Origin of the sequence: Flavobacterium ardleyense, from assembly GCF_033547075.1 — a bacterium.
Classification (GTDB): domain Bacteria; phylum Bacteroidota; class Bacteroidia; order Flavobacteriales; family Flavobacteriaceae; genus Flavobacterium; species Flavobacterium ardleyense_A.
On record NZ_CP137891.1, the window covers coordinates 346,029 to 403,699 of the forward strand.

Annotated in this window: 46 protein-coding genes, 2 tRNA genes, 1 pseudogene and 1 riboswitch (1 of these 50 only partly in view); of the genes and pseudogenes, 13 read left to right on the forward strand and 36 right to left on the reverse strand. The window is 36.1% G+C overall.

What is annotated here, in order from left to right; translation table 11 throughout:
• Positions 1–171 precede the first annotated feature (171 nt).
• A complete protein-coding gene (locus SBO79_RS01505; RefSeq protein WP_318641279.1) occupies positions 172–1,281 on the reverse strand; it encodes an ABC transporter permease in 1,110 nt (369 codons plus the stop codon).
• 156 nt (positions 1,282–1,437) lie between these two features.
• Positions 1,438–3,669 (reverse strand): carboxy terminal-processing peptidase, encoded by a 2,232-nt coding sequence (locus tag SBO79_RS01510; protein WP_318641280.1) that lies wholly within the window; start codon positions 3,667–3,669, stop codon positions 1,438–1,440.
• 212 nt (positions 3,670–3,881) lie between these two features.
• Between SBO79_RS01510 and surE the strand changes: the two genes are divergently transcribed.
• The 5 genes from surE to SBO79_RS01535 all read left to right on the forward strand — a co-directional run bounded on the left by surE (position 3,882) and on the right by SBO79_RS01535 (position 8,933).
• Complete coding sequence (gene surE / locus SBO79_RS01515) at positions 3,882–4,661, forward strand: 5'/3'-nucleotidase SurE (RefSeq protein WP_318641281.1); 780 nt, start codon at positions 3,882–3,884, stop codon at positions 4,659–4,661.
• On the forward strand, positions 4,648–4,920 hold the full coding sequence (locus SBO79_RS01520) for a hypothetical protein (protein WP_318641282.1): 273 nt from the start codon (positions 4,648–4,650) through the stop codon (positions 4,918–4,920). The genes surE and SBO79_RS01520 overlap by 14 nt, the downstream gene beginning before the upstream one ends.
• A gap of 4 nt (positions 4,921–4,924) precedes the next feature.
• Positions 4,925–6,037 carry a lipid-A-disaccharide synthase gene (gene lpxB, locus SBO79_RS01525; RefSeq protein ID WP_318641283.1) on the forward strand — a complete coding sequence of 371 codons (1,113 nt, stop codon included), beginning with the start codon at positions 4,925–4,927 and terminating at the stop codon, positions 6,035–6,037.
• A gap of 191 nt (positions 6,038–6,228) precedes the next feature.
• Positions 6,229–6,858, forward strand: a complete 630-nt coding sequence (locus SBO79_RS01530) for a C40 family peptidase (RefSeq protein WP_318641284.1) — start codon at positions 6,229–6,231, stop codon at positions 6,856–6,858.
• 41 nt (positions 6,859–6,899) lie between these two features.
• The gene (locus SBO79_RS01535; protein WP_318641285.1) at positions 6,900–8,933 is read left to right on the forward strand and encodes a ComEC/Rec2 family competence protein; all 2,034 of its coding nucleotides are present in this window, start codon (positions 6,900–6,902) and stop codon (positions 8,931–8,933) included.
• A 7-nt stretch (positions 8,934–8,940) separates the two neighbouring features.
• On the opposite strand, the gene SBO79_RS01540 is transcribed toward SBO79_RS01535, so the two are convergent.
• The 5 genes from SBO79_RS01540 to SBO79_RS01560 form a co-directional block, all read right to left on the reverse strand.
• Positions 8,941–9,402 carry a thioredoxin family protein gene (locus SBO79_RS01540; protein WP_318641286.1) on the reverse strand — a complete coding sequence of 154 codons (462 nt, stop codon included), beginning with the start codon at positions 9,400–9,402 and terminating at the stop codon, positions 8,941–8,943.
• Between the two features lie 25 nt (positions 9,403–9,427).
• Positions 9,428–11,188: a peptide MFS transporter gene (locus SBO79_RS01545; protein WP_318641287.1), complete on the reverse strand. Its 1,761-nt coding sequence runs from the start codon at positions 11,186–11,188 to the stop codon at positions 9,428–9,430.
• A 35-nt stretch (positions 11,189–11,223) separates the two neighbouring features.
• Positions 11,224–12,795 carry a peptide MFS transporter gene (locus SBO79_RS01550; protein ID WP_318641288.1) on the reverse strand — a complete coding sequence of 524 codons (1,572 nt, stop codon included), beginning with the start codon at positions 12,793–12,795 and terminating at the stop codon, positions 11,224–11,226.
• 215 nt (positions 12,796–13,010) lie between these two features.
• Complete coding sequence (locus SBO79_RS01555) at positions 13,011–14,516, reverse strand: peptide MFS transporter (RefSeq protein WP_318641289.1); 1,506 nt, start codon at positions 14,514–14,516, stop codon at positions 13,011–13,013.
• Between the two features lie 15 nt (positions 14,517–14,531).
• Positions 14,532–16,700 carry a S9 family peptidase gene (locus tag SBO79_RS01560; protein WP_318643383.1) on the reverse strand — a complete coding sequence of 723 codons (2,169 nt, stop codon included), beginning with the start codon at positions 16,698–16,700 and terminating at the stop codon, positions 14,532–14,534.
• A 519-nt stretch (positions 16,701–17,219) separates the two neighbouring features.
• Between SBO79_RS01560 and SBO79_RS01565 the strand changes: the two genes are divergently transcribed.
• Together SBO79_RS01565 and SBO79_RS01570 are read left to right on the forward strand one after the other, a co-directional pair.
• Entirely contained in the window at positions 17,220–18,542 is a 1,323-nt protein-coding gene (locus tag SBO79_RS01565) for a hydroxymethylglutaryl-CoA reductase, degradative (RefSeq protein ID WP_318641290.1), read from the forward strand.
• 10 nt (positions 18,543–18,552) lie between these two features.
• Positions 18,553–19,467, forward strand: a complete 915-nt coding sequence (locus SBO79_RS01570; protein ID WP_318641291.1) for a GYDIA family GHMP kinase — start codon at positions 18,553–18,555, stop codon at positions 19,465–19,467.
• A 73-nt stretch (positions 19,468–19,540) separates the two neighbouring features.
• On the opposite strand, the gene SBO79_RS01575 is transcribed toward SBO79_RS01570, so the two are convergent.
• From SBO79_RS01575 to SBO79_RS01600, 6 genes are all read right to left on the reverse strand, one after another.
• Complete coding sequence (locus tag SBO79_RS01575; protein WP_318641292.1) at positions 19,541–21,637, reverse strand: peptidylprolyl isomerase; 2,097 nt, start codon at positions 21,635–21,637, stop codon at positions 19,541–19,543.
• A 139-nt stretch (positions 21,638–21,776) separates the two neighbouring features.
• Positions 21,777–21,992: a hypothetical protein gene (locus SBO79_RS01580; protein WP_318641293.1), complete on the reverse strand. Its 216-nt coding sequence runs from the start codon at positions 21,990–21,992 to the stop codon at positions 21,777–21,779.
• A 10-nt stretch (positions 21,993–22,002) separates the two neighbouring features.
• Positions 22,003–22,551, reverse strand: a complete 549-nt coding sequence (lptC, locus tag SBO79_RS01585) for an LPS export ABC transporter periplasmic protein LptC (protein WP_318641294.1) — start codon at positions 22,549–22,551, stop codon at positions 22,003–22,005.
• The gene (locus tag SBO79_RS01590) at positions 22,551–23,831 is read right to left on the reverse strand and encodes a hypothetical protein (RefSeq protein ID WP_318641295.1); all 1,281 of its coding nucleotides are present in this window, start codon (positions 23,829–23,831) and stop codon (positions 22,551–22,553) included. Before SBO79_RS01590 ends, lptC begins: the two co-directional genes overlap by 1 nt.
• A gap of 17 nt (positions 23,832–23,848) precedes the next feature.
• Positions 23,849–25,093, reverse strand: coding sequence for a BamG family beta-barrel-assembly machinery protein (locus SBO79_RS01595; protein WP_318641296.1), 1,245 nt, complete (start codon positions 25,091–25,093; stop codon positions 23,849–23,851).
• Entirely contained in the window at positions 25,086–25,814 is a 729-nt protein-coding gene (locus tag SBO79_RS01600; RefSeq protein ID WP_318641297.1) for a type III pantothenate kinase, read from the reverse strand. Before SBO79_RS01600 ends, SBO79_RS01595 begins: the two co-directional genes overlap by 8 nt.
• Positions 25,815–25,912: 98 nt before the next feature.
• Here SBO79_RS01600 and SBO79_RS01605 point away from each other — a divergent pair.
• Both SBO79_RS01605 and SBO79_RS01610 read left to right on the forward strand, forming a co-directional pair.
• Positions 25,913–25,985: transfer RNA gene (locus SBO79_RS01605), tRNA-Phe, on the forward strand.
• A 402-nt stretch (positions 25,986–26,387) separates the two neighbouring features.
• Complete coding sequence (locus SBO79_RS01610; protein WP_318641298.1) at positions 26,388–28,499, forward strand: M3 family metallopeptidase; 2,112 nt, start codon at positions 26,388–26,390, stop codon at positions 28,497–28,499.
• A 60-nt stretch (positions 28,500–28,559) separates the two neighbouring features.
• Here SBO79_RS01610 and SBO79_RS01615 read toward each other — a convergent pair whose 3' ends face one another.
• From SBO79_RS01615 to SBO79_RS01635, 5 genes are all read right to left on the reverse strand, one after another.
• On the reverse strand, positions 28,560–28,922 hold the full coding sequence (locus SBO79_RS01615; RefSeq protein ID WP_318641299.1) for a nuclear transport factor 2 family protein: 363 nt from the start codon (positions 28,920–28,922) through the stop codon (positions 28,560–28,562).
• A 1,360-nt stretch (positions 28,923–30,282) separates the two neighbouring features.
• Positions 30,283–31,212 (reverse strand): pseudouridine synthase, encoded by a 930-nt coding sequence (locus tag SBO79_RS01620; RefSeq protein WP_318641300.1) that lies wholly within the window; start codon positions 31,210–31,212, stop codon positions 30,283–30,285.
• Positions 31,213–31,932: 720 nt separating this feature from the next.
• The gene (locus SBO79_RS01625; protein WP_318641301.1) at positions 31,933–32,859 is read right to left on the reverse strand and encodes a geranylgeranylglycerol-phosphate geranylgeranyltransferase; all 927 of its coding nucleotides are present in this window, start codon (positions 32,857–32,859) and stop codon (positions 31,933–31,935) included.
• Between the two features lie 59 nt (positions 32,860–32,918).
• Positions 32,919–33,848 carry a mevalonate kinase family protein gene (locus SBO79_RS01630; protein ID WP_318643385.1) on the reverse strand — a complete coding sequence of 310 codons (930 nt, stop codon included), beginning with the start codon at positions 33,846–33,848 and terminating at the stop codon, positions 32,919–32,921.
• A gap of 52 nt (positions 33,849–33,900) precedes the next feature.
• Positions 33,901–34,983: a diphosphomevalonate decarboxylase gene (locus SBO79_RS01635; protein ID WP_318641302.1), complete on the reverse strand. Its 1,083-nt coding sequence runs from the start codon at positions 34,981–34,983 to the stop codon at positions 33,901–33,903.
• A 193-nt stretch (positions 34,984–35,176) separates the two neighbouring features.
• Between SBO79_RS01635 and SBO79_RS01640 the strand changes: the two genes are divergently transcribed.
• Positions 35,177–35,653: a TspO/MBR family protein gene (locus SBO79_RS01640; protein WP_318641303.1), complete on the forward strand. Its 477-nt coding sequence runs from the start codon at positions 35,177–35,179 to the stop codon at positions 35,651–35,653.
• Position 35,654: 1 nt separating this feature from the next.
• On the opposite strand, the gene SBO79_RS01645 is transcribed toward SBO79_RS01640, so the two are convergent.
• From SBO79_RS01645 to SBO79_RS01665, 5 genes are all read right to left on the reverse strand, one after another.
• Positions 35,655–36,866: a BaiN/RdsA family NAD(P)/FAD-dependent oxidoreductase gene (locus SBO79_RS01645; protein ID WP_318641304.1), complete on the reverse strand. Its 1,212-nt coding sequence runs from the start codon at positions 36,864–36,866 to the stop codon at positions 35,655–35,657.
• Positions 36,863–37,549 (reverse strand): glycerophosphodiester phosphodiesterase, encoded by a 687-nt coding sequence (locus SBO79_RS01650; RefSeq protein WP_318641305.1) that lies wholly within the window; start codon positions 37,547–37,549, stop codon positions 36,863–36,865. The genes SBO79_RS01645 and SBO79_RS01650 overlap by 4 nt, the downstream gene beginning before the upstream one ends.
• Before the next feature lie 9 nt (positions 37,550–37,558).
• Positions 37,559–39,106: a hypothetical protein gene (locus tag SBO79_RS01655; protein WP_318641306.1), complete on the reverse strand. Its 1,548-nt coding sequence runs from the start codon at positions 39,104–39,106 to the stop codon at positions 37,559–37,561.
• A 196-nt stretch (positions 39,107–39,302) separates the two neighbouring features.
• Positions 39,303–39,719 carry a CBS domain-containing protein gene (locus SBO79_RS01660; protein WP_318641307.1) on the reverse strand — a complete coding sequence of 139 codons (417 nt, stop codon included), beginning with the start codon at positions 39,717–39,719 and terminating at the stop codon, positions 39,303–39,305.
• An 82-nt stretch (positions 39,720–39,801) separates the two neighbouring features.
• Positions 39,802–40,461, reverse strand: a complete 660-nt coding sequence (locus SBO79_RS01665; RefSeq protein ID WP_318641308.1) for an NAD(P)H-binding protein — start codon at positions 40,459–40,461, stop codon at positions 39,802–39,804.
• A 637-nt stretch (positions 40,462–41,098) separates the two neighbouring features.
• On the opposite strand from SBO79_RS01665, the gene tnpA reads away from it, so the two are divergent.
• Together tnpA and SBO79_RS01675 are read left to right on the forward strand one after the other, a co-directional pair.
• Positions 41,099–41,569 carry an IS200/IS605 family transposase gene (tnpA, locus tag SBO79_RS01670; protein ID WP_318643387.1) on the forward strand — a complete coding sequence of 157 codons (471 nt, stop codon included), beginning with the start codon at positions 41,099–41,101 and terminating at the stop codon, positions 41,567–41,569.
• A 603-nt stretch (positions 41,570–42,172) separates the two neighbouring features.
• Entirely contained in the window at positions 42,173–42,376 is a 204-nt protein-coding gene (locus SBO79_RS01675; RefSeq protein WP_318641309.1) for a hypothetical protein, read from the forward strand.
• Between the two features lie 246 nt (positions 42,377–42,622).
• On the opposite strand, the gene thiD is transcribed toward SBO79_RS01675, so the two are convergent.
• From thiD to SBO79_RS01720, 9 genes are all read right to left on the reverse strand, one after another.
• Complete coding sequence (gene thiD / locus SBO79_RS01680) at positions 42,623–43,462, reverse strand: bifunctional hydroxymethylpyrimidine kinase/phosphomethylpyrimidine kinase (RefSeq protein ID WP_318641310.1); 840 nt, start codon at positions 43,460–43,462, stop codon at positions 42,623–42,625.
• 3 nt (positions 43,463–43,465) lie between these two features.
• Positions 43,466–44,176, reverse strand: a complete 711-nt coding sequence (locus SBO79_RS01685; protein WP_318641311.1) for a HesA/MoeB/ThiF family protein — start codon at positions 44,174–44,176, stop codon at positions 43,466–43,468.
• 12 nt (positions 44,177–44,188) lie between these two features.
• Positions 44,189–45,295 (reverse strand): 2-iminoacetate synthase ThiH, encoded by a 1,107-nt coding sequence (gene thiH / locus SBO79_RS01690; RefSeq protein ID WP_318641312.1) that lies wholly within the window; start codon positions 45,293–45,295, stop codon positions 44,189–44,191.
• Positions 45,296–45,313: 18 nt separating this feature from the next.
• Positions 45,314–46,084 carry a thiazole synthase gene (locus tag SBO79_RS01695; protein WP_318641313.1) on the reverse strand — a complete coding sequence of 257 codons (771 nt, stop codon included), beginning with the start codon at positions 46,082–46,084 and terminating at the stop codon, positions 45,314–45,316.
• The gene (locus tag SBO79_RS01700) at positions 46,066–46,698 is read right to left on the reverse strand and encodes a thiamine phosphate synthase (protein ID WP_318641314.1); all 633 of its coding nucleotides are present in this window, start codon (positions 46,696–46,698) and stop codon (positions 46,066–46,068) included. Before SBO79_RS01700 ends, SBO79_RS01695 begins: the two co-directional genes overlap by 19 nt.
• 1 nt (position 46,699) lies before the next feature.
• Complete coding sequence (locus SBO79_RS01705; RefSeq protein ID WP_318641315.1) at positions 46,700–47,287, reverse strand: thiamine phosphate synthase; 588 nt, start codon at positions 47,285–47,287, stop codon at positions 46,700–46,702.
• Between the two features lie 3 nt (positions 47,288–47,290).
• Positions 47,291–49,111: a phosphomethylpyrimidine synthase ThiC gene (thiC, locus tag SBO79_RS01710; protein WP_318641316.1), complete on the reverse strand. Its 1,821-nt coding sequence runs from the start codon at positions 49,109–49,111 to the stop codon at positions 47,291–47,293.
• Between the two features lie 46 nt (positions 49,112–49,157).
• The gene (gene thiS, locus SBO79_RS01715; RefSeq protein WP_318641317.1) at positions 49,158–49,364 is read right to left on the reverse strand and encodes a sulfur carrier protein ThiS; all 207 of its coding nucleotides are present in this window, start codon (positions 49,362–49,364) and stop codon (positions 49,158–49,160) included.
• Between the two features lie 63 nt (positions 49,365–49,427).
• Positions 49,428–49,524, reverse strand: a riboswitch (TPP riboswitch).
• A gap of 859 nt (positions 49,525–50,383) precedes the next feature.
• Positions 50,384–50,468, reverse strand: a tRNA-Leu gene (locus SBO79_RS01720).
• A gap of 115 nt (positions 50,469–50,583) precedes the next feature.
• Between SBO79_RS01720 and SBO79_RS01725 the strand changes: the two genes are divergently transcribed.
• Positions 50,584–51,978: a dipeptidase gene (locus SBO79_RS01725; protein WP_318641318.1), complete on the forward strand. Its 1,395-nt coding sequence runs from the start codon at positions 50,584–50,586 to the stop codon at positions 51,976–51,978.
• A gap of 99 nt (positions 51,979–52,077) precedes the next feature.
• Here SBO79_RS01725 and SBO79_RS01730 read toward each other — a convergent pair.
• The 4 genes and pseudogenes from SBO79_RS01730 to SBO79_RS01745 all read right to left on the reverse strand — a co-directional run.
• Positions 52,078–53,137 (reverse strand): annotated as a pseudogene (locus SBO79_RS01730) (phytase).
• A gap of 1 nt (position 53,138) precedes the next feature.
• Positions 53,139–54,128 carry a metallophosphoesterase gene (locus SBO79_RS01735; protein WP_318641319.1) on the reverse strand — a complete coding sequence of 330 codons (990 nt, stop codon included), beginning with the start codon at positions 54,126–54,128 and terminating at the stop codon, positions 53,139–53,141.
• Between the two features lie 68 nt (positions 54,129–54,196).
• Entirely contained in the window at positions 54,197–57,004 is a 2,808-nt protein-coding gene (locus tag SBO79_RS01740; protein ID WP_318641320.1) for a TonB-dependent receptor, read from the reverse strand.
• A gap of 221 nt (positions 57,005–57,225) precedes the next feature.
• Positions 57,226–57,671, reverse strand: partial view of a PH domain-containing protein gene (locus SBO79_RS01745; protein WP_318641321.1) — the 3' portion only. The gene runs 289 nt beyond the window's last position; only the last 446 of its 735 coding nucleotides appear in the window; its start codon lies off the right edge, out of view; the stop codon is at positions 57,226–57,228.

A 57,671-nucleotide genomic window follows, 5' to 3' on the forward strand; every position in this document is an offset into this window, starting at 1 on the left:
TTAAACAGTCTTTAGCACTTTAATCATATTAAAGAATTTTTTTCCAGCACCAAATGAGAAAAATATTTTATAGAGGTTTTTTTTGCGAAGCGCCAAGAAATCTACGGACTAATTACCTGCAGTACCTAATAGTAGATTAAAAAGCAAAAATTTATATTAGATTCTTCTGTTCTAAGCAGTTTTCTGATCAAGAGCATCTCTCAAAGCATTACCCACAATCATAAATGCCAAGGTGAGAAGCATTATTGCTATTCCAGGAACCATTGCAAGGTATGGTTTACCCAAAATAATATAGTTATAGTGATCTTTGATAATACTTCCCCAAGTTGGGATTGGCGGTTGAGCGCCCAAACCTAAAAAGCTTAGTCCACTTTCTACTAGTATAGCTGAAGCGAAATTAGCCGCCGAAATAACAATTACCGGCGCCATAATATTTGGCAAGATATGATTTACAATTATTCTAAAATTCCCAAAGCCCAACGCTCTTGCCGCGGTAACATACTGCATTTCTTTTGCGCTGATTACTTGTCCTCTCACCACGCGCGCGACTTCGACCCACATCGTGAGTCCAACTGCTACAAACACTTGCCAAAATCCTTTGCCCAATGCGAGCGTAATTGCAATTACCAATAATAAGGTAGGTATAGACCAGATTACGTTGACAATCCACATTACTACAGCATCAATTTTACCGCCATAATAGCCACCCAATGCCCCAAAAAATATTCCTACCACCAATGAGATTATAACGGCAACAAATCCAATCGCAAGTGATACTCTAGAGCCAATAATCATTCTACTCAACAAATCTCTACCGTACTTATCGGTACCTAGCCAAAAATATTTGGTTGTGATCTGCTCCTTTGCAACATCATCAATTGAGCTATAATTTGGGAATGCCTGCAGCGTAATACTTTTTTGCAGTTGCAAGGTGGCTTCTTCTGAATATTCTTCGTACACGATGGCATTATCAACGAGTGTATAGGACTTGATCGGAATTTCGGAAGTTGAATTCGGAAAGCCAACTAAATAATATTGGAGTTTTATTTCCTCCTTTTGAAGCGCGGGAATCTTTAATATCTGAACTTTAAAACCAGGTGGTTTTGAGTGGATCGATAAATGCATTTGATTGGCATTTTCTGAATTGTCAGGTGCTAGTACGTAGGCAAATATGGAAATGAACACCAAAATTCCAATTAGACCCAAACTTGAGACACCCCAAATATTCTTTTTGAATTTTTGAAATGCAATAGCCGATAGAGACTGGGTTTCTTGTGACACTTTAAATTATTGTTTTCTAGCTTAGGCGAAAATAAAACCTTTTTTCTTTTAAAGATAGCTCGAGCATCAGTATTTCATATTTATTTGGCGAAAGCCACAAAAAAAAACTCCCACAACTTACATTGTGAGAGTTTTATTAAACTTTGCGGTCAAAATTTATGACCCAACGACAGTTTTATCCTTTTTCTTCTTTCCAACCATCGGAGTTACTTTTGCTTTAGTTTCAGAATTTTGGAGATCATCCAAAACATTAATAGCTTCTTGAATATAAATATCTTTCGCTAAGCTTTCATGCCATCTGTCACGTTTTTCTTTTAAAACAGTGTCTTTTGCAGTTATCGCATCCTCGTAAGGAAGTGAACTAAAGGTAAGGTGATTGCTGTAATCTGCCAAAGCTTTATACTTTTTTGCTTTTAGTTCAAGTTCCTTTTGCTCCTTTTGAAAATTATCGAGTTTTAAAGTGTAAACTGTCTCTTCACTTCTATCATTTATCCACTTCGCATTCTCATCAATCAATTTAAAAGCTTCATTTTTGGACACTCGCGATTTACTATTTGCAATAGCTGCATCAAAATTATATTGTTTCGTCCAAAGCTTGTAGTTAGCCTTATCAATTTTGTCAAAGCCCATTGCATTATCAATATCACGCTCTCCCATTTTTACATAGGCATATCTGTCTGGAATTGCAATATCGCTATGTACTCCTTCTAACTGGGTAGAACCACCATTAATGCGGTAAAATTTTTGAGTTGTCGTTTTTAATGCGCCCAAATCGCCAAAACTTGTGTTGCGTACAAACTGGTTAAGATCAAACACATTTTGAACCGTTCCTTTACCATAGGTCTGCTTGCTTCCGATAATAACCGCTCTATGGTAATCTTGTAAAGCCGCAGCCAAAATTTCTGATGCTGAAGCTGAAAAACTATTTACCATAATTACAAGAGGTCCATCCCACTGCACTTTTTTATCTGTATCGGATAAAATTTCTTTACGCTTATTGGCCGATTTAATTTGTACAATCGGACCCTCTTCAATGAAAAGTCCAGCAATATCTACCACTGTTTTAAGCGAACCACCGCCATTATCACGAACATCTACTACAATTCCTTTGACACCCTCAGCCTTTAGACGATCGACTTCCAGAGCCATATCCTTTGCAGCATCTCGACCATTGCGATCTTCAAAATCTATATAAAATTTCGGAAGGTAAATAATACCATATTTAAGTCCGTCTTTGATGACAATGCTCGATTTAGCATAAGTTTCCTCAATTTCTACTTCATCTCTAATAATCGAAATTACTTTTAATGTTCCATCTGTCTTTTTTACAGATAATCTTACTTCAGTTCCTTTTGGTCCTTTAATTTTCTTTACAACATCATCAAGGCGCATTCCTACAACATCTACAGGTTCTTTATTACCTTGAGCTACCTTTAAAATTTGATCCCCCGGTTCTAATTCCTTTTGCCTCCAAGCTGGACCGCCAGATATAAGATCTGTAATCTCGGTATAGTCATTTTTCTTTTGCAACCTGGCACCTATTCCTTCAAGTTTTCCGCTCATACTAACATCAAAACGTTCTTTATCATCTGGAGCAAAATATGAAGTATGAGGATCGAATCTAGCCGCAATTGAGTTTACAAATACTGCAAACCAATCATTTCTATCCAGATCATCAACAAAGCTGAAATATTCATCAAGTGATTTAAGTGAATTTTCTCTCGTCTCTTTCTCCAACTGTTCGAAGGTTTTTGATTCGATTTCAACTAAATCTTTTTCCTTCTTTTTTGAATTTTTTGCAATTGAATCTCGCACTGCAGGATCTTTTGCTTTTTCCTGAAGTTCTAGTTTATTAGACAGAGAGGACAAAGTTGAAAGTTTGATCTGTTTGCGCCACTTTTCCTTTAGCTCTGTAGTATTTTTTGCATACGGTAATTTATCGTAGTCGGTGTCAAAGCCTTCGTCAATAGTATAATTGAATGGTTTTGATAAAATCGTTTTATAGTAACCTTCACTTTCCTTGATACGTTGCATCAATTTGCTATAGGTTAAATCAAAAAATGTTAAATCACGATTTTTAATCTGGTCGTCAAGATCTAGTTCATATTTTGCAAAAGCGTCAATATCTTCTTGTAAAAAAAATCTTTTGGAAGGATCGAGTGCTTGCACATAATCTTTGTATAATCCTTTCGAAAATTCATCATCAACGGCAACAGGGTCATAGTGGCCGCGCTGTATTACAAAAGTTAACAACTCTAATAATAATTTATCTTTTTCTGGATCAACTACTTTGGCTTTGGGCATAAAGCTCCAAAATGCCAGCGATAGTGCCATCACAAGCAGCAAAATTTTGTAATTCCTTCTCATAAAATTTAATATAGTTTTCATCTAATAAAGCGTTTGCATTTGAAAAATAAAGTCGCAAATGCCAGCGACTACAATCTTTAGTTAAAGATCAAAAAATAGCTTCAAAGATATAAAATTGCCTATTTTTGTTTTTCAAATGTAGATATAATATTTATTCTTAGCTGTTAATGTTTTTACAATCATTATGCCAATAGATTGGTAATTCTACATACAATGTCAATCAAATACTTATTATGAAGAAACCTTTAATACTTGTCACCAATGATGACGGAATAACTGCTCCGGGAATGCGCGCTCTAATCGAGGTAATGCAAGAGTTGGGCGAAGTAGTTGTTGTTGCACCTGACAAACCCCAAAGTGCAATGGGTCACGCCATCACAATTAATAGTACATTATTTATTAATAAAATATCGACTGCAGATTCTGAAATTGTTGAATATAGTTGCTCCGGAACTCCAGTAGATTGCGTAAAAATGGCGGTTAGCGAAATACTCCATAGAAAACCAGATTTATGTGTTTCAGGAATAAATCACGGATCTAATTCTTCTATAAATGTAATTTATTCAGGAACGATGAGTGCAGCAGTAGAGGCTGGAATTGAAGGAATACCTGCCATTGGCTTTTCACTACAAGATTTTGCTTGGAATGCCAATTTTGAACCAACAAAGAAATTTGTAAAAACAATTGCTACGCAAGTTTTAGCACAAGGACTTCCGGACGGAGTTCTTCTGAATGTAAATTTCCCGAAACTACCTGAAAATCAAATTAAGGGAATTAAAGTATGTAGACAGGCAAAAGCATCTTGGAAAGAAAGTTTTGACAAAAGACAAACCCCCCACGGGCGAGATTACTATTGGCTCACGGGCGAATTTGTAAATGAAGATAAAGGCGAAGATACTGACGAGTGGGCTTTGGAAAATGGCTATATTTCGCTTGTACCTGTACAGTTTGATCTGACCGCACATCATGCGATGCAACAAATTAACACTTGGAATCTAAATGAACAAAATTAAAATAGTTTACGGATTGCTTATCGGCATCATTAGTACAGTTATAGGAACTGCTTTATTTCTTGAGCTGTTTACTGAATTTTCTTTTGTGGAAGGGTTGAGATTTAGTTCGTCAAACGGCACCATTGGAAAGATCATCACATTGGGCGCCATTCTTAATATACTAATTTTCTTCACACTGCTTAAATTAAAACAAGATTTAATGGCACGTGGAGTTGTCTTGGCAACTATCTTACTAGCAATAATGACATTAGTACTTTAATTCAATGAGATATTACATACTAGCTGGAGAAGCTTCGGGTGACTTGCATGGAGCTGAATTAATGAAAGAGTTGAAAAAACAAGATCCCACTGCCGAAATCCGGTTTTGGGGTGGCGATTTGATGGCTGCAGCTGGCGGCACAATAGTTAAACACTACCGCGATTTGGCTTTTATGGGATTTGCAGAAGTTCTTTTTAACCTCAAGACGATTCTAGGCAATATCAAAATTTGTAAAAGAGATATATTAGAATTTCGACCAGATGCGATCATATTTATTGACTATCCAGGCTTTAATATGCGAATTGCCAAATGGGCAAAAAACAATGGATTTCCAACACACTACTATATCTCCCCACAGATATGGGCATGGAAAGAGAACAGAATTACGGCAATAAAACGCGATATTGACCATATGTACGTGATTCTCCCATTTGAAAAAGATTTTTATGAAAAAAAACACAATTATAAGGTGGAATTTGTTGGCCATCCTTTATTAGATGTTATAAATAAAAAGAAAGATGCAGATTTCTCCGAATTCCGAACATTAAATAATCTTTCCGACAAACCAATTATTGCGTTGCTACCAGGAAGCAGAAAACAAGAAATTACCAAAATGCTCTCGGTTATGACTTCTGTGGCTGACTCATTTCTCGATTATCAATTTGTAATTGCTGGAGCACCAGGACAAGAAGATTCATTTTACGAACAATTCTTAAGCAATAAAAACATTCTCTTTGTTAGTAATCAGACATACAATTTACTAAGTATTTCACATGCCGCACTTGTAACTTCAGGAACGGCCACATTAGAAACTGCGTTATTCAAAGTGCCCGAAGTTGTATGCTACAAAGGCAACTGGGCCTCCTACCAAATTGCGAAGCGAATAATTACATTAAAATACATCTCCCTTGTCAATTTAATAATGGATAGATTGGTGGTTGAAGAATTGATTCAGGAAGAATTTAATAAAACTTCGTTAACAAAAGCTTTAAAAAAAATACTAAACCCTGACCATAGAGCTACCCTATTTCATGATTATGAATTGCTCGAAGAACAATTAGGACGTAACGGCGCAGCAAAGAAAACTGCTATGAGGATTGTGCAAAGTTTACAGTAACTCGCTCTTTTTTTTACACTTATCAAATTCCGGAGTCTCTTTTGTCGTCAAAAAGTTTTGATAATATGGAAATTTTATTAAATTTACATTTCAAAAGATAATATTTATAGATAACCAACGTTTATAAATGTACTCAATTAAGATATAAATTTAAGTACAATAGCGATTGCGCTGTACACAAAAACATAGTTATGCATAAGAAACTGATTCTCCTAACTTGTCTGCTTGTATCTTCGGTGACATTCTCACAGGTAGTTACAAGTAAAAAAACAGCTGAAAGGAAAGGAATATACCAAAAACCTTCTACCGAAGCCACTGTTGCAACTTCAAATAGTGATAAAAAATCAAAAGCAGTTAACAAACCTATTAATAGCAAAACTTTAAAATCTTTGCTAAATGAAAAAGGCGGAGAAGATATTGCACCTACGGCTACCGAAAATTACCTAGCAGTTCAGATGATTAATAATGCTATGGAATTTATGGGTGTAAAATATCGCACTGGTGGTACTAGCAAAGCAGGAATGGACTGTTCTGGAATGGTTACTGCAGTATTCAATATTTTTGACAAATCAATCCCACGCACTTCAAGAGACATGGCGCAAATTGGACAAAAAATCGCAGACAAAGAAGTTCAAAAGGGCGATTTGATTTTCTTTAAAACAAATGGTCGTAGTAGCATTAATCACGTAGGATTAGTTATTGGAGCAGATGAAGAAGGAATTCAATTTATTCATTCTTCTACTAGTAAAGGCGTTATTGTATCCTCAACAAAAGAATCTTACTATAAAAAAGCATTTGCACAAGTGAACAGAGTGCTTTAAAAAAAATCAATTACAGTCTTTAAAATGAGTACATTAGCTCTATGCTTGTACTCAAATATCCCATAGCCAAAGTTTCTATCTGTTTTGTCACAGGTATTGTGGTTGCGGTCTACTTCCCGCTTGGTAGAGCATCTATTGTCACGATAACAGCTTTTGCACTTGCAACATTTATCATTACCTACTTCGCCACCTTACACAAGGCGTACTCTCCTTACTTCGCTGCGTCATTTGTTGGAGCTGCATTTTCCCTAGGCATGCTTGCTCAAGAAATGCACAATTTAAAGCAAGATCCAAGTCACTTTTCGCAAAAGCAAAGTGTATTTTCTAAATCAAATCAGCTCCAAATTGTACTCTTGCAACGACTTAAGCCTACCGCTTATTCAGAACGTTATATTGGCAAGATTCAAAAAATAGACGAAGAAAATTCTAAGGGTAAAATTCTAATTAATTTCGCGAATAATGAAGAAAACCACCTGCTATCTGTAGGGAGTGTATTTCGCGTTTCTACAGTTATACAAGCCCAAAAGCCACCTCTTAATCCAGATAGCTTTGATTACGGAAAATACCTCGCGACCAAAGGAATCCACGGACAAGTTACTATTGATGCAAGCACTATTGAATTGCGCAATGTACCACACCGGAATTTGCGCTATTATGCTGATCAAATTCGACTCCATATAATTCAGAATCTCTCAAAACATGGCTTTCCGCCAGCCGAAATACCTATTATATCAGCATTGTTTTTGGGAAAACAGCAAGATATATCAGCTTCTGTATTGAGAGACTACCAACTTGCAGGCGCGGTTCATATCTTGTCAGTGTCGGGATTGCATGTAGGGTTTATTTTAATTTTTATAAATTTCTTGATGAGGCCACTTCCCAAAAATAATAGCGGTAATCTTGTACGACTGATAATAACCATCACCCTACTTTGGACTTTTGCGGTAATTGCGGGACTTTCGCCTTCGGTTGTACGATCTGTAACTATGTTTTCGTTTGTGGCGTGGGGTCTGTTGCTACGCCGTCAAACAAACATCTATTACATTCTTTTACTTTCGATATTTGTAATTCTACTTGTAGAACCGGCATTTGTTTTTGATGTTGGTTTTCAACTGAGTTATACTACCTTGTTTTTCATTATTTGGCTACAGCCAAAACTCAAAAGGATTTGGAATCCACGTCATAAAATCTTAGCCTATTTAAACGGCATATTATCTGTCTCGGTTGCAGCACAAATTGGAGCTTTGCCACTAAGTATTTACTATTTTCACCAATTCCCAGGATTGTTTTTCATAACAAATCTCCTGATAATCCCTGCACTAACTATTATTATGATTCTAGGAATAGCCGTTCTAGTACTAGCAGCTTTTGACTATGTACCACTTTATCCTATGAAATTATTGTCTGAAGGCGTCAAAATTATAAATTATGTCATTAATAAAATTGCTTCGGAAGAACAATTTATCATCAGTAATATACCTTTCAATAAAATGCTATTATCAACTTTCTACCTTTTGATTATTAGCATAGCATTATTTATTTACAAAAGAAATTTTAATAGAATTGCCCTTGTACTTATTGCCATAATTTCGGTACAAACTGCACTTATATTGACTAAAAAGAACTCGCAATCTTCAAGTGAGTTTGTTATATTTCACAAAACAGCCGAAACTATTCTTAGTTCCCGCTCAGGTAAAAATGTAGTTGTATATTCATCTGATACCGTCGCTTCAAAAGTTCTTGAGAACAGCGCAATTAAAGGATATTTGGTAAATAACTTCATCAAAAAACCACAAATTAAATCTGTCTCCAATGTTTTTACATTTCGCGATAAGCGTATTTTATTAATTGATAGCGCAGCCGTGCATCCTAAAAACGCCACTGTTGATGTTTTGATACTAACCCAATCTGCAAAAATAAATTTTGAGAGATTGCTAATAGATTTGCATCCAAAAATTGTTGTTGCTGACGGATCGAACTATAAAACTCAAGTCAGACGGTGGGAAGAGACAGCTTTAAAACAAAAAATCCCCTTCCACAAAACAAGTGAAGAGGGATTTTTTAGAGTGAAATAATAATTAACTAACTTTTCTTATTTTCTAAAATTTTATTCGCTCCCGCTAACCAAGCTGTTGGTCCGCCGGCAACATATCCAGTGCTTCCTAAAGCAGAGAAATTAACTTTATTTGTTCCTTGTACTAGATCGACAATCCACACCGTTGGATAGCCGCGCACTTTAAACGCTTGTTGTAACTCAGAATTTTGCTGAGCAATTTTTGGATCTAATTTAGATCTTCTAGGAAAATCAAGTTCCAAAAGCACTACATTATTTTTTGCCCACGCATCAAATTCAGGCGTATGCAATACCTCTTTTTGAAGTTTTATACACCATCCACACCAGTCGCTACCAGTAAAAAATAGCAGCAATGGTTTTTTTGTTTTTGTAGAAATTGCCGCAGCTTTATCCAAATCAGTATGCCAAACTTCTTGTGCATTTGCAGAGAAAGAAATGGCTAGAAAAAGTAAACCTATATATTTTTTCATTATAATAATTTTAATTTATAGAAAATTAGCGAACACCATGCATCAATTTTTTCAGTACAGGATTTAATGCCATTACCAATAAACCTGCCACGATAGGTATAATCGTGAAAATTAAGAAGAATGTAGATAAACTATACTGTTCTGTGATATTATCAATTTGTCCACCTAATACCGCGGCTAATTTATTTCCGATGGCAATTGCCAGGTACCACATTCCAAACATAAAGGCAATCATACGAGCTGGAACTAATTTACTTACGTATGACAATCCAACTGGCGAAAGGAATAGCTCTCCCAACGTATGGAATAAGTATGCGAGTACTAACCAAATCATTGAAACCTTCACCCCTTCTTGAATTCCGTGAGCACCATAAGCGAGAAGTCCAAAACCAAGTGCCATAATTATTAAACCTAGTCCGTATTTTACTGCGGCTGAAGGATTGTATTTGCTATCCCATAGTTTAGAAACAGTTGAAGCAAAAGCGATTATAAAAAATGAATTTAGTATTGAAAACCAACTAGGATCAATTTCTGAAGCGGTTTTGGTAAATTCATTAATCAACATCCAAAGTGCAATTCCCCAAATACTCAGAAAGGTAATGGCTAGAACAATATTTGACATTAGTGCTTTCTTATAGGTTTGTTTCCATAACAAAACTAAAACCCACGTAATAATTATCAAAGGAACAACAGTTAGTAAAGTATTCACAACATTAAATATTGTTAGGGAAGTTCCCACAAGTGACCTATCAACACTATCTCTTGCAAAAATAATCAATGAAGAGGCACCTTGCTCAAATGACATCCAAAAGAATATGGTAAAAAATGCGAAGATAATTACTGCGATCATTCTATGACGCACTACAGTTGTGTAACGCAATAAGCGAGAAATCACTAAATATAAAAATAATACCAGAGCGATTAAAATCATAAAAATTGAACCATCTAGATTACCAACATTGAAATCAAATAAATTGATTCCTCCAATTTTGGATAATGGATCGTTAAAGGCATATAAAAGACCAATGATTGTAGTTATTACAATTAATGCTATATCCAGCGTAGTGTATGGATTCGGCTTGTCATCGTCATTATTTGAGGCAGCTGCTCTTGCGGTTTCTATATCACGCTTCTCTTTGGTTGGAACATCTCCAATGTCTCCAAAAAGGGGTTTTGCCAACCAAAATTGGATTGTTCCTAGCAACATAAAGATTCCTGCAAGTCCGAAACCATAGTGCCATCCTAAATTTGAAGCTAAATATCCACAAAGCATCATACCAAAGAATGCTCCAGCGTTTACACCCATGTAGAAAATTGTATATGCTCCATCTTTTTTCTCCGGAAATGCTTTATACATTTCTGATAAGATAGAAGTCATATTTGGTTTGAAGAAACCAGTTCCGATAACTAATAATCCAAGACCTAAATAAAGCATAAACTCCGACTCAAGAGCCATCGCTGCGTGCCCTAGAGTCATTATGATCGATCCAATTACCACCGCCCAACGATATCCAATATATCTGTCAGCGATTATTCCACCAAAGATTGGCGTAATATAAAGCAGCATAGCATAAGTCCCGTAAAGTGCTCCGGCGTTTTCTGATGTCCAACCCCATCCAGGATTATCACCCATCAAGGCAGCCGTTAAAAATAATATTAATAAAACCCTCATTCCATAGAATGAAAATCGCTCCCACATTTCTGTAAAGAATAAGACAAAAAGTCCAGCAGGATGACCTAAAACTTTAGATTCAAAAAAATCTGGATTCGCAGTAGTTTGTGACATTTATAGTTAATTTATAATCTTTAAAATTTAGTTTTTTAATTGATACCGTGCATCATCTTCACTAGCTTCTTATTGAATAACAGTAGCATGACTGCGGCAAATAACGGTACACCTGCAATAATAATAAAAAAGGTAGAGATCGAATAAATTTCTGAAATTTTATCAATATATGCTCCCGTCCAACTTCCTATAAAGTTTGCAATGGCAGAGGCTGTAAACCACAGTCCAAATAGAAGACCTACGAATTTTTTAGGAGATAATTTACTCACATAAGACAATCCAACCGGAGATAAGCACAATTCTCCTACAGTATGGAAGAAGTAAGCCAAGATCAACCAAATCATGCTAACTGATGCGGTTTTTGCACCATCTGGAATACTCAAGCTACCATACGACAACGCAAAGAAACCTACAGCAACAAAGATCAATCCCATTGCAAATTTTACTGGTCCTGATGGATTCCATACTTTTTCCCATAACTTACTAAATGAAGAAGCAAGTGTTATAATGAAAAACGAGTTTAAAATTTGAAACCATGAAACCGTAACCTCAGTAGTTTCTAAATTAAATTCGCGGTTTACTTTCCAAACACCCAATATCCAGATAATAATAAATGACACGGTTGTAAAAATAATTGTCAGTGGATATCTTGAATAAATTTGCTTAGCTAAACCATATAAAACATAGGTTACAATGGCAATAGGAAATATTGTTAAGATCGCATCAACCCATTTAAAAAATGTGGCCGAATCACCAGTAAGCGCTCGCTGCGTATAGTCCTTTGCAAACAAAGTCATCGATCCACCTGCTTGTTCAAATGCAAAAAAGAAAAATATACTAGCCACCATCAACACTCCCACTACGATAAGTCTATCTCTCACAATATGTGGTGCTGTAGGCACTTCCTCCTCTACAACTGCATTTTCCTTTTCTTTAATATTGACGTCCTGACCTATTACTCCAAAAATCTTTTGTGCAAAGTAAAATTGGAGCATTCCGAAAAACATAAAGATACCAGCCAATCCAAAACCATAATGCCAGCCGATTTTTTCACCAATATATCCACACAGCAACATTCCTAAAAATGCTCCAGCGTTGATTCCCATATAAAAAATAGTATAACCAGCATCCTTTTTGCTACTAGTATCAGGATACAATTGACCAACCATTGATGAGATGTTTGGTTTAAACATACCGTTACCCAAGATCATAAACAGCAATCCAACGTAAAAGAAGTTTTGACTAAAACCTTCGAGCGCCATAGAAGCATGCCCCAAAGTCATAATTAAAGCTCCAATCAAAATAGCTTTCCTATACCCTGTAAATTTATCTGCAATCATCCCTCCTAATAATGGAGTAAGATAAACAAGACCAGTATAAATTCCGTAAAGCTTAAGAGCTTCCTCATTGGTCCAAGCCCATCCACCACTAGTTAATTCGCTTACCAAAAAAACTGTTAGCAGCGCTCGCATTCCGTAATACGAAAAGCGCTCCCACATTTCGGTAAAAAACAAAATGAATAATGAAGCAGGATGATTCATCAACATTGATTGATCTACTCCTCTATTATCTAAGTGCTTTAATAATAATTCATCCTGTGAAGCCATTGTTGTAGTTGTTTATTTTATTAATTCTCTTGCGAGAACTTTAATGTCATTTGATCAGTAACCTACTATTTGAAATTGAATTTTCAAAGGTTTTATCACTATGCGTTTGCGAATCTAACTTTTTGTTATCAAAACTCCAATACGTTATTGAAAAAACAATAGATGTTTTTGAAGAAAAACAGTTAAATGCTATCTCGAAAAATGAATTGATGTAATTATTTTACCTCCATCATTAGTTTTCTGATAATTGGAGATACAATTAATAAGATTGCTCCTGCTATAAAAGCATAAATTGCTAATTGATAATATCCTTCGGTATAACCTTGTAATTTTGTCACTAAAGATGCATTCTCATCTGGAGAAGACATTCCAGCTCCTAAGATTCCTGCTGCATATTGCCCGTAAGCACTCGCAAGGAACCATAATCCCATCATCATTCCACCAAGTCTTTTTGGCGACAGCTTAGTCATCGTGCTCAGTCCGATTGGCGAAAGACATAATTCGGCAATTGTTACAATTAGATAGGCTCCAGTAAATACGTTTAGAGAAGTAATTCCTTCCACGTTTGCGAAAAATCTAGTGTAATAAAACACGTAGAAAGCTGCTCCTAATAGAACAAATCCTAAACCGAACTTAACGACTGTGTTTGGTTCAATTTTCTTTTTGGCCATAGCTAACCATAATAATCCTAGCAATGGACTGAAGATAATTACGAATAATGAGTTTGCCGAGTTGTTTACGATATTTGGATTAATATCAAAAAACAATAAGTTGTGACTCAAGTTTTCACGTGCAAATAATGCTAGCGAACCACCACTCTGCTCAAAGAATGCGAAGAATGCAATCGAGAACATTATAAATATAAGAGCGGCGAAAAGCTTTTTACGACTAGCTGCATCTTTTTCCTTAAAGGTTTCGTACAAGAAATAAACAAGTGCCAACGGTCCGATTGTATACATGAAGTAATCTGTATAGTCGGTATTAATAATCATAATGTAAATTAATGGTAAAATCAAAAATGAACCTACATACACGGCTACTTCACGAGTTGTACGCGTTGTTTTTGGAAGTTCTAATATCGGACTGTCTCCAATCGGACCTAGACTATTTTTAATTATTGCAAAGGTAATTAAACCAATAAACATTACGAAAGCTGCTGCAAGAAAGGCATAGCTCCAACCCCAGTCTTCACTTGTTCCAAGATAAACACAGATTGCTCCTCCTAATAATGCTCCGATATTAATTCCTGAATAAAACAGTCCGAAACCTGCGTCACGACGAGGATCTCCTTCTTTATATAAATCTCCCACCATTGATGAGATATTTGGTTTGAAGAATCCTGTTCCAATGATTGTGAGGGTAATTCCGTAAAAGAAATAGACGTGCGGATCGTACGCAATCAGTAGATTTCCTAAAATCATTACGATTCCTCCAAAAACCAGGGACTTTTTAAATCCTAAAATCTTATCAGCAAAAACACCTCCAACAAAGGTAAAAGCGTAAACAAATGCTTGAATAGCACCATATTTTAGGTTTGCTTCCTTATCTGAAAATGCCAAACCTAAAAGTTGATCTGCCATAAAAATTGTTAGAACGCCACGCATTCCGTAAAAACAGAAACGCTCCCACATTTCTACAAGAAATAAATACCAAAGCTGCTTTGGATATTTGCCCTCAAAATTTTGAATCTCTTCTAAGGTCGGTTTTAGTGTTTGTGCCATCTTAATTGTGGGTAGTTATAATTTTTCTTTAATGTAATTTGTCATTTTATTAAACAATTGAACGCGAGTTTTTCCACCATAAATACCGTGGTTTTTATCTGGATAAATCTGCGAATCAAATTGTTTGTTTGCTTGGATTAATGCTTCCATCATTTCCATGGTGTTTTGCACATGCACGTTGTCATCTGCAGATCCGTGAATAATCAAAAGATTTCCGGTAAGCTTATCAACATGATTTATTGGTGAGTTATCATCATATCCCGAAGGATTTTCTTGCGGCGTGTGCATGTAACGCTCCGTATAAATTGAATCATAATAGCGCCAATTTGTTACAGGAGCTACCGCAATTGCCATTTTGAAAACGTCATTTCCTTTAAGCAGACAGTTTGCCGCCATGAATCCTCCGTAACTCCAACCAAAAATTCCAATGCGAGATTGATCGATATAATTATAATTACCCAAAACTTTCGCTGCATCTATCTGATCTTCTACCTCGTATTTCCCTAATTGAAGTTGAGTTACTTTTTTGAATTCAGCTCCTTTAAATCCTGTTCCGCGACCATCTACGCATGCAACAATATAACCTTGCTGAGTTAGCATCGAAAACCAGTAGTCATTTGTAATATTCCACTGATTGGCTACTTGCTGAGATCCTGGCCCTGAATATTGGAACATAAACAGCGGATATTTTTTTGAAGGATCAAAATCTTTTGGCTTCAAAATCCAAGCGTTCAAATTATGTCCTTTCTCTGTAGTAAGTACGAAAAATTCTTTGTTCGGGATTCCAAAGTCCTTTACCTTGTTAAGAAGTGCAGAATTATCTTCGATAAGTTTTAACTCTTTACCAGTTGAAGCAGCATTTAGAGTAAAAATAGTGGGTTGAGTCGAGCTCGAAAAATTATTGATAAAATGTTCGTAGTTCGGGCTGAAAGTAGCCGAGTTTGTTCCTTCTTTTAGCGAAAGCTTCTTCTTATTTCTCCCATTTAAATCGATGCTATAAACAGATCTGTTAATAGAGCCATCTTCGGTAGACTGAAAATAAACTTTTGAATTTTTTGCATCTAATCCGTAGAAACTACTTACTTCCCAAGAACCTTTGGTCACTTGATTGATCAACTTTCCGCTTTTATCATAAAGGTAAATATGGTTAAAACCATCTTTTTCACTCGTCCAAACAAAACTATTATTGTCTAAAAAAGTTAGATTATCTGTAACATCAACATAAGTATTGTTGGTTTCATTAAGAGTAATCGAGGTCTTTCCTGATTTTCCATCAACAAACAGAAGGTCTAAATTGTTTTGATGGCGATTTAAAACTTGCGCACTAAGCACATTTGCATCCTTTGTCCATTGAAGTCTAGCAATGTAAAAATCCTCATACTTCCCTAAATCAACGGTCAAAGTTTTATTAGTATCGACTGAATAAATTTGCAGAGAAACTTTCGAATTGTTTTCGCCAGCTTTAGGATATTTAAAAGTCTGACTAGTTGGATATAAATTTCCTTCAAAAATATCCATTGAAAATTCAGGAACTAAGGTTTCGTCAAACTTTATATAGGCAATTTTTTTACTATCTGCACTCCAATCAAAAGCGCGGACAAATGCAAATTCTTCTTCATAAACCCAGTCAGAAATACCGTTGATGATACTGTTTTTCGCTCCATCGAAGGTAATTTGTTTCGTTTCCTTTGAAGCAATCGTGTAGATAAAAAGATTATTATCTTTTGCGTAAGCGATTTGCTTTCCGTCAGGAGAAAATGTAGGTTCTTGAATTCCAAAGTCGGCGATTGCTACAAGATTTTTAGTTGCACGATTGTACAAAAAGTAATTAGCAGTAAAAGAGTGCCTGTATATTGCATTTGTGTTCGTGGCAATTAATAATTGCTTCTCATCTTGACTAAATACGTAACTATCAATAGATTTAAGTGTGCCAAAATCTTCAGATGAGATTATTTGGTCCGCTTTCGCTAAAGTTGCATAATTATATAAATCTATAGAAAAACTGCGCTTGGACTGATCATAATTAAGTACAGTATACTGATTTGTGTTTTTCATAGATTGAAGTTCGTCCATTCCTTTGGTTCTAAACGCACCAGAATATATACCTTCAACCGTTATTTTTTGCTGTGCTACTGCTGATATACAGAAGAATAACAGCATCAGGGCAAGCCTCTTTGAATTCATCATAAATTTATAAATATAAAAACTGTCAATTTTAGTGAAAAATTTGCACTTATCAGCACTTTTAGCTGTTAAAGTACACGTTTCAAGATCGTATTTATATTTTTTGAATTTCTATACATATTGAAAAATTTTATTATAAAATGCTTATTATAGATCCTTAAAATTAGAAATGATTGATTTGGCAAACTGCCACCGCAATTTTAGATTTTGATTTGGAGAACTGTATATTATGTTTTAACGAGTCTTTAACTAACTATCAGCTTGTTTAGCTTTACCTTCGAATAGTTAAACAAATAATTGGTTTTTATTTGAAATTTTGAAATCTAAAATGTAGTATTCATCTTAAATTTTGAGGGAATTTTACTTTTTTAGTTCAAAATATGATGTTAGTAATAATTTAGTTTAGTTTTTAGTTTGTTTAGTAAGGCCATTTCCATCCGCAGGAGATGGCCTTTCTTTATCTAAACAAATGGCTTAAAGAATAAAAAAATTACCTTTGCGGATTAATACTTTGATTTAATGAACAAGTTTATATCGGGATTTTCTAAGTTGTCTAAACTAGAAAAAATAAAATGGATAGCGAATACGTATTTCTCTACACCAGAAGAAGTAGAAGCATTGCTTACAACTTACTGGAATGCGGATGAGAAATTGCAGTTACTTCACGATGAATTTGTAGAAAATACCATTACTAATTTTTACCTTCCTCTTGGCGTTGCACCCAATTTCTTGATTAACGATACAGTTTATACCATACCAATGGCAATCGAAGAAAGTTCAGTAGTCGCGGCAGCAGCAAAGTCGGCAAAGTACTGGAGTGATCGCGGCGGATTTAAAACTTCCATTATTGGAACTGAAAAAATAGGTCAAGTTCACTTTTTATTTAGCGGAAGCTCCCAAAAACTTCAACAATTTATCCAATCAATAAAGCCGCTATTCTACTCAAATACAGATCATTTTACAATAAATATGCAGAAACGCGGAGGCGGTATTCTAGATATTATTTTAAAAGATAAGACAGATCTAGTACCCAATTACTATCAGCTTCATGCAACTTTTGAAACTAAAGATAGTATGGGAGCAAATTTTATCAATACTTGCTTAGAGGAGTTTAGCAAAACGCTGCTGTCACAGGCAGAACTTTGCACAGACTTTAGCGAAGACGAAAAGAATATACAAGTAATTATGAGTATTCTGTCTAATTATGTCCCTAATTGTCTAGTGCGAGCAGAAGTGTCATGTAAAGTAGAAGACCTAGCAGATTCTACTATTAAAAATCCTCAAGAGTTTGCCGAAAAATTTGTGAGAGCGATTCAAATTGCAGAAGTTGAGCCATATCGCGCTGTAACTCATAATAAAGGTATCATGAATGGTGTTGATTCTGTAATTCTAGCCACTGGAAATGACTTTAGAGCAATAGAAGCTGGAGTTCACGCCTATGCATCTCGTAGCGGAAAGTACTCATCATTATCGCACGCAAAAGTCGAAAATGGAATCTTTACGATGTGGTTGGAAATTCCACTTGCACTCGGTACAGTAGGCGGTCTAACCTCTTTGCATCCATTGGTGAAATTTAGTCTTGAAATGCTCAAAAAACCATCCGCTCAACAGCTAATGCAAATTGTAGCCGCCACAGGACTTGCTCAAAATTTTGCCGCAATCAAATCCTTGACCACAACCGGTATACAGGCAGGACATATGAAAATGCACCTCAATAATATTCTGAATCAACTCGAAGCGTCGGATGATGAGAGAACCGAAGTTCGAAATCATTTTAAATCGAATACTGTAACACACGCTGCTGTCGTGGAGCTCATCAAAAAAACTCGAAATACCATTTAATACTTCCACTTTGAAACAGCGATTTTATAGCAACGGGAAATTACTGATCACCGGCGAGTATCTAGTTCTTGACGGTGCCAAAGCCCTAGCTTTGCCCACTATATACGGTCAGGATCTGTGTATATCCAAAAATGATATACCTGGAATACAGTGGCGAAGTTTTGACCATCACAATATCCTTTGGTTTGAAACTCAAATTAGCTACAATGAAATAGTCCTCGGCGCAGATCCTGAGAATCGCGAAGTTAGAAATATGTTGATTAATATTTTACACGGAGCGTATCTTCAGAATCCGAAGTGTCTGCAGGCGGAGCACGACCTCTTGATAGAAACGCACCTTGATTTTGACAGGTCGTGGGGCTTAGGGACTTCTTCTACGCTAATTAACAATATAGCCGAGTGGACCAAGACCGATGCTTTTACGCTTCTTAAAACAACGTTTGGAGGTAGCGGTTATGACATCGCTGTGGCAAAAGCAAAAAGCGCCATTATATATAAAATTGAAAAAGGTCAATCAACATTTGAATCCATAAATTTTTCACCAAAATTTCGTGATTTGATCTATTTCGTACATTTAAATAAAAAGCAGGATAGCAATGCTGTCATCAAAAACTACAAAAGAAAAGGAATAGTTTCTGAAAGGGATATCAGTAAGATCAACCAACTAACCGAGCAAATTAAAACTGCAGAGAGCTTTGATCAGTTTTGTTTAGGTTTAGAAAATCATGAGCAAATAATTTCAAAAATCATTCAAGTTCCCACCATAAAGGAAGAACTATTTCAAGATTTTCATGGGACAATTAAAAGTCTAGGTGGCTGGGGAGGTGACTTTATTTTGGCTGCAACCAAAGAAAATCCTACCACATACTTCCAAGCGAAAGGATATGAAACGGTAATTCCGTATAGCAAAATGATATTGGAATAAAACATCTTTAAGTATAAAAAAAAAGAGCGACTAAATAATTAGTCGCTCTCTTTTTTGCTTTATATTTTTGAGACTAGTATTGAAATTCTGCTCTATTATCTTCAATATCAGCTTTCCCTTTTAAGGCTGGTAAAACTCTGTTGGCATCACCTGCTTTTTGAGCTTTTATTTGCTGTACATAAGGAGCAACATCTTTTAAAGTTTCTGCTTTTGTAACAGCTGTAGTTTTTACAACGTACACACCTGAATTACCAACAATTGCTTTTGACATCTTGCCTTGACCAATTGCCATTGCGGTACCTACAACTTTAGGCTCTGGACCAGAGTTTGGAATCATTGCAGTTCTTAAAGTAAGATCTGCTGCCTTTTGCACAGCAGTTGCATTGGCTTTTGCCATTTCTTCAAGAGAAGATCCAGTAAGTTTTTTGGTAATTATTTCAGCTTTTTTCTCATTCATAATAATTGGCTCCACAGATGGGCGTGCCAGAGCAACAGCCATTAGTCCTGCATCATTCACCTTTTTTACTCTCGCGATAACGTTTCCTACATTTGCAACTTCAAATCTTTTAACGTCACCTACCTTAGTTCCTTTTTCGAAAGCCCATCTGACAATATTTCGTTGCGCACCTAATGAACCAAAATTTTCGTCCATTACTCCAACAGTTACTGCTGGCATGATAGCAATTCCACCATTTTTTGCTGCTGTTGCAAAATCCTTATCGTTAGCATCCATTTCAAATTTTACAGCTTTTGTATAAATTTGATCTGTAGTCTTTTCTGATGGTTTAATCTCCAAAGCAAGTGTTGCCAATTTGATAGCATCTTCTTTGTCCGTAACTTGAATAATGTGGTATCCAAAATCTGTTTCTACTAGACCAATTGATCCAATACTATTATTGAAAACATAATCATTAAATGGTTTCACCATTTGATTTGGTTGAAAGAAACCTAAATCTCCACCATTATTTGCAGAAGAATCATCAGAATTCATCATTGCAACAGATGTAAATGATGATGGATTAGCTTTTACTTGAGCCAATAACATTTCTGCTTTCGCTTTCGCTTCTTCTTTGGTTCTAACTTCTTTCTTGGCAGGAACTTGTGTTCCTTCATAACTAATCAAGATGTGACTTGCTTTTGCGCTTGCTCCAGCTTGTCTTCCTAACATTTTTGAAATCACATAATAATTACCTCTTTTATATGGTCCGTAAAATTCACCTGTAGGAACAGAAAATAATTTATCTGCTTGTTCTGCTGGCAAATCTTTTTTGGCTACGAACGTCGAATCAAATGGAACGTCTGAATTTGAATTTATAAAGTCAGCGATATTATTTGTATTTCTAAATCCTGCAACCGTATCATTTTTCTTAGTAGCATTATTGTAAACTACTTGAGAAGTCATTAACTCATCCAAACGCTTTTTAATTTCAGCATCATCTTCTACTGACGGCTTTTCTTCGATAACAACGTATTCTATTTCTTTAGATTTTTCTGCTTTGTAATCTTTCTCGTTTTTCTTCATGTATGCTACAATCTCATCATCTGAGACTTTGGCATCGCTTTCTTTGATCGAAGAATAAGGAATAGCAACATAATCAAATGATACTTTATCCGTTTCTAAACGATACGCTAACTGTGCTTCATTGTTGGTAGTAAATAATCCACCACGAATCATTGAATTATACATACCAAATTTCGCATTTAGCTCAGCATCTTTCTCACGCTCTACCAAGGCTTGTGCTTGTGCAGGATTCGCTTTGAAAAATTCTTGAAATTTTGCCAAATCAAACATTTTAGCCTCATTCAAAAACATTGGATTCTGTCCGATATTTGGATCAGATTTCAATACTTCAACAATATGACTTTGACCTACCTGAATACCAAGCTCATCAAATTGATTTTCTAATATAGCTAGGGCAATTTCTTGATCCCAAACTCTAGAAGATGCTTGAGTAGAAGACATTCCTTGTCCATCTTTCTCAACATTACTTACTTTAATTCTGAAAGTTTCAAAATTAATATCTTTCCCATTAACAGATCCAACATATTTGGATTGTGAATTAAAACCTCCGCTACTAAAGATGTCACCAACAATAAATGCTAGCAAACAGAAGCCAATAACGAGTATTAAAAGCAAAGAACGTTGTCTAATTTTTGATAAAACTGCCATTTCTGATATGTTATTTTTTTAATTTAGGTTGCGAAAATACAATTAGTTATTTAATAATTTTAGTTACTCACTAATATTTTAAAAGATAATTGCTTTTCATAAAAATAATGTCCGATTTAATTGGTTGCAAAGTCTCAAATTATTCTGGATTGTTGCCTTCTTTAAATTGTTTGCTTCGCTCTTCAAATTTCTTTGCATACCGCTTTCTAAATAGAAAAACAAATACTGCAATTGTTGCAAAAAGTAGACTTATCCAATAAGAATTATCATTGTCCGTATATTTCGCAAAAGCATCGTAAAGAAAGAAAGCTGCAGCAAGTAAGTATGCATAGGGAGTATATTTTAGGTAGTTCATCGTAATTTATTTATTCAGCACGATCTATTTCGCCTGAAATTTTTTGAGAATTTATAATTTTAAAGTCTTTACTAAAGTCAATTCCTTCACCGTAAGACACCCCTTTTGGGTCGGTAAACTTAAACTTTTTTTCGGTAAAAAACCATTCGTTTTTTTGGTCGTAATACAATTGAGAGGTTGCGAGATTTTGACCATCTTCGGTCGAAATATTCACATTTCCCTGTAAATCAAATAAATTTGTGTTTTTGTATGTTACTGCATAATCCGATTTGACAAACGTCTTTTTTCCTGCTTTATCAAAAAATGTAATGTTCATTCCATCGGGAAATTCGGTAAATGGAAATGACACTGTGGCATAATCTAGCATCAAAGGACTTACTAATATTGAGGTGATTTTTCCGCTATCGGTATATTTTAAATTAAAATCTTCGGCTCGGCCACTCGGAACAAATTCTGAATATCCAATATTTTGAACATCCTTAAAAGACCGATCACAACTTACAGCAAACAGTGCCAAAAGTGTAATTAGAATAATGAATATGTGCGATTTGGAAATCATTATGACTTAGGGACAGAAACTTTCTGATTGAGGCCGCAACCAACTAATACAGATTTTCCACCCATTTTTGAAGTTTTTATTTCATTTGCTGATGGAGCTAATTTTAAGTACTGTTCTGATTTTTTAGCCGCGATTTTCACGTACGTCGGATCTGCAATCCCAGCTTTAGCACTAGCTTCTGCAGCTAAATAATACACTAGTTTCTTTTCAAATTCAGAAGATCCGCAATCTTTTATTCCCGCATAAGCATCAGCCATAATCAAATACGCTTTGCCCATAGTAGGGTCTGCTAGAACCGCTTTCTTTGTAAACTCTATAACTTTTAATTTATCTATAGCCATTAATTGTCGCGCTAGAGTATAATAATATGTCGCTTTTTCTTCAGGTTTAGAAGCTAAATTTGCAGCTTCTTCATACAATGCAATTGCTCTGTCATGATTACCACTTCGCAACTCGGCCACAGCCAAGTTTCCTGCAGATCTAGAATCGACCTTTACATCATACCAAGCCATTGCTACTTTCTTGAAAATAGAGTCGGTAGTACATTTAGCGTCTAAAAGTGATGTTGCTGTCGTAGAAAGCCATATGACATCGCTTTTTCTAGTTTCGAAAATCGAATTGTAATGTGTAGCAATACGGTCGCAGTTAAGAACAGATTCTGTCAATTTGCGTACTGACCGGATTGCAAGATTATAAGGACGGTCCACTGAAGCAAGGTTTTTCACAACTTCCAATTGAGCTAGCACTTCGTCTCTTTTATTGATCAGAGCTGAATAATCAACATCTTTCTTTTCTGCTGTAAGTTTTTTAAAAAACAGATTGTAGTATAAAACCAAACCTTCTGGATCTACAAAATTCACTCTATCTTTGGCGAAAGCCTCGTCCAAAAGCTTATAAATTTTGTCTTGATCATCCGGTCTATTCACTTGCAATGCCATCGCCTTGCGAACTTTATTGCTCGATTTGTTTTTAGGTAAAATATAATCGTGCGTAGTATATAAATCTAAAAGTTGATTCAAAATATTCTGCTTCTCCTCCTCATTAGCAGCACCAATTGTTTTTGATATCAGCACTCGCTGCATATTATGATAGAAAAGGTCTTCGGTAGCAATACATTTTTTGTCAAGCGCACTAAATTTGGCGTAAGCCTGATCTAAATCAGACTCTGCAACAAGCCTGTTTATTTCGGCAATGGTAGCATCGCATTGTTTTTGCTGCGCTATCAAAGAGTTGCTCAATGTTAGTGTCAAAACAAGAAAAATATTCAATGCAATTTTCATAAAGTGCGATTTAATAATTAGTCAATTTTACGTTTCACAAACCAACGATCGCTGAAAGAAAGTCCCACACTTACGTTAAGGTAATTTTCTTGAACAAGACCTGAAGCGGTTGTGCCACGTTTTCCATATTCGATACCAAGATTAATATTAGAAAAATTCCCACCAATTGGAAAGCCCATTCCTGCAGAAATTGACACATCTTCTATTGATCGTGTATTTACAATCAAACCTGTCTTTTCATATTTAAAACCAGCACGGTAGGTAATTACATTAAAATAATTGGAATATGAATTAGCATTTGGAGTATAGTAACCACCCAAACTGTACTTCATACCATTGTCAAAACTAACGTTATCAATATCGTTAAACCTGTTACCGAAAGAACTATCATCAGACATTGTAAATTCAGTTCCAACCATCCATTTGCTTGGCACACCAAATCCACCACCAACAGAAATTTTTGAAGGCAATGCAACTTCCGTTTTAGGAACCTCTACAGAAACTGGATCTACTATAACGACTCCTCCATCGGCACCAATTTGTACAGTGCTAATTTTTCGAATATTATCCAGTTTAACTTTACCTTCTGGCGAATAGGTTAAAGACCCCATTGCAACCACTTTCGAATTTATTTTTCCTTTGTAAGTAAGACCCAAATTAATACTTGATCCACTCGCTTGCGACTCATTAAATTCTTGCGATCCGTACTGAACGTCGGTTACAGCATACAAACTACTAGTTTCAATACTTCCAAAGTAGTAATTGAATTCGGCTCCAACGCTAAAGTTTTTATTAATCTTGTAACCTCCACCAAGGTAGGCTTTATTAACACCACCACTACCTTCGTACGCTCTAGTTAAATTTGAATCGTCCGTAGCAGTTATCTGATACCCCACCGCTGTATATGGCATTAATCCAAAACCAGCTCCAAATTTACCCATCGGAAAACCAAAAGCTAAATAATCAAGGTTGGTACGACGTGCATTTTCATTTTGCTCATTCGTTTTTAATGTCGCTGTCTGAAAAGTTGCTGCCGTGGCAAGCGTAGTTCTTTTAAGGTGTGCATATTGTGCAGGATTCTGCAAATTAATGTGAATACTATCTTGAAAAACAGACAAACCGCCCATTGAACGATTTTCTATGGTACCTTTAAATTTCTGGTCGCCAAGACCATAAAAAGAATAAGGAGAGGATGTAGCGTCTTGCGCCTGCGCCATAAAGGTTAAGAAAAGACAAGCAAGAACAAGGATTCTTTTAATCATTTGTGATTTTATATTGAAAAGTTTGATTCAGACTTTCTAATAGAAAATTTGAATTGGCAAATATGGTATTTTTTAATCTTTTAGCCAAAAAAACTGCATCGCCACCGGTAAAAATTGTGATAATGTTAGGAAAACGATTTTGGTACTCCAAAATGAATCCATCAATCTCATGGACAACGCCCTGCACCACGCCGCTAAGTATCGATTCTTTAGTGCTATTGCCAACAAAATCTTCTGGATTGTCCAAAGCTACTAACGGCAGTTTAGCAGTATAATTATGAAGCGCCTTAAGTCGCAATCCCAAACCTGGCGAAATTCCACCTCCTTGATAGCAATCGCTACTATCTACAAAGTCGTAAGTTATACAGGTACCCGCATCGATTATCAGCCGATTCTGTTTCGGAAATTGCAAAACCGCTCCCGATGCAAGCACCATTCTGTCTGCTCCCAAAGTTTTTGGAGTACTATAATGATTACTAAAAGGGAATTTCCAGTCATTTGATAGGTAATGCACTCTTATTTGGCGAGGCAAATTATCCAATAAATCGCTATTTCCAACCGAGGAAACGACCAAATCTTTAATATTTGGAAAATTTTTAAAAAAATTTAAAAGTTTTTTTTCAAGCTCCTCTTTTGCGAATTTCTCTAATTCCATCATTGTATTTTGCTCAAATACAGCAGCTTTCACCAAAGTATTTCCAATGTCAATTACTAATTTCATCCTTAAAATTTGATGTTGCAAAGATACACAATGATTTATTTTTAAAATAAGTTTTGGAGAAGTAAAAAAGAGTTCTATATTTGCACCCGCATCAGCACGGTACCTTAGCTCAGTTGGTAGAGCAATGGACTGAAAATCCATGTGTCCCTGGTTCGAACCCTGGAGGTACCACGAAAAACCCGAATAGAAATATTCGGGTTTTTTATTGGCTAAAATTTCCAAATTTCCACCTATCTTATTTGGGCGAGACCTTCGCCACAGTGTTTATAGCTCTTAAGATTAATTATCCCATCAATTTTCATGAGAATATTGAATTTGGCTCAGGTCGGGCTGTCCATTATATCTTTGCTGCCACAAGTAACATTTTCAATTTTCACCAATATCTTGGCAGCAAAGGATGCCATTACCATCCCTCTCGCAAACTCCGCTTAACTACCATATTATTAATTAATAGACGTTCCCATTTCCAAAAACCATCATAAAGTTTTCCTTTCCAGACCTCTGCAGCTACTTCCGACTTTCTTTTTCGAAACAATTACTCTAAATTTACCCTTGGTACTTAAAAACTTAATTATGAATAAGAAAATCTGTCTGCTATTCACAATTGTAGCAACAACAATGGCAACACAAGCACAAAAAGGTCAAAGCGACACCCAAAATCCGCTTTTACAAGAATACAAAACACCTTATACTGTTCCGCCCTTTGACAAAATCAAGAACGAACATTACAAACCGGCAATCACCAAAGGAATCGAGGCACATGAGGCCGAAATTAGCAAAATTGCTACTGACAAATCAGTACCAACTTTTGCAAACACCATTGAAGCTTTAGAAAATGCTGGTCTTTTGCTCAATAATGTAACAACCGTTTTCTACAATGTCAATAGCGCTAATACTAATGACGAGATGCAGGCGATTGCAAAAGAAATATCTCCAAGTCTATCTGCCCACAACGATAATATTTACTTAAACGAAGCACTTTTCAATAGAGTAAAAACTGTATATGACAGCAGAAATAAATTAAAGTTAGGAACCGAACAGTCAAAACTTCTAGAAGAGACCTACAAATCATTTGTACGTAGCGGCGCTAATCTTTCTGTCGCGGACAAAGGAAAGCTAAGACAACTTAACTCCCGCCTTTCATTACTTACATTAACCTACGGTCAGAATGTATTAGCCGAAACAAACAATTTTGAACTTATAATCACAGATAAAAAAGATCTTGCCGGATTACCTCAAAATATTATTGACGCTGCTGCCGAAGCTGCTAAGCAAAAGAAAAAAAGCGGTTGGCTTTTCACGCTTTCAAATGCGAGCGTGATGCCATTTCTACAATATGCAGAAAACCGTGAACTGCGCAAGCAGATATGGACAGCTTATCAAAATCGTGCTAATAACAATAATGAATACGATAACAATAAGGTTCTGCTAGAAATTGCCAACTTACGCACTGAGAAAGCGCAAATGATGGGCTACAACAGATACGCTGATTATGGACTTGAAGAAACAATGGCAAAAAATCCCGAAAGCGTTTCTAAACTCCTTTCCGATTTATGGAAACCAGCATTAGAAAATGCAAAGAATGAAAGTGCCGCTATCAAAAAAATGATGGTTGCCGATAAGATTTCTGGAGAAGTTCAACCTTACGACTGGAGATACTATACTGAGAAAATCAGAAAAGAGCGTTTTGACCTTGATGAACAACAATTAAAGCAATATTTGAGTATTGACAATGTACAAAATGGAATTTTCGCCGTTACAGAGAAGTTATTTGGACTAAAATACAAGCAACTAACCAACATTCCAACTTTCCATGAAGATATTACAACTTGGGTTGTATTAGATGCAGATGGCACCGAATTAGGGATTTTGCTCATGGATTTTTACGCTCGACCTTCAAAAAGAGGTGGCGCTTGGATGACATCTTACAGAAAACAGCAGATGAAAGATGGAAAGAGAGTATTGCCAATCATTTCGTTAACGTGCAATTTCCCTGCACCTGTTGGAGATGTACCAACGCTACTTACATTTGACGAAACTACTACTTTCTTTCACGAATTCGGTCATGGGTTGCACGGTTTGTTATCAAATGTAAACTACAAAAGCTTATCCGGAACTAGCGTAAGTCGTGACTTTGTTGAATTGCCATCTCAGATAATGGAAAATTGGGCTACAGATCCGGAAGTGCTGAAGATGTATGCTCGCCACTACAAAACTGGAGAAGTAATGCCAGATGGTTTGATCAGCAAATTCCAAAAAGCGGGTACCTTTGATCAAGGATTCGCAACAGTTGAATATCTAGCTGCTGCAATTTTAGATATGGACTACCACACTCAAAGCAAACCTATTACAATGAGTGCTGAGAAATTTGAAAAGCAATCTCTAGAGAAAATCGGACTTACTGATGCAATTATTCCTAGATATAGAAGCACCTATTTTACGCACGTGTTTTCTGGAGGATATGCTGCGGGCTATTACAGCTACATCTGGGCTGCAGTTCTCGATGCTGATGCATTTGATGCCTTTAAGAAAACATCTTTATTTAACCCTGAATTGGCTAAAAAATTTAGAACACACATCCTTGAAAAAGGTGGCACAGAAGACTCAATGATTTTATACAATAAATTTAGAGGTAAAAAACCAGAAGTAAAGCCTTTATTAATTAGACGTGGATTGGCACTTTAATTTATAGCAGTAAATATTAAGTCCTGTAGATATCCTTTGGCATATTTACAGGACTTTTTTTTATCCATGATACACACGCGATGCGATAATTTTGCCATCCCGAATTTCCAATACTTCTGCAACCATCATATCTTCTTCGCCATCAACTTGACGTAAATATTCCATAAACACGTGCCGCTCATTTGCAGTTAACGACGTTACTTTATAATGCAAAGTCGGCAATCTGTCAAAAGCATCTTTCCACCACTCCGAAAGCGCTTGTTTTCCAGTGACTTTTCCGTTGGTTTCCGGTCTTCTAACTTTTAATTTTGGGCTATAGTGCTCAGCATAATCATCATAAAGTGATAATAATTGGTCCAGATTATGTGAATTAAAAGCATCAAACCACTTAAAAGCAATTTGCTGTAAACTATTTGGAGTCATATTTATTTTTTTGAAATGTTGCAGAAACAGACTGCAGATTAATTGGCAAATGTAGGTCTAATATTAAATCTCTATCAAGTGAATTATCAATTTTTTCAAAAAGAATAAACCCATTTTTAATTTCTCGCTAATCCTCTAGGGATGGATTTTTTGTGAAAACGTATTATGACCTGTTGCAAATAGTTTCAGAGTTGCTTTAAATTTGAGAAGAACCGTCCCTACATTTTTTTTACTCAATTATAATCCCGTAGAGACAACTTTATTGTAGCAACGGATTTTAATATGTTGATAGTGGGTTCAGCATAGCTTTAAATTTCAAAGAAGCAGCCGTTGCAATTTTTCACGCAATTATAATCCCGTAGGTATGATGCTATTGTAGCAACGGATTTTAATCCGTTGTAATTGGATTTGGTGAATATTCAAGTGCCGCAGGAACGGCTTTATAAATTACTACACACAATATTGTGAAATCTTCCACTTTAAAAACAACGTTATTGACTCTGGAATTTTTAAAAAAAAATAAAGCCGAGCCTACGGCTCTTTTTTGTTCTACGATCATCAATTTACGCAGGATTGAAATCCTGCGTTACAATAAAGTCGAGCCTACGGCTCTGAGCTTTTAAAGTTCTAATTAAAGTGATTTCCATTTGGCGTTTTTATATACTTTTTTTACCTCGAGTTTTCATTCATTGGCAGCGCCTCAACGTATCAGATAATAGAAATTTCTTTACTGGGCAAAAATTTGGTCGCTAGTGTACTCTTTGGAATGCATTAATTGGCACAATCGATTTCAATCCATAAATGGGACCGGTGAAGCTCTAAGTTCCGTAAGAATGGCCCCACCATCTTTTTCCGCAACTATAATCCCGTAGGGATGACTTTATTCTAGCAACGGATTTTAATCCGTTGTAATCAAATCAAATGTAGCTTTAAGTTCCGTAGGAACGGCTTTATGAATTAGAGCATGCTATTTTTAAGAATTCCTATACTTAGATATCTTCCTATTGTGCGCGTAATCTTCCATAGAATTTATAAAACCGAGCCTAGGGCTCTTTTTATTCTTCGGTCATTGATTTACGCAGGATTAAAATCCTGCGCTACAATAAAGTCGAGCCTACGGCTCTGAGCTTGATTGCATTATGTTTATTGAAATGTTGATGGTTTTTACGAGCGGAAGCTACAATAATGTCGGACCTACGGCTCTATTATCTGCACCTCGCTACTGAAATGAATGTTTTTCCGCGTAGAATTGTTGCTTCCCCTATCGCATGATCTTACTAAAAGTATGGTGTACTTTGATTTTTTAAATAAAAAAACCGCTAAAGAAACTCTAGCGGTTTTAAATACTACAATTTGTAGCTTACATATTTTTCAAGTTGATAACTTCTTGCTCCGTAAGAGCTCGCCAGTTACCGCGAGGTAAATTCTTTTTGGTCAAACCTGCAAACGAAACGCGATCCACTTTGATAACGTCGTATTTAAAGCTTTCAAAAATCGCACGAACCACTTTTACGTTAGACGTACGTAATTTCAGTCCAATTTCTGTTTTTGGCTCATTGTCAATATAAGTCACTTCTTCAACTGCTAGTCTATGGCCGTCAAGTGTTACACCACCAGCAATTTTCTCAAGATCTTCAAACTTTAAATTCTTATCCAAAGACACATGATAAATCTTCGCAGACTTCTGATTTGGAAGACTAAACTTACGAATCATATCAGTATCATTGGTGAAAAGCAACAATCCTGTTGTATTCTTGTCCATTCTTCCTACTGGCTGAATGCGTGCATTTGTAGCACTTTTTACAAGTTCATAAACATTTCTGTGCAATTCATTCTCATCTACCGAAGTAGTAAAATTCTTAGGTTTGTTAAGCAGGTAATACTCTTTACGCTCTGGAGTAAGCGTTGTCCCATCAAAATTGACCACATCTCCAGGCATTACTTTGTATCCCATTTCAGTAACGGCAACACCGTTTACCTTTACATTTCCAGACGTGATATAGATATCAGCATCTCTACGTGAGCATACCCCTGAATTAGAAATATATTTATTTAACCTGATTTCATCCGGATTCGTCTTCGCTCTTTTAGGTGCCTGATTTGGTGTTTTTGCTACCTTTTCAGAAACTTTTTCAGCCGATTTATCTGCAGTCTTCGTGTCTGGCTTTACCTTTTTAGGTCCTTGCGCACGTTTTTGCATTGGAGGTTTTGGCTTGCTAGAATTTGGTCTTCCAACACCCTTTGGGCGCCCTGCACCACCTCTTTTATTACCACCGTCCCTTGTATTCATAAATTCTAAAATTTTTGCAAAGATAGTATTTAATTTTTTCAATTTGTTTGCTTTTCTTAGAAGTATTTTTATAGACCTCTGAATGCGAACTGATTGATAATTAGCGCATAATTTTTCTTTTGGAGCTTCATCCTGCTATCCACTCCCAATCTTTTTGCCTCTAAAAAAGAGGCAAAAAGGATTTTCGCTACTATCAGGGCTAGGGCACTTGTGCTTAATTGAAATTTTGTGGTGAAATTTTAAGTTAAATCCGCTTGCCACATTAGTCGAAGAATGTAAACAAAACCAAAGGCCTAAGCAAATTACAGTAATGAAGTTAATTTGTAACCCCCGACGATGCGCTCCGAAAAGCCCACCCCGCCCTTCGGGCACCCCTCCGAAAGGAGGGGAATGAATGCCGATTGGAATTTTTTATAGATTTAAAGACATTCTCACAATATCATCCTTTCAAGTCGTAGAATCCAATTTTAATTTAGCCTTTTTTGATCATTTGGATTTTTTAGATCATTTGGATATCTTAGATTATTTCGATCTTACCGATTCCTCGCGCAAGGGATGGCAGTGGCATCCTTTGCTGCTTACATCAATATGAATTTTAAAGAAAATCGTGCTAGCAGCAAAGATATAACGGACAGCCCGGTGCCGAGCCTACGTGATTTTCTATGGTAGTAGAAATCGTTGTGGCGAGGCATGCGCCCAAAAAATAACGATACTTCTACCTTAAATACTGAGTTGTAGTAACATCTTCCGACCGTGGATTAAAACCGCGGGCTCAATTAGAACAATGCAGAAAACTCCCGCAACGACAAGGATTTTTAAGACATTATGAAGACGTAAATAATCTGCTTTTTCGGTAGCATTCCACAGTTTTATAATCAGAAAAAGGAGCACGAAGATGCTGGAGTAAAAGTAAATGTCCATATAACCTATTTCGAAAACATCGATTAACAAGTAGACTGGAATGATGCTGCAAAGTGCTAAGACGGTAATTATTTCTTTGGATTTACGCTCGCCAAAAACTACTGGAACGGTTCGATAATTCGCCACAAAATCGCCAGATAAATTCTCTAAATCCTTGACCATTTCGCGAATTAATAACAGCAAGTACAAAAAGGTAGCGTGGGCAAAAATTACTTGATAAAAGTTTTTATAGTAGAATAAAATCGCGAAAAATGGCAAAACTGCCATCATTGCTGCCATGAGATTTCCGATAAAGGTGAATTTTTTTATTTTGTGGGAATAAAACCAAATCAAGAAAATATAGCCTGAAAAAAATAAAGCTGCTCGCCAAGAAACAAGCAACGCCATAAAAAATACTATAAAATTTATTGAGAAGTAAACGTACAGCTTGGTTTTCTGACTGACCAATCTGTCCAGCATCGACTTTCTAGGTCGGTTGATTAAATCCTTTTGTGAATCGTAAAAATTATTGATAATATAACCCGAAGCAATAGTTAACGAAGATGCAAAAACGATTATAAATAGTCGCCAATCCAATAAAATTTCGACTGCAGAAGTGTCTGGAGCTAAAATAAATATTGCCGAAAGATATTGGGCAAGGATGATAATTGGGATATTATAGCCGCGCACGACCGAAAACAAACTAACTATTTTCATTAAAAGAAGTTTGTTCCTTCTACTGACCATTGATGCGTATTTACATAATTACTTTAAGAATTGACCGAGTTGAAGTTGAAAAAAAGTGCTTAAAACTGATAAACAACTTCTAGTTTATGATCTTTTAAGGATTCTCTTGCTTTGTCGATATTTTCAGTAAATCCTAAGATATAACCTCCACCTCCAGAGCCACAAAGTTTTAGATAATAATCATTACTATCAATTCCTTGCTGCCAAAGTCCGTGAAATTGCTCAGGAATCATTGGTTTAAAATTGTTGAGTACAATTTTGGACAATTGCTTTGTATTGGTAAAAAGAGACTTGATGTCGCCACCAAGAAAGTTTTCTACGCAAGCATCGGTGTATTTTACAAACTCATCTTTTACCATTTTACGGAAGCCTTTATCTTTGAGGTTTTCCATAAAAATATTGACCATCGGAGCAGTTTCGCCCACAATTCCCGAATCTAACAAAAACACTGCGCCTTTCCCGTCAAAACTTTGTGTAGGAATTCCAGTCGCTTCGATATTATCGTGCGAATTGATAAGAATCGGAATGCTTAAATAACTATTTAGTGGATCAAGACCAGAACTTTTTCCGTGGAAAAAACTTTCCATTTGAGAAAATATGGTCTTTAGTTGCAATAATTTTTCGCGCGTAAGATTTTCCAGAACAGTGATTTTTTTGTAAGCATATTTATCGTAGATCGCCGCCACTAATGCGCCACTACTACCTACACCGTATCCTTGCGGAATACTTGAGTCAAAATACATTCCTTCGTCAAGATCGGTTTGCAAACTTTGAATATCAAATGTTACAATACTACTATCTATCTCTGCAAGGTAAGTAGCAAAACGACGTAAACTTTCATTTGATTTTTGTGCAACTGCCGAATCGTTTTCTTGAGTTTTTAAAGCACCTTTAAAGAAATTATAAGGAATTGAGAGACCTTTAGAATCTTTGATAATTCCATATTCTCCAAACAGTAAAATTTTCGAGTAAAATAAAGGTCCTTTCATACTTCCGTATTTATTTTGTTGGGCTTTTGAAGCAGGAGTTAAATAGTAATTTCTAAGAAAGAAAGACGCTTCCACTTCCCACCTCATCACAAATATAATGTTCATTTTGGCAATAGCCAACTAAATTTTTCTTAATAAATTCTAAGACTTCATCCTTAACCGACTCTGGATATAGCAAGTGCACATTTGCACCCGCATCTAGTGTGAAGCAAATTGGAGTTTTGGTCTCCGCTCTGTATTTCCAAATTGCATTAATTATCTCTAATGTATTAGGCTTCATCAAGATAAAATATGGATTGGAACTCATCATCATTGCGTGCAAAGTCAAGGCTTCGCTCTCAACTAACGCTATGAATTGCGAAAGATTTCCGTTTTTCAGAATGGTTTTTAGCGAGGCTAAGTTTTTGTGAGCTTGATCAAAACGTGCTGTTGCAAAAGGATGATCATTCATCAAATCATGGCCAATTGTGCTGCTCACTTGCTTCTCACCTTTATCAACTAAAAGAATTGTGTCCTGGTAATTTTTGAAGTTGTCGTGAAGTTTTTCTTCGAAGGAAATTCCGTACAAATCACTGCTTTTCGAGATTGATTTTGTTTCTCCCCAAACTACCACTTCGCCTTTTATACTTCGGCAAGCAGATCCAGATCCTAATCTTGCAAGGAAAGAAGCTTTTTTATTGAAATAATCTTCAGTCATTTTTGGATTCAGCTCACGCTCCAATCGCATTAAGTTTACCGCCAAAGCGGCCATTCCCGAAGCTGAAGATGCGATTCCTGAACTGTGCGGAAAAGTATTTTCGGTATCAATAAAGAAGTGAAAATGTTTTAAAAAAGGTTGGTAGACAAAAATTCGCTCTAAAAATTGTTGGATTTTTGGTCTAAATGTTTGTTTTGGCTGTCCTTCAAAACGAAAGTCGAAAGAGAAATCATCTTGTGGCTCGATTGGTCTAAAACCTAATTTTGTAATTGTTTTACAATTGCTAAGCGTAAAACTCAAAGATGGATTTGCCGGGATTTGATTGTCTAGTTTTCCCCAGTATTTCACTAGAGCAATATTACTCGGCGCGCTAGATTCAAAATCTCCTTGAATAGCCAAGTTTTCTGGCATTGTAGCAACAAAATCACGAATTTCCATTTCTTAAAATATAGGTTGGTTGCAAAGGTAATCGTTTTTTGAGAATTGGCATATTGCGATTACTAAGCTAGTTCTAAAGCTGCCAAAATCTATGAGATATTTACTGAAATAATGGGTTTCTAAAATATTCTAATTAAAGACCTACAATTGCATTGCTCCTTCCTAAATTTGCCACAGCATAAAAAAATCCAAAATGAATAAGTATATAAAGATTGTTGTAATGATTGTGACCTGTCTTGCGGCAGCCTATTTCTGGAATCAGATTGCAGATTACGGGCTGCAAACTTGGTATGAAACAATTACTAAACCATCCTTTGCGCCGCCAAAAGAAATTTTCGCTCCCGTTTGGGGATTTTTCTTTGTACTCATTGGTCTTGGAGGCGGATTATTTTATGCGGAAATTGAAAGAACTCCAGAGCCAGTGCGAAAAGGAATGCTATTTTTCTGGATTCAGTTGGCACTTGCACTTCTTTGGGCATATTTATTTTTTAGTCTAAAAAACCCCTTGCTTGCAACAATCGAAATCGCTTTGACATGGTTAATTGCTTATGAAACTTATATTCAATTTGGAAAAATTAAGAAATTTTCCGCGGTGTTATTTATTCCTTATTTGCTGTGGCTGGCTTTTGTTACCGCGCTTTCGGCAACAATTTGGTTTATCAATAGCTAAATTAAGCTAATGCATTTGCCGCGATAAATGCTGTTGTCCAAGCATTTTGGAAATTAAAACCGCCAGTAATTGCATCGATATTTAAGATTTCGCCCGCGAAGTAAAGATTTTCGTGTTTTTTGCTTTCCATCGTTTTGAAGTTGACTTCTTTCAGATTTACGCCACCAGCAGTTACAAATTCTTCTTTGAAAGTACTTTTTCCGTTGACTTGATATTCGCCAGAAGTCAATTCATTTAGCAAAGCTGTGGTTTGTTTTTTATTCAAATCTGCCCATTTACAATCTGCGGCAATTCCAGAAGCCTCGGTTAAACTATCCCAAAGTCGACCAGGAAAAGGAAATGGTGAATGAGAACGAATATTTTTCTTAGCGTTGCTAAGTTTTAAGCCCATGATTATTTTCTCTACCTCTTCGCGATCTTGACCTGCAAGCCAATTGACGTGAATTTTGAATTGATAATTTTTCTCGGCAAGAATTCTCGCGCCCCAAGCCGATAGTTTCAAAATCGCCGGTCCGCTCATTCCCCAATGTGTTATAAGCAACGGTCCTGAAGATGACAATTTGGTTCCCAAAACCTTAACTTCCGCTTCTGAAGCTATTCCAGGAAGTTCTCTAATTCGAGAATCTTTGATATTAAATGTAAATAATGAGGGTACTGCGGGTACAACTGTGTGATCAAATTCTTCCAACATTTGCCATAGTTTCGGATTGCTTCCTGCAGCTATCACCAGCTTTTCGCAAATAAATTGATCGTTTTTTGTTTCAACTTTCCACAAATCGTCTTTCTTGAATAAGGATTGAACGCTTTGTGCCGTGAGGACTTGAATATTGTATTTGGCTGTCGCCGAAATAAAGCAGTCGATTATCGTTTGAGATGAATCGGTAGTTGGAAACATTCTGCCATCAGCTTCGGTTTTGAGAGCGACTCCTTGATTTTTGAACCATTCGATAGTGTCGTTTGCACCGAAAGTATGAAAAGGTCCACGCAGTTCTTTTTCGCCACGAGGATAGAATTTCACCAAGTCATTTGCTATAAAGCAAGAATGCGTGACATTGCAACGGCCACCACCAGAAATTCGGACTTTTTCTAAGACCGAACTTCCTCTCTCGAGAATGGCGATTTTTAATTTTGGATTTTTCTGAGCTGCATTTATAGCGCAAAAAAATCCTGCTGCGCCACCTCCTACTATTATAACATCAAATCTGTGCATCATATATTATGCGGAAAATCACTAATTATTCCGTTGATTTTTAAAGTTTTCATCCTTTGGATATCTTCAATTTCATTGACGGTCCAAGGATAAATTTTTATATTTTTTCGAGAAATCTCTTCGCAAATTTCAGCATTTAGAAGTGAAAAATGAGGAAAAATGCAATCTGCTTTTGTTTTTTCGGCGAAAGCCAAACTTTTTTCCAATTCATCAAAAGTCAGAACGCCAAGTTTTATTTGAGAATTCAAAAGTGCTACTTCAGTTAATACTGTCCAATCAAAAGACGAAATTATAAAGTGATTATAACTCCACGAATCTTCTTTTATAGACTTTTCGAACTGTTTTACCACCTCTAGAACTGCTTTTGGATTCTTAATTTCAACAATAACTATCACGTTAGCGCCGACGAATTCAAGAACTTCGGCCAAAGTGGGAATCGAATATATTTTATCAATTCTCAACTCCTTTAGCTGCGGCAAAGCTAAATCATTTATTTCAGCAAAATCACCAGTTAGCAGACTCAGATTTTCGTCGTGAAAAACGATTGGGTGACCATCTTTAGAAAACTGAATATCAAGTTCGATAGCTTCAAAATTGCCAGCAATCGCGGCTCCAAAAGCTTCCAAAGTATTCTCCGGAAACGATTTAGTAAATCCTCGATGCGCGATTTTCAGTAGTTCAGACATTGACACAATCTAAATTAGGATTTGTTTTAGACCATCGGCGATGCTTATCCATAGAAGATTAAAAAATGATTTTTCAGGTATTCTATCAACGGCAACCTCTGCTTTCTTTAGTTCTTCTTTACTGCTTTTCTTCACGAATATATTCGCAATAGCGCTTACCACTTTGTTTTTACGTTCTCTATCCTTTCTAAGAATTTCGACTTTTAAATCATCATACTTAAGCTCGAAAGTTCCCTTAGAAATTTGATTATTCCCATTGAAATTAAATCGTACTTCTTCCAGAATTCCCTCCATTTGAGTGTTGGTATATGGCTTGGTGAAAACTGCTAAATCTGCCGCAGGAAAGTCGAAAATTGTTCCGTTGATATTAAAAGCGTCCGATTTATCCAATACATTAAAACTCCAATTAACTTTAAATGGCGACACTTTCATAAATCTACAATCGATTCGGATTTTGACATCTTCGACTTTATTCTGCTTATAGGCACTAGTAATTCCAGTGGTTTTCATATAAAACTGATCGAAGCTTAAAATCCCAGGACCTTTATCAAAACCTTTTTCTTCCTCATAAACCAATTTAGCATTGTTGAGTTTTAGAGTATCAATTTTCATGTCAAAGGGAATTCCTCGCAATAATTCCGAATACATTTTCTTTCTAGTCAAATCATCCGCAGGCATTTTTGGTCGGTAAATGTCTGCTGAAGGATTTTCGACAACCAGGCTTTCAGTTTTAAAGAAAAACTCCTCATTGACAAACCCCCATTTCATATTGTTCAGTTTGATAGTATCTGCCAAAATTCCGAAAATATCTTTCTCAGTCTTCATCCTTTTTACAAATTGAGGACGGGAAAATTCGGGAGCATAAGCGAATTTTTCTACAATTAGACTAGTATTATTGGTCTTAATTTTCTTTGCAGAAATATGATATTCTTTAGATGGTCTGAAGTAAATGCTGTCGCAGGAAAAATCGTAAGTTGAGAAATCAAATGGCAATTTTCTTTTCAAACTGTTGTCAGTAACCAGAATTCCTTGTATTTCAACATCGATGTTTGCGACATTTAATTTAGGAGTATTCTCAGAATCATTGATGATTTGGAAAGTTCCGTTCTTAATGACAATATTAGAAACATAAATTATCTTATTAATTAGATCGGTCGTATTCGATTTCGGCTTCTCCTTGTCTTGATCAGACTCAAACATAATTCCCTTTGGAGTCAACACAATCAACTTATCCGCTTTGATTGTATTCTTGAAGATGACTTTATAGAGGTCAATATTTATAATCTCAATCGACTTTACTTCGGCAAAAATTCCTTTTTTAAATTTTGGATTCTTTAGTGCTTCTGTAGGAATAACTTTGACATCGTTGGCGCTAATTCTTCTTTTTAGTAGTGAAAAATCAGCATCCTTATATGAAATATGGAAAGCCGCATCTTTCTTGGAATTCAGAAGTTCAGGAAGTTTGTTTTTTATATAGGTGTTAAGTCCAACATCTAGCAACACTAAGAGTAGAAATATAGACCCTAAAATGATCAGAATTTTTTTTGAGATTTTCATAGATTCGCCTAAATGGATTCGTTACAAAAATAGAGCATTTTGAATTGTAATTGTTTACAAGATTTTCGCTCAAAATTAAATCGAACTCCTCTCGATGTTGCACATAAAAAAAATACTGAAACAAATTTAGACCTAAGTTCTCATTCATTTCAGTACTTCCCTATCAAAAAAAATCTGGTAAAAAAAACATTAATTTTTATTCACTAATAAAGTATCTAAGCAAGTCGGTAGTAGTCACTATTCCTGTGATTTTTCCATTTTCTACCACTGGTAAAGCGTGAAATTCACTTTCGAGAAACATAGTTGCTGCTTGCTTAATGGTTGTATCAGCCGTAATTGTCACGACATTTTTGGTCATTACTTGACGCATTGTAAACAGATTGTAAACTTCTGCATTTACATCTTCGGCATCATCATCAACCGCGTCTACAAACGAAATTCTAAGTAAATCTGTAAAACTTAACATCCCGATAATTTCACCATTTTCTACTACAGGAATATGTCTAATTTTATTCTTTTTGAAAAGTGATTCGGCGTGAGATAATTCATCATCCACTTTAAGCGTAACTAAATTCTTGGTCATTATTGAAGCAACCGATATAGTATCTTTCATAGCATAAGTGTTTTAATTAAGTCTAAAGGTAGTCTGTATGATGAGCAAACCAAATGACATTTATCACATTCACGAAAGAAGTCTATTCTATTTTACCAATTTCTTGGATTTCATCCGATTGATATACCGTAAATCCCGGTGTGTCATTCTTTGCGATAATAAACATCGCATTAGCGAGGGTTGTAGATTCGATTGCTTTGTATTTTGCTAAAGATCCTACAAATGCAAAAGATAATAATTTCATCACCGCGCCGCCAATTTTCTCCGCAAATCTAAATTCCTTTCGATTTCCTAATAATAAGGATGGTTGCATAATCGCGACACTTTTGAAAGTTGTGACTTTTAGGAAATCTTCAATTTCCCCTTTTGTCTTCATATAATAATTCGATGCTTTTGAATCTGCTCCCAAAGCCGAAATTATCAGAAATTGCGAAACACCATTGTCCATAGCACATTGTGCAAAATTCTTCGGGAAGACGAAATCTACTTTTCGAAAAGCTTCCTTACTTCCAGCTTGCTTGATGGTGGTGCCTATGGTGCAGAAAAAGTCATCGCCTTTTACCATATCGCAATACTCCTCAGGTTTATCAAAATCTACAATATGATTGACAAGTTTTGGATGCTCAACTTCTACTTCTCGGGAGAAGCTGATGACTTTGTCGTATTGTTTGCTATCTAAAAGTTGTTGCAGTAAATGCGATCCGGTGAGGCCTGTACTTCCAATTATTAATGCGGTTTTCATAGATGAGTGTTTTTGATAGTGTGTAAGGTACGAAGAAAAGCCGGCTGTGGCTATAATGTAAGATTAGCTTACTAGTACTAATTGTAAAAATTGCTTTTAAAATTGTTAATATGCCAAATTTCGAGTCCTCGCATATTTTGTTTTATTACATTTGTGAAACAAAAAAACCACTTCATAAGAAGTGGATGATTGGTTAATTAATTTTTGATTGCAATAATGCTCATCAGAACGATAAACATCAAAAAAGGTAGTTGATCCATTTTTTTTGATTTTTGGTTAACTTATTAATTTTTTGAAACGCAAACCTTAGTTCCCGCTAAGGTTTTTTTATTTCCAATAAATGCAGCAATAGAATTGCTCCTTTTATTATTACAAAGTTTGGAATTTTTTACCTTAAAAAAAATCATAGTTACTCACAAAAGGATGATAGTTTTGAACAATCCTTTAATGGTAAGAGTTTCAATATAAATTGTAACTTATCTGGGAAACGGTATACAATGAATATAAGATTAATGTTGGTGGTATTTAAACATACAAACTTGGACAGCTCAGCAGCAATGTTATATGAAAATTTTATATTTAACTCAAAAGGCATTCATAATACAACCTCTCAAATTATCTACATTAATAAAATAATATTGAGCTAAAATCAACTTCATCTCAGATTTATATTCAGATTGTTTTCGCGGTTAAAGGAAGGCAAAGTTTAATTCTTACTAAATGGGAAGAAGATCTGTACAAGTATATCACAGGCATAGTTCAAAATAAAGATCAGAAGCTATTAGCAATTAATGGTATGCCTGATCATATCCATATCTTAATTGGAATGAAGCCTAGTTGCACAGTATCTGATTTAGTTCGTGAAATAAAAAAATCGTCAAATGATTTTATAAATGATAATGGATTTTGCTCAAGAAAATTTGAATGGCAGGAAGGATATGGTGCTTTTTCTTATAGTCATTCAGCTTTAGATAATATAATTGGTTATATAAATAATCAAAAAGAGCATCATAAAGTGAAGTCATTTAAAAAAGAGTATCATTTAATATTAAACAAGTTTGAGATCGAATTTGATGAGAAGTATTTATTCGAGTGGATTGAAGATTGATTAAAATATTCGTCATTGGGGACATGCCGGAAATGTGCGACCACCTACGGGGTCGAAAAACCTATCCGAAACTCCTTTTCTATAAACATATGATCCCTACGGGATCAAGAACGATGATGTAGTATCATATTAGGAATTTTGCTGTCATTTTATTTATTTTAAAAAATTTGATAGAGATATTTAGATTTTATCTTATCAAAGCTCTAGGTGGAAATGATGTATTTCCGTTGCAACTGACCCCATCTGTGTCATATATTTATAGAGCTATGCGTCGAAATTGGCGTTGACCCCGTAGGTGGTAGTATGTTTATTTTCAGCAAGTCGGCAATGCAAAACAATTATTTTTAAGAATTTATGATGATACCGAAAATGTGCGACCATCTACGGGGTCGAAAAAACCTATCCGAAATTCCTTGTCTATAAACATATGATCCCTACGGGATCAAACAAACATTTTTAAAAATTTATTTCGGAAGAACTTAGCAACATAATAATAAACAGTATTTCTAAAATCTTTTCTCTCCGACACTTATTGGCGGTATGCTGTCTTAATTTTGATAAAAGAAAAATAGTACCTCAACTATAAATTTAAAACAATTATATATGAAAAAGATAATAATAGAACTGACCGATGCACAATACAAAAAAATGGAAGCCCACAAAAAAAGAGGTGCTGAATTAAATGGATTGTCTGATAGTCTTTCTGGATGCAGTATTAAATTATGTTGCACTCCAGTTGAAGATTGGTTGGAAATCGAGATGAATGGCACTTTGGATTTGGGGGAAGTAAACTGGAAAATGGAATAGCATTATAGACAAAAAGAAATAATTCATATTGAAATTCAAAATAAAATAGACGAACTCCAGCGACGCCCTTCCGTGTTAGGGATGGGAGCGGCATCCTTTACTGCATTTTCGAAAATTTGAAACTTGAAAACTAATCGTTGTGGCAGTAAAGATATAGTGGACAGCCCGGCGGCGGCTTAACCAAAATTTGAATTTTAGCAGAGATGTTCTAGCCGACGCAACACCCAAATTCCAAAAAACGATATTCTAATTATTGAAGGTGCTCGCAGTCATTTCCTGAGGGTCAAAAAAATGATTCATAGGTCCATTTCCTTTACCAATAGAAATGGCTTTCGCCGAATTTATTGCCTTAAAAACATATTTATGCGCTGCTGCAATTGCTTCAAAAAGAGGCAGTCCTTGGGCTAAAAAACTAGCAATCGCAGACGAAAGTGTACATCCTGTACCGCGAGTATTTGGGGAATCGACTCTCTTTTGATCTATCAAATGACTTTTATTGTTGGCATCTAAATATAATGACGGAATGATGTTGGAACGGAGATGACCTCCCTTTACCAAAACAGCTTTCGCACCCATATCGCTGATTTTCTGAGCTGCGAGCAGCATGTCATCTGCCGAAATAACTGGAAAACCAACTAAATAAGCAGCTTCGTCTAGATTAGGAGTAAGCAAACTGATGAGGGGGAAAAGTTCTTTTTGTAAAGTATCTTTTGCATCATTTTGAATCAGGACAGTACCGCTACTTGAAATCATTATTGGATCTAAAATGACTGGAATATTTGGAAATAATTTTAAAATTTTAGCGATGCCCAAAATATTTTCGGCAGAATTTACCATTCCAATTTTAATCGCATCGGGTACAATATCCTCCAAAAGTAGGTGTAATTGCTCCGTGACAATATGGGCGGGGATTTCGAAAATTGATTTTACGGTCTTAGTATTTTGCAAAGGCAAAGCAGTGAGCACCGAGGTAGCATAACACCCCAAGGCCGAAATAGTCTTAATATCTGCCTGAATTCCCGCCCCACCACTGGCATCGAAACCGGCGATGGTTAATACAACGGGATATTTTCTTTGAGTTTTCATTTTTTAAAAATTGACCTTTTTAAAGTTCCAGTTATGAGTGTCAAATAATACGAGTTGGTTGCGCAAGACTTCCATGTCACAAATAAGTTTGAGAGTTTCGTGCGCCATCATGGTGCCAAGAACTCCCGGCAATGTACCAAGAACACCATTCTCACTGCAGTTTGGCACATCTTGAGCGCTTGGAGGTTCGGGAAATAAATCTCTAAGATTTTTTGAACTTTGATAATTAAATACTGCAAACTGACCTTGAAATTTAAAAATTGTTCCGTAAATAAGTGGCTTCTGGAGATTAACACAAATGTCATTTACTAAATATCTAGTTGAGAAATTATCCGAACCATCAACAATAATATCAAATTGCTCAAGGATTGAAACTGCGTTCCTCTCCGTGAGCTTTTCATCGAAAACCAGTAGATTGACATTCGGATTTTGTGCAACAAGAACCTCCCTTGCAGCTATAGCTTTGGATTTTCCGATATGAGTATCGTTATATAAAATCTGTCGATGTAGATTGTGAATTTCAACAGTGTCAAAATCTAAAATTCCCAATGTTCCTAAACCAGCTGCGGCTAAATATTGATGTATTACACAACCTAATCCTCCAGCGCCAATTACTAGTACCTTAGAATTCGCTATTTTATGCTGTCCCTCCATTCCTACTTCGGGTAACATGATCTGCCGATTGTACCTTAAAAAATCATTTAGTGAAGTCATATAGTATTAAATTTAGCTATAGATTTTATCCCAGTTTTTCCAAATTGGTTGATAGCCAACATTCGCAATAACTGCCGCTATTTCTATGGCCGAGCGTTCGTCGCTAGTTTCAAACTGCTCCAGAGATTCAATGTCTACAGCATAACCGCCGGGATTTGTTTTTGATCCTGCACTCATAGTTGTGATGCCTAGCGAAATCATATTATCTCGAAATTTTTCGTTTTCACGAGTTGATAGAGACAGTTCCAAATCTTGATTCCACAATCTATAAGCGAAGATTAGTTGTGCCAATTCTCTATCACTCATTACAAATTTTGGCTCCATAATTCCTTCAGCCGGTCGTAATCTGGGAAACGAAACTGAGAATTGAGTCTGCCAATATGTTTTTTGCAAATATTCTAAATGCAGTGCGTTAAAAAAACTATCGGTTCGCCAGTCTTCAAGTCCGAGCAAAACACCTACTCCAAGTTTATGAATTCCCGCTTCGCCAATTCGATCGGGTGTATCTAAACGGAAATCAAAATTTGATTTTTTCCCTTTGGGATGGTATTCTTTATAAATTTTTCGGTGATAGGTTTCTTGATAAACTAATACTGAATGAATTCCCGCCAAATGCAATTTTAGATATTCATCTGTATTTAAAGGCTGAACTTCCAGTGAAATATTTGCAAAATGAGGCTTCAAGATTTTTACGGCATTTAGAAAATAATAACTATCTACGGTAGAATTTGCTTCGCCCGTTACAAGCAAAATATGGTCGAAACCCGCGGTTTTGAGCGCTTTTGCCTCGAGCAGAATTTCTGAGTCAGACAGAGTTTTTCGCTTTATTTTATTTTCTAAACTAAAACCGCAATAGGTACAGATGTTTTGGCATTCGTTGCTAAGGTACATTGGCGCGTACATTTGTATAGTCTTGCCAAAACGCTTTTGTGTAAGCTCTTTACTCATCATTGCCATTTGCTCGAGATAAGGTGCTGCTGCAGGCGAAATCATTGCAATAAAATCGTTCAAATCCCGCTTGTTGGCAGAAAGGGCGTTCTCTACATCTGCAGAAGTACTTTGATATATCTTTTTCTGAACCTCATCCCAATCATATTTTTCGAAAATATCTTTAAACATATTTAGAAATTAAAGGTTTTAATTATTTAGAAACGAGGTCAACGGACTTGATGCAATGGCGAACGAATTTTGTTTTGCTAGCTTTGCTTCAAAAGCTTTTCGGCCAGCAATTACGGCGTCTCTAAAGCCCTCTGCCATCAATGTAGGATTTCCGGCCACGGCAATTGCTGTATTTACCAAAACGGCATCAGCACCAAGTTCCATCGCCCAAGCCGCGTGTGAAGGCGCTCCTAATCCTGCATCTACAATTACTGGAACTTTAGATTGCTCAATAATAATTTCGAGAAAATCGACAGTCTTCAATCCTTTATTGCTTCCAATGGCAGAGCCTAACGGCATTACCGCTGCCGTTCCAGCATCTTCCAAATGTTTGCACAAAACAGGATCTGCATGGATATAAGGAAGAACAATAAATCCAAGTTTTGCAAGTGCTTCGGTCGCTTTCAATGTTTCTATCGGATCTGGGAGCAAATACTTGGGGTCTGGGTGAATTTCGAGTTTCAGCCAGTTTGTCTCCATTGCTTCTCGCGCTAGCTCTGCGGCAAAAATCGCTTCTTTTGCATTTCTAGCCCCAGAAGTATTTGGCAATAGATTGGCCTTGCAGAATTTCAGTTCAGCAAGCAATCCATCGGTATCGGTTTGAAAATCGATCCGTTTGAGCGCCACGGTTACGAGTTCAGTTCCTGAACCAGAAATGGCATCTAGCATTTCTTTATTAGATCCAAACTTTCCTGTCCCTAGAAAAAGTCGGGAATTAAAAATCTTGTCGGCTATTTGTAATGATTGCATAGTTGGTAAAGTTGATTGTATAATTCTCGTTGATTGTCGTGACGCGTAATTGCGCCAGAAAGTGCTATTCCGTAAATTCCAGTTTCCAATATTGATTTTATATCAGTGAGATGAATTCCTCCGATGGCATAAATTGGAATTTCTATGTTGAGTTCGCGCAGTTTATTCATCGTGTTCTTGTATCCCGCAAGACTTAATATTGGACTTAAATGTTTTTTAGTAGTAGTAAATGCGTAGGGACCTAAACCAACATAACTGCAGTTTTCCTGAGAACGTTGTAAAACATCATCAAAAGTATTTGCCGTGCCACCAACTATCTTATCAGCTCCCACAATAATTTTGGCTGCTGAAATTGACATATCGCTGAATCCTAGATGAACTCCATCAGCATCAACTTCCTTTGCTATTGCTGGTGAGTCATTAATTATAAAAGTACAGCCGTATGACTCTATGGCTTTTTTAACCTGAATTGCAAGTTTTAGAACTTCTGTTTGAGAAGGATTTTTATACCGAAGCTGAATCCACTTTCCGCCCGCATCAAGAACTTTCTCGATGTTTAGCATTTGCTCTGCGGCAGTCTCACCTTGGGATATATATTGAATTTTATCATTCATTTTATTTATTCAATTTCATAGATTTAAATTTTTTTATAGGACATTCAGCATTCCATATAGTACCTAAAACAGCTACGTGATCAAATCCCGATTCGATTGCACTCTTCTGATTTCCTTCCTCGATACCGCCCAAAGCAACCAGTTTTGTTTCGAAATTCGTCCTAGATTTGACCGATTGAATTAAATCAACTTTTGACTTGTAATCTGGTTTCGAAATACTTGGATATATTGGACTTAGAAAAGCATATTCAAAAACTCTCGGCAGTTCATTAAAATCATTAATGCTATGAACAGATGTTGAGAGAATCAGCTTTTGCATATCAAAATCTTGTAGAATTTCGTGTCTTCTCGAGCGTGTTCTTTCATTAAAATGAATTCTGTTAATATTAAATTTTAGGCTTACGCCAAATTGCTGATGCAGAACAATTCTCGAATAATATTTTTCCTCTACCGAAGCTAAAAGTCTTTCTAATTCTTCCCTTGAACTATCAGGTTTTCGAAGATGGAAAATTTCTAAACCAGCATCAAAAAGTTGATTTATACAGCTAGCTTCATTGTGTAGAAATTTAGGACTGCTTACGACTATCATTGTTTAGGAATAAATTTCTTTGCCATTCAGAATGAATTCTTCTGATTTTTCCTGCATTCCCTTCTGGGCTACTTCTCGTATTTCTTGAGATATTTTCATAGAGCAAAATTTAGGTCCACACATAGAGCAAAAATGTGCCACTTTCGCAGCATCAGCTGGTAAAGTTTCGTCGTGGAATTCTCTTGCGGTGTCAGGATCTAGCGACAGATTGAATTGATCTTCCCATCTAAATTCGAACCGAGCTTTGCTCAATGCATTGTCGCGGTATTGAGCTCCAGGGTGACCTTTGGCCAAATCGGCGGCATGGGCAGCAATCTTATAAGTGATCACACCGTCTTTTACGTCTTTTTTATTTGGAAGTCCCAAGTGCTCTTTTGGCGTTACATAGCAAAGCATTGCCGTGCCGTACCATCCAATCATTGCTGCTCCAATTGCAGAAGTTATATGGTCATATCCGGGAGCAATATCTGTGGTTAATGGTCCTAGAGTATAAAATGGTGCTTCGCCACAAGTCTCGAGTTGCTTGTCCATGTTTTCTTTGATCATGTGCATTGGCACGTGGCCAGGTCCTTCGACAAATACTTGAACGTCGTGCTTCCAAGCAATTTTTGTTAGTTCGCCAAGCGTTTCTAATTCGGCAAATTGAGCAGCGTCATTGGCATCTGCAATTGATCCAGGACGAAGGCCGTCACCAAGAGAAAAAGCAATATCATATTGCTTCATGATTTCGCATATCTCTTCAAAATGAGTGTACAAAAAGTTTTCTTTGTGATGAAACAAACACCATTTTGCCATAATTGACCCTCCTCTAGAGACGATTCCTGTAACTCGATTTGCGGTAAGATGGATATATCGTAAAAGGACACCCGCATGAATTGTGAAATATGAAACGCCTTGCTCTGCTTGCTCAATTAGTGTATCACGAAAAATTTCCCAAGTTAAATCTTCTGCCACACCTTTTACTTTTTCGAGTGCTTGGTAGATTGGCACAGTGCCGATTGGTACGGGTGAATTTCGAATAATCCATTCGCGGGTTTCGTGGATATTTTTACCAGTCGATAGATCCATAATGGTGTCTGCTCCCCAACGGCAAGCCCAAACCGCTTTTTCTACTTCTTCTTCGATGCTTGAAGTTACCGCGCTATTTCCAATATTAGCATTGATTTTTACAAGGAAATTACGTCCTACAATCATGGGTTCACTTTCGGGATGGTTGATGTTATTAGGAATAATCGCTCTTCCAGCCGCAACTTCACTGCGGACAAACTCCGGAGTAATTTCTCTTTTCGGCGTGTTTGCACCAAAACTGTTGCCCGCATGCTGCATTGAAATTTTAGGATTCTCACTTTCAAATTTATGAAGTTGCTGATTTTCACGAATCGCGATATATTCCATTTCAGCTGTGATAATCCCTTTTTTGGCGTAATATAATTGACTTACATTAGCACCCTTCTTTGCACGAAGTGGTTTATGCAAATACTCAAAACGCAGATGTTCTAACTCTTTATTATTGAGACGTTGTTGACCATAATCTGACGAAATTTCCATTAATTCTTCTACGTCATTCCGGTCAAGAATCCATTGTTCGCGAATTCTTGGCAGTCCTTTGCGAATATCAATATCTATATTTTGGTCGGTATAAGGACCTGAAGTATCATAGATTGTAACTGCGGGGTTTCGCTCAATTTCCCCATTGGAAAGTTTGGTGTCGTGGAGGTTTATTTCGCGCATTGCCACTTTGATGGGATGCAGTTTTCCATCGACATAAATTTTTTGCGAACCCGTAAATGGCGTTCTTGAAATTTCGTTATCTGAATTTTTCATTATGCTTTTTTATATTTTTATTTAATAGTACAGGTACGTAAAAAGACTAACCGCCTTGAGTGGCAGTAATAATTAGAATAGAATCTGAAGAAGAGAGGTTATGATTTGCCCAGTGAACTTTGGGAATCACAGTATTATTTACAGCGACAGCAATGCCACCTTGTTTTTCGGGCATTTCGATGTTCATCAAATCCTGAATACTCAGATTTTGTTCGGGAAAACGTCTTAGTTGATTGTTGATTGTAAGTTCCATTCCAGTTTTTTTTAGGTATAAAAACTTTAGGAATGGCTACAGAAGTGCACACGAATGCGCATAACGAGTCATCTTACTTTTCCCTACGGCAGTATGAACTGCATCAGGTTCAGAGGGTAAAATCTCAGCCTACATTTTGTAGACACCCCTAAAGTCGGGACAAATATAAAGGAATATAATTGGTAAAAACAAACTCAATTTTTGGATTTTATGAAATTTCGCTAATTGAAAGCTTAGAAAGTCGGGTATTTAGTGCTGTAAAAAAGACTTTTTGAAACAAAATCCTTTGGCTTTTTACTTTAATAATTTTTGGATTAAAAATAGGTTTGACTAAGATTATTTCATGTGAAATATATGCAACATTATTTTCTATAAGCATTTGATGAATGCGAGATTATAAATAAAAGTGGTATTTAAATATTTGACAACTTGATAATTGGGGATTTATGATAATCGTAAAGGTGCGACCACCTACGGGGTCGTAGAAGATTTACGCAAATTATCTTCTATAAACATGTGATCCCGCTGGGTTCAAGAATTACTGTGCTACTTTAATATTCGTCAAGTTAATATTTGGAGGAATTCTAAACATTTGGAAAGATCATCTGCCTATTCTAAAAAAATCTACTGAGATGATTTTTATCAAATTATATGATGCTTGAGAAATCTCATCCTCTTTATTGGACATTAAGTCAAAATAAATTTAATTCTGAATGTTACCTTTTACAATCTACAGCGAAGTCATTTTGTGTTAGGGATGGGAGCGGCATCCTTTACTGCCCAACAAAAATTTGAATTTTGAAAACTAATCGTTGTGGCAGTAAAGATATAGTGGACAGCCCGGCGGCGGCTTAACGTATATTTGAATTTTAGCAGGGAATTTCTAGCCGACGCAACACCCAAATAATTATAAAAATGGAAATTGTCGGCAAAATGTCGGTAAAAACAAATGGGGTAGAACTTCAAATCATGGCTGGAAACATCTATAAATAAAAAAAGCTTCTCAGTTGAGAAGCTTTTGGTGCGGATAATAGGACTCGAACCTACACGCCTTGCGGCACCAGATCCTAAGTCTGGCATGTCTACCAATTTCACCATATCCGCGTGTAATTGTGGTGCAAATATACACAAGTTTTTTAATTGCAAAACGTTTTTTTGAAAAAAATTTTAAATTATTTTTCGCTAATTTTGAGGGACAACAAAAAATCAAAAATAAGCAATGGAAAAGAACGAAATAAACAAATATGTTCAAGAAAATAAAGACAGACTTGTTGATGAATTAATGGAACTTTTGAGAATCCCATCCGTAAGCGCTGATGCTACCTACTCCCAAGATGTAATTGAGATGGCCGATGCGGTGAAAGCGAGCCTTGAAAAAGCTGGCTGCGATGTGGTGGAAATTTGTGATACGCCTGGATATCCAATTGTTTATGGACATAAAATTATAGACCCTGCCCTGCCAACGGTTTTGGTGTATGGACATTACGACGTTCAGCCGGCAGATCCATTAGAATTGTGGACTTCTCCTCCGTTTGAACCTGTGATTAAGAAAACTGAAATTCACCCTGAAGGTGCTATTTTTGCTCGTGGAGCCTGTGATGACAAAGGGCAAATGTATATGCACGTAAAGGCTTTTGAATATATGATCAAGAGTAATACGCTGCCTTGCAACGTGAAATTCATGATCGAAGGTGAAGAAGAGGTTGGATCTACGAGTCTCAGCTGGTTTGTGGAGCGCAACCAAGAAAAACTGAAAAATGATGTAATTCTGATTTCGGATACTGGAATGATTTCGAATAAACAGCCTTCGATTACTACTGGATTGAGAGGTCTTAGTTATGTAGAAGTGGCAGTTACAGGTCCAAATCGTGATTTACATTCTGGCTTATACGGTGGTGCAGTAGCGAACCCGATTAATATTTTAGCGAAAATGATTGCGTCGTTGCACGATGAAAATAATCATATTACGATTCCTGGTTTCTACGATAATGTAGAAGAGCTTTCGACTGAGGAGCGTGCTGAAATGGCAAAAGCGCCTTTTGATCTTGAAGATTACAAGAAATCTATTGACATCAAGAATGTTTATGGCGAAAAAGGATATTCTACAAACGAGCGTAACTCGATCCGTCCTACGCTTGACGTAAACGGAATTTGGGGTGGTTATACTGGTGAAGGTGCCAAAACGGTTATCGCTAGTCAGGCTTTCGCCAAAATTAGTATGCGACTGGTTCCAAATCAAGATCATCACGAGATTACTGAATTGTTTCAGAAGCACTTTGAAAGTATCGCGCCTGACGCGGTTACTGTAAAAGTTACTCCGCATCACGGTGGTCAAGGGTATGTAACTCCAATTGATAGTATTGGATACAGAGCAGCGAATAAAGCATATACTGAAACTTTTGGTGTTCCTGCGATTCCTGTCCGTTCAGGTGGAAGTATTCCAATTGTGGCATTATTTGAAAAAGAACTGAAAAGCAAAACGATTTTGATGGGATTCGGTCTTGATAGCGATGCGATTCACTCGCCAAATGAGCATTTTGGAATTTTCAATTACTTGAAAGGAATTGAAACTATTCCGTTGTTTTATAAGTATTTTGTGGAGATGAGTAAGTAAAATCTTCCGCATTTATAAATAGAAAATCCGTTCGGTTTGAGACTGAACGGATTTTTTTTGTTTAATATTTTTTGAAATTTAGTCAGATTTGAAACTTGATTATTTCTTTTGAGAATCGATTAATTTTTGAATTTCTTCCCAACTATAATAGTGAAAAGTTTTGCCGTTACTCATTGCAACAAATAATCCTTGTGAAAAACTTCCCCCCAAATTAAGATTCGTCACGTCTGCTCCATCGCATTCAATCGTATTTGTTGGTATTTCGGCTATTACTGAATGATGATTTTTATTTCCTTTTGCTCCTTCTCTTGGATACACCATAAAAGTATTTGCCTGCTGATTGGAAACCAAGATATAGCCTTCGGTTTTTGAAGTATTATAAATCGCAATTCCTTCATTGTCACTTACAAAATCTCCCTGTCCGAAAATAGCAAGTTCTGTATTGTCCTGAAGTGCTGGATCGGCATAATATTTACGGATTCCGAATTGCTCATCAGAGTATATAGACAAATCCCAAATCGTTATCAACTGCAATTGAATCAATTTCCTTTTTACCACTATAATTCCCAAACTTTCTAACAACTTTCGCCTGAACTTCTCCTTTACCATTATCGCTGAGTTGATATTGCCATAAATAAGTTCCAGAAGGTCCATTTTTTCGACCTACAATTGCAAAAATCGCATTATCAGTTTTTCTAGTATAGATTGCAATTCCCATTGGGGCTCTCAGGTCTTCTCCTTCAAAAACAGATATTCCGCCGTTGTCAATAGCCTTTAATTCTGGCAAAGTAAAGATTCTAATTTTATTTGTTTCACGTTCTGTCGTAACGGCAATATCTATTTTTTTCCCATTTAAAAATAAACCATAAACGACATCCACATTATTAGGTCGCTTCAATACTTGAGATTTGCCAACGATAGTTCCTTTTAAGTCAAAGGCGTACAAACCACCTTCTGTGTCTTTGTCTGTTCCTATAATCAAACTTTTTGAAGCATCGACCGGATTAATCCAAATGGCAGGATCGTCTGTGTCGTGCGGTAATTTTTGGGTAATAATAGTTGGTTTTAAAGCATCTTTTCGGATTGAAACAAGCTTATCACTACAAGATATCGATGCGAAAAGTCCAATTGTAACTGCTATTTTATATAAATTTCTCATCCTACTGCTTTTGTATTAGCGTTTTATATAAAATATTTCCGTCGGCATCAACGACTTGTGCAAATAATTTTGAATTGGTTATTGAAAAAGTCATAAAACCAGCTTTTTCGGCAAAAAATAGTGTCCCTTCTCTTGCTCCACTAGGACGAACGGTACAGGCTGATCCTGACAGAAATTGGGTTGTATACCGTCCTTTTGGCTTTATAATTTGCAAATCGTGCTCGTGTCCGCAGAAATAAGCATCTACCTTGTACTTATCGAAAACACCTGCAAAATTCTTTTCGAAACTTTTAGTTTCAGCACTACTCTTACGTTTTCCGCCACTATACAAAGGATGATGACCCACAACAATTTTCCACGTTACTTTCTTGTCAGTTGTCGCTAATTCTTTTAACAACCACTTTTTTTGAGTCGTAGTATCTTGAGCTTTCATAGATTCACTCATTCCAGAATCTGCATCATAATACTTTTCGATAAATGGAGAAGTATCCATAAATAAAACTAAAACCTTGTTTCCATCTTCCAATTCGAATTCCTTTTTATAATATGTGGAAGGCATATGCCAACGTCGGCTGTGATCTGAATAATCAATCTGAGCTTGCACATTTCCTCTGTGATCGTGATTTCCTAAAGTTGCATACCAATTATTTTGCAAACTATAATCAGTGTAAATATTCTCGAAAGAGGCAGTCCAAGAATAATCTTTAGTGCTCTGAACGCCGTTTGGATAAAAGTTATCTCCTACAGTTATCACAAACTCAGATTCAATTGTAGCGGCGGCTTTTCCCATCTGCTTTGCTACTTCTTTTTGATGAAACTGACCATAGCGACCGAAATCACCCATCAATAAAAAATTTAGACTATTATCAACCTTTTGTAAGTTAGAAATGTAACCTTCGGAATATCCCGATAATTCCTTTTGCTGAACTTCCTGAGCATTAACAGTTTTAAAAAATAATACCGATAAAAAAATTAAAATTATATTTTTCATTTTTGTGAATTATAAAAAGCAGAACAGCATTTTACTACTATTCCACTTTTTTATTTATAAATAAATTATTAAAAATCTAATTTCAATCCCACATTGTAGCGAGCTTGGTAATATTCTACTTGCTGCGTATGTTGTTTAACTCCTTGATAATAGCGTAATGGCTGATTTGTTAGATTATTCGCTTCCGCAAAAAGCCGAAGTTGTTTAGTAATTTTGAAAGATGCATTTGCATCTACAAAAAACTGTTTATCATAATAAGAATCTCGGTCAGCGTCAGGTCCTAGCTCGTCTAAATAATCAGAAGTAAAATTGGTAGAAACTCTTGCGGAGAATCGTTTATTTTCCCAAAAAAGTGAACCGTTGAACATATGAGGAGTTGTACCAGGCAAGCTTACATTTGCTCTTTCATTTCCATCTTCATCTGCAATTCCCTTAGCTTTTGACTGTGTAAAGGTGTAATTGATATAAACTCCAAATCCTTTTAAAATCTTGTTTTCAAAGAAGTCAAACTGTCGCTGAAAGGCAACTTCAAATCCGTAAACATTCACATTATCTCCGTTTCTAGATTGCACAAAACTCCAGTTTTCGCCACTAGGAATTGGATTAATCTGCTCTGGAAAGCTATTTCCAAAATCTACAGAAGTAAAAGACTGACTGCTATATTTATAAATAAAATTATTTAGACTTTTATAAAATGCTCCCGCCGAAATTAGACCAACGGATTTAAAATAGTTTTCCGCCATAAAATCATAATTAAATGAGGTTGTCGCTTTCAAGTTCGGATTCCCTGCTGAGATCTGCATTTCGGCAGCGTTATTATTCACAAAAGGCGCTAAATCGTAATAGTTGGGTCTTGCCAAAGCGGTTGTAAAAGCGGCTCTCAAAACCAAACTTTCCGTCGTATTATATTTAAACGTAAGACTCGGCAAAATGTTTGTATATGAATTCTTGGTCGTTATCACATCTTCAATCTGATCTTCGTCCAAAACGCGATTTGCGGTATAATCGATATTTGTGTTTTCAATTCGAACTCCGGTGATCATCGTTAATTTTTCATTTATATCTTGATCCCATCTAATATATGTAGCAAGTAGTTGCTCTTTTGCTTTATAATTTTGCGTTAGAAATTTAGATGCATCTGAGTCCTTTTCAAACAAAGTTCCATTTTCCAAATCTAAATTTCCTAAAAATGACGTTGAAGCAAAAGTTCCTGCAACATATTTTGAACCTGGATTAAATCCAACTCCGTCAAAATAATCTGTTGGTACAGCTGACAGCGTTGAAAGATGATCATTCAAAGGATCAAATGAATAAAAGTTATTATCTCTCGATTTTTCCTTTAATCGCATTCTTAAACCCGTTCTAATTCGACCCTTTTCTCCTGAAATAACCGAAAATGGAAATCTGAAATTTAATTTTGCTCCTAGTTCGTCCTCGCTAGTATTGTTGGTATTCTCGGTAACAGAATTTAATTTGAATTTATCCAGAGATTCACCAGTTGTAGATATTAATGGAAAATAATTATCGGATAAGTCTTGAGTCAGCCCTAGTCCTTTTTGACGATATTCGATATAACGCTCCTGCGGTCTGAACTCACTAGCTTTGGAATAATTTAATGTCCAATCTAAATCTAAATTAGAACTGATTAAATGCTCTCCTCTCAAGGCATAATTCTGAACTCTCTGATCTTCTAACCTTGTATTTTTATTGCGACTATTATCTGCGCCACCTTTGGTTTGTCTCTTAACTCTTCCATCAAAACCGGTTATTGATTCTCCCTGATAGATCGGTTTAATATCATCGTATGTAGTTCTAAAACGATTTTCACGATCATCTCTCCAGTTGTAGATGGCGTTTGCGAAAATAGTATGGTTATCATTAAATTTATAATCTAATGAAAGTGCGCCGCTACGTCGTATCCTTTGCACATCATACTTTCTTATTTCAGCTTTTGATAAATAGTCATTCCCAAATTTGTCTTTAGTCCAAACATTTTCGATGTTGTCAGAACCATAGGTATTGTTGTTATAAGATCCGCTAAAAACCACTCCAAGCTTACTATCAAAAAGACGGTTTCCATAGACAAATCCTGCCGTATAAGTGCCTTTTTCACGGATTGGCATAAAACCTCCAGCGAGAGTTGCGGAGATTCGCTCACCATTTGGAGTTGCTCGAGTTACTAAATTCACCGATCCTCCAATAGCATCTGCATCCATATCGGGAGTTAAAGTTTTGTTGACTTCGATTGTTGAAATCATATCTGACGGAATCAAATCCATTTGAACATTTCTGTTGTTTCCTTCAGCAGATGGAATTCGATCACCATTTAGCGTAACCGAATTTAAAGATGGTGCCAATCCTCTAATAATGATATTACGAGCTTCGCCCTGATCATTTTGCATCGTTATTCCTGGAACCCGTTTAAGTGCATCGCCGACATTTGCATCTGGAAAGCGACCTGCTTGATCGGACGAAATAATATTCCCAATTGTGCTGCTATTTTTCTGCTGATTTAATGCTTTCGCTTGTCCCTTCAATGCATCACCAATAATGACCTCATCAAGCTCCAATCCCGAACCTAATTCGAAATTTATAACAGTATTTCTGCCGTTGCTCACAACAATTGTCTGAACAGAAGAAGAATAGCCCATATATGTAACCTCCATTTCAAAAGTTCCTTCCGATACATTTAAAAATTCAAAACTACCGTTATGGTCTGAAATTGTATATTTTTTTTGTTCGTGAATAGTAATTATCGCTCCAGGCAATGCAAGTTTGTCCTCAGAATCCAGAATTTTTCCAGACACGATACCCTTCTGTGCGAATCCAAATAATGTTGTTAAAAAGAGTAATGCAAATAAGTAAATCTTCTCCATTGTTGATTTAATAAATTAATTAATTTCTGATGCAAATCTAGAATCACTGTGTTAAGCTAAATATCAGTTAGAATTAATTAGCGGTTAAGAAAATTCACAATATGTTAAATCAAAAATGGTGTAAAACACAAAAATCCATTCTTTGTCAGAATGGATTTTTTTTCTTCTAATGAAAACTGCTCCAAATTAACCAAGCAGTTCTACAAATAAAGTATTACAGTCTACATCAAAGCCAAAATCTCTTTTTTATATCGATCATATTCGCCTTGCATAATCAATCCATTATCCAAAAGCCTTTTGTAATTCTGAAGTTTGTCAAAAAGTTCGTCTTGCGATAAATCTGTCAAACGTTTCTCGCCCGCATTTGTAGATTCCGTTTTTGGTTCTTCGTAAAGTTCATAAGAAGTAGATGGAATTATTTCAGCGAAATTCGTCACTTCCTCCGCTTCTACTTCCTCGACTTCAATAACTTCAGGTTCTTTCTCATCATGCTCAATTGGAAGTTCAAAAACGCTGATTTCTTCCTCAATTGGAGAGTCGGCGGCCAAATTTGGTTTTGGAGCTTTTAATTCTTCAAGTCGTTCTTTGGCGTAAGTATATAATTTCCGAACCTGATTTTTTGGCAGATATTCCATTGTATGAGTAATATCAGATTTTGTAGTAAATG

What these genes read in the sequence shown, in the direction of transcription:
- SBO79_RS01510 (WP_318641280.1), bottom strand. Translation starts at nt 3,669, where the DNA reads ATGAAAACTATATTAAATTTTATGAGAAGGAATTACAAAATTTTGCTG.
- surE (WP_318641281.1), top strand. Translation starts at nt 3,882, where the DNA reads ATGAAGAAACCTTTAATACTTGTCACCAATGATGACGGAATAACTGCT.
- SBO79_RS01520 (WP_318641282.1), top strand. Translation starts at nt 4,648, where the DNA reads ATGAACAAAATTAAAATAGTTTACGGATTGCTTATCGGCATCATTAGT.
- lpxB (WP_318641283.1), top strand. Translation starts at nt 4,925, where the DNA reads ATGAGATATTACATACTAGCTGGAGAAGCTTCGGGTGACTTGCATGGA.
- SBO79_RS01530 (WP_318641284.1), top strand. Translation starts at nt 6,229, where the DNA reads ATGCATAAGAAACTGATTCTCCTAACTTGTCTGCTTGTATCTTCGGTG.
- SBO79_RS01535 (WP_318641285.1), top strand. Translation starts at nt 6,900, where the DNA reads ATGCTTGTACTCAAATATCCCATAGCCAAAGTTTCTATCTGTTTTGTC.
- SBO79_RS01540 (WP_318641286.1), bottom strand. Translation starts at nt 9,402, where the DNA reads ATGAAAAAATATATAGGTTTACTTTTTCTAGCCATTTCTTTCTCTGCA.
- SBO79_RS01545 (WP_318641287.1), bottom strand. Translation starts at nt 11,188, where the DNA reads ATGTCACAAACTACTGCGAATCCAGATTTTTTTGAATCTAAAGTTTTA.
- SBO79_RS01550 (WP_318641288.1), bottom strand. Translation starts at nt 12,795, where the DNA reads ATGGCTTCACAGGATGAATTATTATTAAAGCACTTAGATAATAGAGGA.
- SBO79_RS01555 (WP_318641289.1), bottom strand. Translation starts at nt 14,516, where the DNA reads ATGGCACAAACACTAAAACCGACCTTAGAAGAGATTCAAAATTTTGAG.
- SBO79_RS01560 (WP_318643383.1), bottom strand. Translation starts at nt 16,700, where the DNA reads ATGAATTCAAAGAGGCTTGCCCTGATGCTGTTATTCTTCTGTATATCA.
- SBO79_RS01565 (WP_318641290.1), top strand. Translation starts at nt 17,220, where the DNA reads ATGAACAAGTTTATATCGGGATTTTCTAAGTTGTCTAAACTAGAAAAA.
- SBO79_RS01575 (WP_318641292.1), bottom strand. Translation starts at nt 21,637, where the DNA reads ATGGCAGTTTTATCAAAAATTAGACAACGTTCTTTGCTTTTAATACTC.
- SBO79_RS01580 (WP_318641293.1), bottom strand. Translation starts at nt 21,992, where the DNA reads ATGAACTACCTAAAATATACTCCCTATGCATACTTACTTGCTGCAGCT.
- lptC (WP_318641294.1), bottom strand. Translation starts at nt 22,551, where the DNA reads ATGATTTCCAAATCGCACATATTCATTATTCTAATTACACTTTTGGCA.
- SBO79_RS01590 (WP_318641295.1), bottom strand. Translation starts at nt 23,831, where the DNA reads ATGAAAATTGCATTGAATATTTTTCTTGTTTTGACACTAACATTGAGC.
- SBO79_RS01595 (WP_318641296.1), bottom strand. Translation starts at nt 25,093, where the DNA reads ATGATTAAAAGAATCCTTGTTCTTGCTTGTCTTTTCTTAACCTTTATG.
- SBO79_RS01600 (WP_318641297.1), bottom strand. Translation starts at nt 25,814, where the DNA reads ATGAAATTAGTAATTGACATTGGAAATACTTTGGTGAAAGCTGCTGTA.
- SBO79_RS01610 (WP_318641298.1), top strand. Translation starts at nt 26,388, where the DNA reads ATGAATAAGAAAATCTGTCTGCTATTCACAATTGTAGCAACAACAATG.
- SBO79_RS01615 (WP_318641299.1), bottom strand. Translation starts at nt 28,922, where the DNA reads ATGACTCCAAATAGTTTACAGCAAATTGCTTTTAAGTGGTTTGATGCT.
- SBO79_RS01620 (WP_318641300.1), bottom strand. Translation starts at nt 31,212, where the DNA reads ATGAATACAAGGGACGGTGGTAATAAAAGAGGTGGTGCAGGGCGCCCA.
- SBO79_RS01625 (WP_318641301.1), bottom strand. Translation starts at nt 32,859, where the DNA reads ATGGTCAGTAGAAGGAACAAACTTCTTTTAATGAAAATAGTTAGTTTG.
- SBO79_RS01630 (WP_318643385.1), bottom strand. Translation starts at nt 33,848, where the DNA reads ATGAAAGGACCTTTATTTTACTCGAAAATTTTACTGTTTGGAGAATAT.
- SBO79_RS01635 (WP_318641302.1), bottom strand. Translation starts at nt 34,983, where the DNA reads ATGGAAATTCGTGATTTTGTTGCTACAATGCCAGAAAACTTGGCTATT.
- SBO79_RS01640 (WP_318641303.1), top strand. Translation starts at nt 35,177, where the DNA reads ATGAATAAGTATATAAAGATTGTTGTAATGATTGTGACCTGTCTTGCG.
- SBO79_RS01645 (WP_318641304.1), bottom strand. Translation starts at nt 36,866, where the DNA reads ATGATGCACAGATTTGATGTTATAATAGTAGGAGGTGGCGCAGCAGGA.
- SBO79_RS01650 (WP_318641305.1), bottom strand. Translation starts at nt 37,549, where the DNA reads ATGTCTGAACTACTGAAAATCGCGCATCGAGGATTTACTAAATCGTTT.
- SBO79_RS01655 (WP_318641306.1), bottom strand. Translation starts at nt 39,106, where the DNA reads ATGAAAATCTCAAAAAAAATTCTGATCATTTTAGGGTCTATATTTCTA.
- SBO79_RS01660 (WP_318641307.1), bottom strand. Translation starts at nt 39,719, where the DNA reads ATGAAAGATACTATATCGGTTGCTTCAATAATGACCAAGAATTTAGTT.
- SBO79_RS01665 (WP_318641308.1), bottom strand. Translation starts at nt 40,461, where the DNA reads ATGAAAACCGCATTAATAATTGGAAGTACAGGCCTCACCGGATCGCAT.
- SBO79_RS01675 (WP_318641309.1), top strand. Translation starts at nt 42,173, where the DNA reads ATGAAAAAGATAATAATAGAACTGACCGATGCACAATACAAAAAAATG.
- thiD (WP_318641310.1), bottom strand. Translation starts at nt 43,462, where the DNA reads ATGAAAACTCAAAGAAAATATCCCGTTGTATTAACCATCGCCGGTTTC.
- SBO79_RS01685 (WP_318641311.1), bottom strand. Translation starts at nt 44,176, where the DNA reads ATGACTTCACTAAATGATTTTTTAAGGTACAATCGGCAGATCATGTTA.
- thiH (WP_318641312.1), bottom strand. Translation starts at nt 45,295, where the DNA reads ATGTTTAAAGATATTTTCGAAAAATATGATTGGGATGAGGTTCAGAAA.
- SBO79_RS01695 (WP_318641313.1), bottom strand. Translation starts at nt 46,084, where the DNA reads ATGCAATCATTACAAATAGCCGACAAGATTTTTAATTCCCGACTTTTT.
- SBO79_RS01700 (WP_318641314.1), bottom strand. Translation starts at nt 46,698, where the DNA reads ATGAATGATAAAATTCAATATATATCCCAAGGTGAGACTGCCGCAGAG.
- SBO79_RS01705 (WP_318641315.1), bottom strand. Translation starts at nt 47,287, where the DNA reads ATGATAGTCGTAAGCAGTCCTAAATTTCTACACAATGAAGCTAGCTGT.
- thiC (WP_318641316.1), bottom strand. Translation starts at nt 49,111, where the DNA reads ATGAAAAATTCAGATAACGAAATTTCAAGAACGCCATTTACGGGTTCG.
- thiS (WP_318641317.1), bottom strand. Translation starts at nt 49,364, where the DNA reads ATGGAACTTACAATCAACAATCAACTAAGACGTTTTCCCGAACAAAAT.
- SBO79_RS01725 (WP_318641318.1), top strand. Translation starts at nt 50,584, where the DNA reads ATGGAAAAGAACGAAATAAACAAATATGTTCAAGAAAATAAAGACAGA.
- SBO79_RS01735 (WP_318641319.1), bottom strand. Translation starts at nt 54,128, where the DNA reads ATGAAAAATATAATTTTAATTTTTTTATCGGTATTATTTTTTAAAACT.
- SBO79_RS01740 (WP_318641320.1), bottom strand. Translation starts at nt 57,004, where the DNA reads ATGGAGAAGATTTACTTATTTGCATTACTCTTTTTAACAACATTATTT.